Source organism: Vibrio sp. 10N.286.52.F8 (assembly GCF_041468745.1).
GTDB lineage: Bacteria > Pseudomonadota > Gammaproteobacteria > Enterobacterales > Vibrionaceae > Vibrio > Vibrio crassostreae_C.
Genome location: NZ_JBFRJF010000007.1, coordinates 1 through 57,671 on the forward strand (window position 1 = coordinate 1; position 57,671 = coordinate 57,671).

48 protein-coding genes (1 of these 48 running past the window's edge) are annotated in these 57,671 nt (G+C 44.1%); 18 read left to right on the plus strand and 30 right to left on the minus strand.

The window, feature by feature from the left end:
* Window positions 1-162 precede the first annotated feature (162 nt).
* From AB4133_RS02280 to AB4133_RS02290, 3 genes are all read right to left on the minus strand, one after another.
* Window positions 163-555 carry an NUDIX hydrolase gene (locus tag AB4133_RS02280; protein WP_372223886.1) on the minus strand — a complete coding sequence of 131 codons (393 nt, stop codon included), beginning with the start codon at window positions 553-555 and terminating at the stop codon, window positions 163-165.
* Window positions 556-616: 61 nt separating this feature from the next.
* Window positions 617-1,378, minus strand: a complete 762-nt coding sequence (locus tag AB4133_RS02285) for a nucleotidyltransferase domain-containing protein (protein WP_372223887.1) — start codon at window positions 1,376-1,378, stop codon at window positions 617-619.
* A gap of 71 nt (window positions 1,379-1,449) precedes the next feature.
* Window positions 1,450-2,112 (minus strand): DNA alkylation repair protein, encoded by a 663-nt coding sequence (locus AB4133_RS02290; protein ID WP_372223888.1) that lies wholly within the window; start codon window positions 2,110-2,112, stop codon window positions 1,450-1,452.
* Window positions 2,113-2,316: 204 nt separating this feature from the next.
* Here AB4133_RS02290 and AB4133_RS02295 point away from each other — a divergent pair, with 204 nt between their 5' ends.
* A complete protein-coding gene (locus tag AB4133_RS02295; RefSeq protein ID WP_017065388.1) occupies window positions 2,317-2,838 on the plus strand; it encodes a type II secretion system protein in 522 nt (173 codons plus the stop codon).
* Window positions 2,839-2,925: 87 nt separating this feature from the next.
* On the opposite strand, the gene AB4133_RS02300 is transcribed toward AB4133_RS02295, so the two are convergent.
* The 7 genes from AB4133_RS02300 to AB4133_RS02330 form a co-directional block, all read right to left on the minus strand.
* Window positions 2,926-3,459, minus strand: coding sequence for a GNAT family N-acetyltransferase (locus AB4133_RS02300; RefSeq protein WP_108179879.1), 534 nt, complete (start codon window positions 3,457-3,459; stop codon window positions 2,926-2,928).
* Window positions 3,460-3,461: 2 nt separating this feature from the next.
* Window positions 3,462-3,998, minus strand: a complete 537-nt coding sequence (locus AB4133_RS02305; RefSeq protein WP_372223889.1) for a GNAT family N-acetyltransferase — start codon at window positions 3,996-3,998, stop codon at window positions 3,462-3,464.
* A 50-nt stretch (window positions 3,999-4,048) separates the two neighbouring features.
* Window positions 4,049-4,444 carry a DUF3465 domain-containing protein gene (locus tag AB4133_RS02310; protein ID WP_108121440.1) on the minus strand — a complete coding sequence of 132 codons (396 nt, stop codon included), beginning with the start codon at window positions 4,442-4,444 and terminating at the stop codon, window positions 4,049-4,051.
* Window positions 4,445-4,502: 58 nt separating this feature from the next.
* Window positions 4,503-4,754, minus strand: a complete 252-nt coding sequence (locus tag AB4133_RS02315) for a TIGR03643 family protein (RefSeq protein WP_017065384.1) — start codon at window positions 4,752-4,754, stop codon at window positions 4,503-4,505.
* A gap of 123 nt (window positions 4,755-4,877) precedes the next feature.
* Window positions 4,878-5,399: a GNAT family N-acetyltransferase gene (locus AB4133_RS02320; RefSeq protein ID WP_372155586.1), complete on the minus strand. Its 522-nt coding sequence runs from the start codon at window positions 5,397-5,399 to the stop codon at window positions 4,878-4,880.
* A 146-nt stretch (window positions 5,400-5,545) separates the two neighbouring features.
* Window positions 5,546-6,358, minus strand: coding sequence for a hypothetical protein (locus AB4133_RS02325; protein WP_372155585.1), 813 nt, complete (start codon window positions 6,356-6,358; stop codon window positions 5,546-5,548).
* A 236-nt stretch (window positions 6,359-6,594) separates the two neighbouring features.
* Window positions 6,595-7,020, minus strand: a complete 426-nt coding sequence (locus AB4133_RS02330; RefSeq protein WP_004734639.1) for a hypothetical protein — start codon at window positions 7,018-7,020, stop codon at window positions 6,595-6,597.
* Window positions 7,021-7,547: 527 nt separating this feature from the next.
* On the opposite strand from AB4133_RS02330, the gene AB4133_RS02335 reads away from it, so the two are divergent.
* Together AB4133_RS02335 and AB4133_RS02340 are read left to right on the plus strand one after the other, a co-directional pair.
* Window positions 7,548-7,739 carry a hypothetical protein gene (locus AB4133_RS02335; RefSeq protein ID WP_017065380.1) on the plus strand — a complete coding sequence of 64 codons (192 nt, stop codon included), beginning with the start codon at window positions 7,548-7,550 and terminating at the stop codon, window positions 7,737-7,739.
* A 206-nt stretch (window positions 7,740-7,945) separates the two neighbouring features.
* Window positions 7,946-8,365 (plus strand): BLUF domain-containing protein, encoded by a 420-nt coding sequence (locus AB4133_RS02340; protein WP_017067227.1) that lies wholly within the window; start codon window positions 7,946-7,948, stop codon window positions 8,363-8,365.
* A 106-nt stretch (window positions 8,366-8,471) separates the two neighbouring features.
* On the opposite strand, the gene AB4133_RS02345 is transcribed toward AB4133_RS02340, so the two are convergent.
* The 3 genes from AB4133_RS02345 to AB4133_RS02355 form a co-directional block, all read right to left on the minus strand.
* Window positions 8,472-9,422 (minus strand): OmpA family protein, encoded by a 951-nt coding sequence (locus tag AB4133_RS02345; RefSeq protein ID WP_372223890.1) that lies wholly within the window; start codon window positions 9,420-9,422, stop codon window positions 8,472-8,474.
* Between the two features lie 62 nt (window positions 9,423-9,484).
* On the minus strand, window positions 9,485-13,000 hold the full coding sequence (locus AB4133_RS02350; RefSeq protein WP_372223891.1) for a hypothetical protein: 3,516 nt from the start codon (window positions 12,998-13,000) through the stop codon (window positions 9,485-9,487).
* Window positions 13,001-13,027: 27 nt separating this feature from the next.
* Window positions 13,028-23,422, minus strand: a complete 10,395-nt coding sequence (locus tag AB4133_RS02355) for a hypothetical protein (RefSeq protein WP_372223974.1) — start codon at window positions 23,420-23,422, stop codon at window positions 13,028-13,030.
* 306 nt (window positions 23,423-23,728) lie between these two features.
* On the opposite strand from AB4133_RS02355, the gene AB4133_RS02360 reads away from it, so the two are divergent.
* The gene (locus AB4133_RS02360; RefSeq protein WP_372223893.1) at window positions 23,729-25,588 is read left to right on the plus strand and encodes a helix-turn-helix domain-containing protein; all 1,860 of its coding nucleotides are present in this window, start codon (window positions 23,729-23,731) and stop codon (window positions 25,586-25,588) included.
* A gap of 28 nt (window positions 25,589-25,616) precedes the next feature.
* On the opposite strand, the gene AB4133_RS02365 is transcribed toward AB4133_RS02360, so the two are convergent.
* On the minus strand, window positions 25,617-26,483 hold the full coding sequence (locus AB4133_RS02365; protein WP_017065956.1) for a LysR family transcriptional regulator: 867 nt from the start codon (window positions 26,481-26,483) through the stop codon (window positions 25,617-25,619).
* 144 nt (window positions 26,484-26,627) lie between these two features.
* On the opposite strand from AB4133_RS02365, the gene AB4133_RS02370 reads away from it, so the two are divergent.
* Window positions 26,628-27,002, plus strand: a complete 375-nt coding sequence (locus AB4133_RS02370) for a nuclear transport factor 2 family protein (protein WP_017060338.1) — start codon at window positions 26,628-26,630, stop codon at window positions 27,000-27,002.
* 204 nt (window positions 27,003-27,206) lie between these two features.
* Here AB4133_RS02370 and proX read toward each other — a convergent pair whose 3' ends face one another.
* Genes proX through proV form a run of 3 tightly spaced genes read right to left on the minus strand, consistent with a single transcriptional unit; the run spans window position 27,207 to window position 30,492 of the window.
* Window positions 27,207-28,214: a glycine betaine/L-proline ABC transporter substrate-binding protein ProX gene (proX, locus tag AB4133_RS02375; RefSeq protein ID WP_004734648.1), complete on the minus strand. Its 1,008-nt coding sequence runs from the start codon at window positions 28,212-28,214 to the stop codon at window positions 27,207-27,209.
* Complete coding sequence (proW, locus tag AB4133_RS02380) at window positions 28,207-29,301, minus strand: glycine betaine/L-proline ABC transporter permease ProW (RefSeq protein ID WP_004734649.1); 1,095 nt, start codon at window positions 29,299-29,301, stop codon at window positions 28,207-28,209. The genes proX and proW overlap by 8 nt, the downstream gene beginning before the upstream one ends.
* 3 nt (window positions 29,302-29,304) lie before the next feature.
* On the minus strand, window positions 29,305-30,492 hold the full coding sequence (proV, locus tag AB4133_RS02385; RefSeq protein ID WP_372223894.1) for a glycine betaine/L-proline ABC transporter ATP-binding protein ProV: 1,188 nt from the start codon (window positions 30,490-30,492) through the stop codon (window positions 29,305-29,307).
* Between the two features lie 639 nt (window positions 30,493-31,131).
* Between proV and AB4133_RS02390 the strand changes: the two genes are divergently transcribed.
* Entirely contained in the window at window positions 31,132-31,869 is a 738-nt protein-coding gene (locus AB4133_RS02390; protein ID WP_017068049.1) for an HAD-IIB family hydrolase, read from the plus strand.
* Between the two features lie 40 nt (window positions 31,870-31,909).
* Here the strand turns inward: AB4133_RS02390 and AB4133_RS02395 are convergent, their stop codons facing one another.
* From AB4133_RS02395 to AB4133_RS02405, 3 genes are all read right to left on the minus strand, one after another.
* Complete coding sequence (locus AB4133_RS02395) at window positions 31,910-32,122, minus strand: TIGR02450 family Trp-rich protein (protein WP_017068050.1); 213 nt, start codon at window positions 32,120-32,122, stop codon at window positions 31,910-31,912.
* A gap of 141 nt (window positions 32,123-32,263) precedes the next feature.
* The gene (locus AB4133_RS02400) at window positions 32,264-34,711 is read right to left on the minus strand and encodes a molybdopterin guanine dinucleotide-containing S/N-oxide reductase (RefSeq protein ID WP_017071931.1); all 2,448 of its coding nucleotides are present in this window, start codon (window positions 34,709-34,711) and stop codon (window positions 32,264-32,266) included.
* Window positions 34,712-34,733: 22 nt separating this feature from the next.
* Window positions 34,734-35,828, minus strand: a complete 1,095-nt coding sequence (locus AB4133_RS02405) for a NapC/NirT family cytochrome c (protein ID WP_017060332.1) — start codon at window positions 35,826-35,828, stop codon at window positions 34,734-34,736.
* A 307-nt stretch (window positions 35,829-36,135) separates the two neighbouring features.
* Between AB4133_RS02405 and AB4133_RS02410 the strand changes: the two genes are divergently transcribed.
* Both AB4133_RS02410 and AB4133_RS02415 read left to right on the plus strand, forming a co-directional pair.
* Window positions 36,136-36,411 carry a nitrogenase-stabilizing/protective protein NifW gene (locus AB4133_RS02410; protein WP_017060331.1) on the plus strand — a complete coding sequence of 92 codons (276 nt, stop codon included), beginning with the start codon at window positions 36,136-36,138 and terminating at the stop codon, window positions 36,409-36,411.
* A gap of 135 nt (window positions 36,412-36,546) precedes the next feature.
* Window positions 36,547-37,671, plus strand: coding sequence for a M14-type cytosolic carboxypeptidase (locus AB4133_RS02415; protein ID WP_017060330.1), 1,125 nt, complete (start codon window positions 36,547-36,549; stop codon window positions 37,669-37,671).
* A 143-nt stretch (window positions 37,672-37,814) separates the two neighbouring features.
* Here the strand turns inward: AB4133_RS02415 and AB4133_RS02420 are convergent, their stop codons facing one another.
* Both AB4133_RS02420 and AB4133_RS02425 read right to left on the minus strand, forming a co-directional pair.
* Window positions 37,815-38,171, minus strand: coding sequence for a hypothetical protein (locus AB4133_RS02420; RefSeq protein WP_017060329.1), 357 nt, complete (start codon window positions 38,169-38,171; stop codon window positions 37,815-37,817).
* A 267-nt stretch (window positions 38,172-38,438) separates the two neighbouring features.
* On the minus strand, window positions 38,439-39,065 hold the full coding sequence (locus AB4133_RS02425) for a LysE family translocator (RefSeq protein WP_017060328.1): 627 nt from the start codon (window positions 39,063-39,065) through the stop codon (window positions 38,439-38,441).
* 209 nt (window positions 39,066-39,274) lie between these two features.
* On the opposite strand from AB4133_RS02425, the gene AB4133_RS02430 reads away from it, so the two are divergent.
* The 3 genes from AB4133_RS02430 (at window position 39,275) to AB4133_RS02440 (ending at window position 41,418) form a co-directional block, all read left to right on the plus strand.
* Complete coding sequence (locus AB4133_RS02430) at window positions 39,275-40,513, plus strand: DEAD/DEAH box helicase (protein WP_017071932.1); 1,239 nt, start codon at window positions 39,275-39,277, stop codon at window positions 40,511-40,513.
* 253 nt (window positions 40,514-40,766) lie between these two features.
* The gene (locus tag AB4133_RS02435; protein ID WP_017057116.1) at window positions 40,767-40,988 is read left to right on the plus strand and encodes a hypothetical protein; all 222 of its coding nucleotides are present in this window, start codon (window positions 40,767-40,769) and stop codon (window positions 40,986-40,988) included.
* 127 nt (window positions 40,989-41,115) lie between these two features.
* A complete protein-coding gene (locus AB4133_RS02440; protein ID WP_017065764.1) occupies window positions 41,116-41,418 on the plus strand; it encodes a thiamine-binding protein in 303 nt (100 codons plus the stop codon).
* 57 nt (window positions 41,419-41,475) lie between these two features.
* Here the strand turns inward: AB4133_RS02440 and AB4133_RS02445 are convergent, their stop codons facing one another.
* On the minus strand, window positions 41,476-41,643 hold the full coding sequence (locus tag AB4133_RS02445; RefSeq protein ID WP_017060325.1) for a hypothetical protein: 168 nt from the start codon (window positions 41,641-41,643) through the stop codon (window positions 41,476-41,478).
* Window positions 41,644-41,752: 109 nt separating this feature from the next.
* Complete coding sequence (locus AB4133_RS02450) at window positions 41,753-42,016, minus strand: DUF1289 domain-containing protein (RefSeq protein ID WP_017060324.1); 264 nt, start codon at window positions 42,014-42,016, stop codon at window positions 41,753-41,755.
* A gap of 188 nt (window positions 42,017-42,204) precedes the next feature.
* On the opposite strand from AB4133_RS02450, the gene AB4133_RS02455 reads away from it, so the two are divergent.
* The 5 genes from AB4133_RS02455 to AB4133_RS02475 all read left to right on the plus strand — a co-directional run bounded on the left by AB4133_RS02455 (window position 42,205) and on the right by AB4133_RS02475 (window position 47,175).
* Window positions 42,205-42,651 carry an META domain-containing protein gene (locus tag AB4133_RS02455; RefSeq protein WP_372223895.1) on the plus strand — a complete coding sequence of 149 codons (447 nt, stop codon included), beginning with the start codon at window positions 42,205-42,207 and terminating at the stop codon, window positions 42,649-42,651.
* 428 nt (window positions 42,652-43,079) lie between these two features.
* The gene (locus AB4133_RS02460) at window positions 43,080-44,246 is read left to right on the plus strand and encodes an ABC transporter substrate-binding protein (protein WP_017068055.1); all 1,167 of its coding nucleotides are present in this window, start codon (window positions 43,080-43,082) and stop codon (window positions 44,244-44,246) included.
* Window positions 44,247-44,251: 5 nt separating this feature from the next.
* A complete protein-coding gene (locus AB4133_RS02465) occupies window positions 44,252-45,952 on the plus strand; it encodes an ABC transporter permease (RefSeq protein ID WP_372223896.1) in 1,701 nt (566 codons plus the stop codon).
* A complete protein-coding gene (locus tag AB4133_RS02470; RefSeq protein WP_372223897.1) occupies window positions 45,918-46,568 on the plus strand; it encodes an ATP-binding cassette domain-containing protein in 651 nt (216 codons plus the stop codon). Before AB4133_RS02465 ends, AB4133_RS02470 begins: the two co-directional genes overlap by 35 nt.
* Entirely contained in the window at window positions 46,558-47,175 is a 618-nt protein-coding gene (locus AB4133_RS02475; protein ID WP_017060320.1) for a CDP-alcohol phosphatidyltransferase family protein, read from the plus strand. The genes AB4133_RS02470 and AB4133_RS02475 overlap by 11 nt, the downstream gene beginning before the upstream one ends.
* Window positions 47,176-47,268: 93 nt before the next feature.
* Here the strand turns inward: AB4133_RS02475 and AB4133_RS02480 are convergent, their stop codons facing one another.
* From AB4133_RS02480 to AB4133_RS02495, 4 genes are all read right to left on the minus strand, one after another.
* Complete coding sequence (locus AB4133_RS02480; RefSeq protein ID WP_372223899.1) at window positions 47,269-48,222, minus strand: class I SAM-dependent methyltransferase; 954 nt, start codon at window positions 48,220-48,222, stop codon at window positions 47,269-47,271.
* A gap of 8 nt (window positions 48,223-48,230) precedes the next feature.
* Window positions 48,231-48,929 (minus strand): TIGR01621 family pseudouridine synthase, encoded by a 699-nt coding sequence (locus AB4133_RS02485; protein WP_017060318.1) that lies wholly within the window; start codon window positions 48,927-48,929, stop codon window positions 48,231-48,233.
* A 178-nt stretch (window positions 48,930-49,107) separates the two neighbouring features.
* Window positions 49,108-50,724, minus strand: a complete 1,617-nt coding sequence (locus AB4133_RS02490) for a methyl-accepting chemotaxis protein (RefSeq protein ID WP_372223900.1) — start codon at window positions 50,722-50,724, stop codon at window positions 49,108-49,110.
* Between the two features lie 165 nt (window positions 50,725-50,889).
* Window positions 50,890-52,323, minus strand: a complete 1,434-nt coding sequence (locus AB4133_RS02495; RefSeq protein WP_050543975.1) for a sodium-dependent transporter — start codon at window positions 52,321-52,323, stop codon at window positions 50,890-50,892.
* Between the two features lie 366 nt (window positions 52,324-52,689).
* Between AB4133_RS02495 and cls the strand changes: the two genes are divergently transcribed.
* Together cls and AB4133_RS02505 are read left to right on the plus strand one after the other, a co-directional pair.
* A complete protein-coding gene (gene cls, locus AB4133_RS02500; protein ID WP_065583881.1) occupies window positions 52,690-54,144 on the plus strand; it encodes a cardiolipin synthase in 1,455 nt (484 codons plus the stop codon).
* A 188-nt stretch (window positions 54,145-54,332) separates the two neighbouring features.
* Window positions 54,333-55,517 (plus strand): cystathionine beta-lyase, encoded by a 1,185-nt coding sequence (locus AB4133_RS02505; RefSeq protein ID WP_017065338.1) that lies wholly within the window; start codon window positions 54,333-54,335, stop codon window positions 55,515-55,517.
* A gap of 244 nt (window positions 55,518-55,761) precedes the next feature.
* Here the strand turns inward: AB4133_RS02505 and AB4133_RS02510 are convergent, their stop codons facing one another.
* Complete coding sequence (locus AB4133_RS02510) at window positions 55,762-56,328, minus strand: DNA-3-methyladenine glycosylase I (protein WP_017065337.1); 567 nt, start codon at window positions 56,326-56,328, stop codon at window positions 55,762-55,764.
* Between the two features lie 76 nt (window positions 56,329-56,404).
* Window positions 56,405-57,671: the 3' end of an efflux RND transporter permease subunit gene (locus AB4133_RS02515; protein ID WP_017065336.1), read on the minus strand. 1,844 nt of this gene lie beyond the right edge of the window; the window shows 1,267 of its 3,111 coding nt (coding positions 1,845-3,111); its start codon lies beyond the right edge, outside the window; its stop codon occupies window positions 56,405-56,407.

Here is a 57,671-nt window from a genome sequence, read left to right on the forward strand (position 1 = left end):
TCCGCGATGAACCTTTTTTTTCGAAGAGTATTATCAGGATTAGTTAGATAACATATTGGAATATATTCAGTTTTTATACTATCATTCTTAACACTACCAACATCGGGGTTTCACCGTTTTTGAGCCCTCAAAAAACGTCCAAAACATCTTATCGAATCCAAACTAAAGATACCTACCCGCGCGCTCTACTTCTTTCAAAGCAATACCATCGGCTGCTATACCAACAGGAGCTGAACCTAGTGAATACCACTTAACATCATCAGTCTCTTGAGCGGTGATATCTCCTTTCCAGTCACTCACGATAAAATAATGAATCAACTGAAATTCCTTCGTAGGATGATAAAGCGAACACAAGTATTGGTAATCAATCGGAACAACATTAAGCTCTTCATCAAGTTCACGAAACAGCGCCTGAACCTGGTTTTCACCGTGTTCAATATGGCCGCCAGGTATAGTGATTAAACCGGGATCGGTCTCCCTAGACTCACTACGCTTTTCTAGTAATACCTGCGATTCCTTCAGCATGATAAAAGAAACACACTCGTGGACATCCATCTAATTTTCCTAAAGCCGTTACAAAGGTAGTTAAGTTTGTTGTTCTAGCTTGTGTTAATGCTTAATTTACAACAAGCTTTTTACTCAGCCTTTCATACAATTCAAAAGCTTCTGTTTTAGATATCAAATTTCCGAGAGCGTATTGATGAGCTAGCTCAATATCGTCGCTTTGATTGGAGTAATAGCGCTTGGCGACTGCAGCGCACTGGCTCAGATTGGTGTACCAACTGCCGTCTTGCTCAGCCACAAAATAATATGCCGCTCGCACTAACTTTTTACCAATTACCTTAACGATATCCGCATCAGTCATTGTTTTGAAACTCGAGGGCATTTGCTTAAGAAAAGTCGATAAATCGCCATTAAGAGCTTGGGCTATTTCATTGCTGGGCTTATATCGTGGAAACTTTATAGATAGATCATTCCCCCAAATACAACAGCAACAATGCTTGAGCCAAAACTGCCAATGGAATTCTTCGTTGGGCTGCAGAACCTCTGAGAGATACCCTGGATCAATATCAAGCTTAGTCACTTGCGGATAGGTTTGGGGTATGGTGCCGGAAAGTAGGTTAAATACTTCCTTTTCTCTCTGACCAACAGGCGTAGCGAGTACGATAGAAACATCCAAATCAGAGCGACCAACAATGGCCGTTCCTCCAGGCACGCTTCCATACAAGTAGATACCATCAACTTGACCTGGAAGCTCTCTTAGCAGCGAATCAACGACTGCTGACACCACGTCTTGAAATTCAGGCGCAATGTTCTTTGGCGAATAAAGATTTTGAATGAACCCTTCTCGATCGAGTCCTCTAGTTTGTTCTTGCACCTTGGGTTCCTATTTTAATCGTTATAATTAATCACACCGGGTTCTGATGATGATTTGAGGAGTGCCAGTGGTTAAAGTAACATTAACTCTCGCTTAGTTTTATCGTCCAGCTTTTCAATCGCGTAGCGAAAAGCAACTCTTGGTATTGCGGCATGCTTAGCGTTTAAATAACCAATAACCTGTTGAGGTTCCTTTTTACTGAGGACTTTAAGCATCCAACCATATCCTTTCTGCACGAGGTCATGTCCATCTTCTAGCAATAGATCTGCCACACAAAGCGGAGCCAACGCTGAGTATCGATTCTGATTGATCGGATAAATTAAGATGACAGCAGCAGCTCTACGTACAGCAAAATTCGAATGCTCGACCCATTTGGTTATGAGTTCGAACAACTCATTGTATTGAGACAGTAACTCACCAAACGCATGAGTGCAGAAGTCTTCACAATCATTCCAGTCAATGACATACTCCATTAACCAATGCTCAAAGATTGGAAACGTTTCTTTCGAATATTGTTTTCTTACTCTAAAAGCCCAGTCGTAAGCAATAACACCTAACGCCCAATCCCTTTCTTCAAGCAATTGAGTACACAGGGACAAAACATTAGAGATATCTTTGTTTTTGATGGTTTTAAAAACGAGCGCCGATATAGATCGAACCTGCCCTGTTTTAACACTAGCCTCTGGATAACCAACGCCTGAAAGATGAAGCTTTACCGTTTCTACGAAATTCATTAATTGCCAAACCGTCATAGAACTAAAATTAATATCAAAGTGAGATACACAGCACTTAAACCATACGCATGAAATTTATAAAATATAAGTTACCTTAATCACAACATTCATTATTGAGCATTTAAATTACCACTAAAATAAGGATATTCCCTTTGGTAAGAGTAACTTATAATGCATACTAGCGGCCTTTAAAAGAGGTGCTAAATGAAAAAGAACGGTTTTACACTTATTGAGCTTGTTGTCGTTATTGTGATCCTTGGAATACTCGCCGTAACTGCTGCTCCAAGGTTCCTCAACGTAAGTACTGATTCTCATATTGCAGTTGTAAAAGGCACTGGAGCCTCTTTTAAAACAGGTGTCGATCTTGCCTATTCAAAAAATTTAACCTCAAACGGTGGCGGTGCTTCCACAAACGTCCCTATCTATGATGACTCCGCGACCGGCCAGCTTGACTTCAATGAATGGGGATATCCAGCCCAGCAATGGCACTTACCTGAAGAATCTCCAAGATTAGATAACGCTGAAGATTGCATTTCGGTATGGGGCGCACTGCTCCTCGATCCACCTAGTATTTCAAGTTTCAATTCACCAGAAGAAACCGACTACATTGCTGAATATATACAGACGGATCAGTGTATCTATCATTATCGAGTCGTACCGGGAATTTCCATTGACTACAACTCAATGAATGGTGACGTCACTGTAGACGATGAGCCAGATAACTAAGCGCTAAATGTTGGTCTTTCAGAGTACTTGGGAATTTACGGTTTCTCTCAATAAAAGTGCCACACATTAAGAATCAACAGCACACATTTAAGAATGGCTTATTTTGGCGTAAACGAGCGTGCTGTCCATATCTCCTGATGGCAAACGTCGATCATTGGCTAAGCGATCTTCAAGTTGATAGCCACATCGTTTGGCCACCGCCTGACTTTTAAGATTCGAGCCTGCCATCCTAATTTCGACTCTTTTCGCACCTTTTTGAGTGAATGCATATTCTTCGATAATTCGGACAGCTTCACTCACGTAACCCAAGCCCGTTTTTGATGTTTGCAACCAGTAGCCGATTTCAAAGTAAGGGACAGTATCGTCTCTGATCATAAAGCCAATAGCCCCGATAAATGCCCCTGTTTGCTTTTCAATAATATTGAACCAAAACTCGCCAGTAAAGTTGGCGAAATTATTGGTAGCATCTTGAATGTTAAGTTCTAGCTGCTCTTTAGTTAGAGAATCAGAAACCCAAGGTAAGAATGGGGAAAACTCGGCCTTGCACTCATTTATCACCTCACACATCTCTTCGCTGTATTTTAATGATGGAGGGGTTAATTTGAGCCTTTCACTTTCCATCACTAAGCCTTTCCCCAATCAGATCGAACAACCGCCAACACAACTGTATCCCACCATTGACCTTTGAAGAATCGATGAGCTTTAAAACACGCTTCTTGTTTCATTCCCAGTGACTTACATAATTTAATCGCAGCCAAGTTCTTGCTGATGGTTTCGGCGTAGATACGGTGTATGCCTAACTCTGAGAAACCAAAATCAGCGAGGGCTTCTGATGCTTCTATAGAAAGCCCTTTTCCCTGAGTTTGCCTCGATAAAGCACAGCCCATTGAAGCTTGTTTATCGCGTTCAAGACGTAAACAAACGGTTCCAATAAACTTCCCCGAATCTTTGCTTTCAACCGCTAGCTGATAGGACTGGCGTGGTACTTCCAAAGCCTGTGCAACAAACAACTGAGTTAGCTCTCGATATTTGTTAGGTTCGCAATCACTTTCATCATAGAAACGCTGATACTTAGCGTCTTGAGACATCGCAACAAAGGCACACTCGTCTTCGAGACTCATATCTCGAAGAATCAACCTGTCAGTTTCCAGCTTAAACATCAAAATTCCTTTTTATCTTATAGCCTTGAAGGGAAAAGTCGCGGAGGTGTTTACTCGTATACTTTCCCGTTATGCTTCAGCCAACCATGAGTGTGATGATTACGAGGGTCTTTGTGCGTCCAGTGCATTACGCCACCTTTCTTGTTCCATTCATATTCACCATAAAATTCAACTCGATCGCCCTTTGCCAACCCCTGAACACGAGGCGCTAAGTCAATATTATGTGCGACTAACAAGGTTTGTCCGCTATCGAGTCGCAAAATGAATTTCTGATGTCGAGAGCCTTTATTATCATCAGGAAGTACTCGATACACCGTACCCGATCCGCGCACCTGAACGTCGCTTTGGTGATTTTCGTAAGCTTGCTTAAGTCGCGTATCATTCGCTTGAACATTACTGATGCCGAAGCTAAGCAGCACCAAAAGTAGAGCGCAAAATTGTTTCATTCCTTTCATTTCCCATATCTGTGTGTTGATTTGGGATACTGGCTGGGCATCCCCTCTTTTAACGATGCTTGTATTGAGTCGGACAATAACCTCTCGAAACGTCCGAACTGCGTAGTTTTACATGCTTGGTCGAGCGCCCAGAAACACGTGAACGCCACAGCTTAAAACTGCCAAGCTTGAGATGGCTACGCATAAAACGAATCACTTCCGATTCATTTAAACCAAATTGCAGTTCTATTGCTTCAAACGGCGTTCTGTCTTCCCACGCCATTTCGATAATTCTTGATTCATTCTCTTTAGATAGCATCATGCATACTCTTCCTTAATAAACTGGAAGAAATACGCCCGTCTTAGATTTAAAGATCACAAGTGACCACTTTGAACTCCACGACTTATAAAGTTCAGTAAAACAACAAGCTAACTCAAATTATGGCTATTTGCTTTCCAGCCACTCAGAACGCAATAGACCATACTTAATCGAGTCATAATACTCGCCTTGGTAATAACGCACTTTTCTTAGCCTAGCTTCTTGCTGGAAGCCTAATTTAAGAGCTAGTGACATCATCCGCGGATTACCCGACCAAGTGGTTAAACCGACACGCTCTATCTGCTTGTTTTTGAATAGGTAAGATACCCAAAGAGGAAGAGCTAACGCAGCAATACCCTTCCCCCAATAGTCGGAGTTATAAATGACTACTCCGACTTCAAGCCAACGTGTCTCTTCACACTCCCAATAACAACTGACGGTTCCTACAGGCACATCGTCTACAACCACCAACTGTAAGTCGGATCCATTGAGTAACCGTTGAAACGAACGGCTTTCAAACTCTTCTAGTGATGGCGGTGAGTATGGAAAATAAGGGCCGTTAAACTTCGTCCACTCATCGTTTGAGATAACCAAGGAATAAATGGCTGCCAATTCGCTTGGCATGGCGGGCCTAATACTTACCTGCATTTTCTCTCCTTGGTTTGGTGCTTAGGTATGGTTCTTGGTCTAAGTTCTAGAGGGATTAGTCGCGACCACAGCAGTCATTAATCTCATAATAACCATTAATAATAAAGTAACTAAATCGGATGACTACCAATCTAGCAGCTAGGCAATCATGGGGTTAAATAAGCTTGTGCGAACTCTCTAAGCACTCTCGCATTATTGTGGTATTTGCTATCCCCGCACTTTGTGCCATCTACTCTGATGTCCGGGCTGGAATATGCAGGTATAACATCTCGCTCATAAGACATCACTGTGCCTCTGTCAGCACAAATTGTACCGAATGAATATTGAGGAGCTCTTGGATACGTTCCAGAAATGTAACTTTCTATACTATCAAAATCTTTCAATAACGTTTTATAGTCATGATTAGCACCACTTAAATGGCCAATTTCATGCTCCATTAAGTAATCAGGGCAGTTTATCGCTAAAGAAAAAAAGTAGGATACCGAAGAAGACATACCACAATAATCAGACTCAAAGCTAAAATTATAATTAGAAAATACTATCCCAGTAAAAATGGGGACGCCGTCTTCTGTTGTTTCTGGAATCGGTTCTTCCATCGAGAGTTTTAATAACCTCTCTGCTGCGCCCAAATCTTGAAACCAAAGGCTGTCGATTTCAGACGTATAAGTCACCTTAGTGACTTTTCTCGTCATAGGGACGCAGGAGTTTTTTAACACCAGATTCGAATAGCTTTCCCATGTCGCTATTTTAGAGGCTATAAATGCTTTGGAATATTCATCTAACACCGATTCATCAACATAAAGGTGGATTTCTGTATTCAAAACCTCGCTCTGTACACAAGTAGGAAACTCGATGCTTTGAGCATTGGAGAGTCGACTATTGCTCAACACTATAATCAAAACACAACCAACTAACTGGATGAGCCTTTTAAAAGAACCCTCACTGACTCGTGTATTCATTTCCACCCTCTCCCTATATTCAAAACCACAAAAAGCATCATAAATGCCGTGACTTAAGATTCATTTTTACCCTCATTACACATATAAGCGTTGGCCTCTCAAAGTAACCTGCACTATCTGTGTTTTTCAGAAAACAAAAAGCTCGCCATGCAATGGCGAGCTTTATTGATTATGAGAGCTTAACGGTTATAAGACCCTGGCATTAACAAGGCCCAAATACGAAGAAATCTAAAGTATTAAGACACCTGATCGCGTAAAGCCAATTCAACGTTTTTCAACACTTTGAACTCTTCTCGAGTACAACCGCGTGCCACGGAAACCCAATGGTCGCCAGTTTCATCGGCTCCTTTAAACTCTGCACGCAACTCATATCTTCGCCATGTAACAAACGCCAAGATAAAGGTCAGTGCAAGCATCGGTAAACCGAACTGAGGAACAAATGCCCAAGTCGCAGCCGAGAGAACTAAAGCCAACGAAACAATATTGATTGCGTTTTCTTTAAGACCCAATTGGCGAATTTCTAACTGTTTGATTTTACGTAAGCTGTACACATCTTTCTTAACTCGGAGTTCGTTAGAGCTCACCAGAAAATCTGATGCTTTGTATGACCTACGAAGTCGCACTAAATTCGCTAACCTGTTGCGTGTTTGATTCTTTTTCATCGCCTTTCTCCATGTTATTAAAGGTTAGTAAAAACTAATATAATCATGAAGTTAATGAACGAGTGCTTATTTTATAAATCAAACTAATATTAAAATCAAGCTTATGCAATTAATAACACTTATAACAACACCGTCTTACATTTGAAATTTTAATAGAAAGAAGGCTTATTAAGGAATCTACTCATCATAAATCGATGTACTTTAGTTAAGTTAGATATAGGCCGATAATATTTCCAATAACCGACCAAACATACCAAACGGCGGGCATAATTCCTCCTGCTTTGTAACCACTTATTTCAACGCGATTTTTGCGACAAACTTCGTGTTCAAGGAATGCTGAACAGTGGTCACATAACGCTCCACTTGTCATAGGTCGCATAACTCCCTTGCCCACTATCCATCCGGCTTTTAAATACCTGAATCACTCAATTGAACATATCAATATAGCTTATCGATTAAGCAATTGATCTCATAATGTAGAGTCTGTACGCTTACACTATGCACACGGTTACCTAATGAAGATCACGATGAACGAACTACTGACATGCGGTATGGAACAGAAACAACGAACAACGGTGACGAGTTTATTCGCAAGAAATGGATTTAAGATCGCAACGACTGACTTTGATGATGTGACTTTCGAACGTGAAAATGTGTTGGTCAACGTTCGATTTGATTCCTCTTCTAACGTTGAATCGATTTCAACTCTAAACAACTAACGAGCTCACAAGCAGGTCGCTAAAATAATTGAATGGCCAACATTCGAGTCATTTTAGCGTATCTTGCAACCTGCCCTTTTCTACTTCATCCCCACCCTCTTCTCTTCCAAAAGCCACCGAGTGACAATTAAATCAATAACTCGCAATTCCATGATCTTGGCTTATATTTATTAATATCCTTTGAAAAAAAATTCGAAATGATGCCTATGTTCCTAACTCGGTTAATTTATGTCAGTACGCTCTGTGAAAGTTGCGATTCTCAGGCTTTGAACGACATTCTTCAGATTTCACACGACCGCAATAAGCAAAGCCATTTAACAGGCCTTCTAAGCCACAATGATAAGTATTTCCTGCAATGTATTGAAGGTTCGAGAACCGCAGTGAACCATACTTACAATCATATCTTGAATGACACGCGACACAAAAACGTCATGATTTTATATTTCAAAGAGATCGATTGTAGGCAGTTTGGTGATTGGTCTATGGGTGATATTCCACAATCTAGCCTAACTGAACTGGTTAATTTACAGTTTTCAACATCAGACCAGTTCAACCCGTATGAGATGTCAGGAGAAAGTGCCTACCGAATGCTTCTGGAATTGAAACAGAATTTGCCATCAGAATAGCTCTTCGACCCAACTTAATCCGTAGAGCAAGCAACAAAAAGCCCCAACGTATGGGGCTTTTTGCGTTTTATTGTAAAGGCAACTATTCGTTATTCTTCGGTGAACTCTAATCGCTCTCGCTGCTCACCGCTTCTTGTTCACTGCCAGCAAGAGCTTGCTGTTCGGCGGTAATATCAGATTCTTTGAACACAATGAACGCGCGGCGGTTTAATGCATCGGCTTTTTCAGAGCGTTCATTAATCGCAGGCTGCAACTTACCAAATGACTTCACTTCCCAGATAAACTGCTTAGGATCGAGTTTGGTTTTGAGGTATTCAACCACCGTTTCTGCGCGGCGCTCTGCCAGCTTTTCATTGTAAGAAAGTGAACCCGCTTGGTCGGTGTGCCCTGCCACCATTATGCTACCTTGCAGGCCGCTCAACTTCGTTGTGAAGTCATCTAACTGAGTTAGGTCTTCTTGCTTGAGTACTGACTTATCGAAATCGAAGTGCGGCGTCATTGCCATATAAACTTTACGTTCTGGTTTTGGCGGCTCACAGAAAGGCATCTCTTCGTACTTCTGAGCTTCTTCAAACACAATAAATGCACGGCGGTTCTCCGCTCGGTCTTTATCTGTCTTACCAAACAGAAGAGGTTGAGTCTCACCAAGATGTTTCACTTCCCAGTCATATTGCGTTGGGTCTAGTTGCCCTTTCAAATAATCTGCGACCGATTTAGCACGGCGCTGTGAAAGACGTTCGTTGTATTCCAGAGAACCTTTGTAATCAGTATGGCCGACAATCGTGATACGCCCTTCGAGGCCTCTGATCTCTTTAACAAAGGTATCCAAGTTGATCTTATCGAGGTCGCGTAATTGGTATTTATCAAACGCAAAATGCTCTGCGATGGCGATGTGCACCTCACGCTCTGGCGCCAAACACTCGCTGATTAAAAACTTAGACACATCGATACCTGCGAACTTGTCTCGGTTCTCCTGGCTCACATAGGTGTCGGTTGCACAGCCGGACAGCAGCAAAGTACTCATCACTGTACTTATTAGGAAAATAATTGTTTTCATCTTACTCTTTACTGTCACTTTGAATTCTCAACTCTTAACTTTCAACCCACTTTGGGGCATGCTTAGATCTTACCGACTAAGTTAATAAACACGCCGGATGCGTCGTAGTCGTCATCATTGGTTAAGTCACTATCAAACGCAGAGAAGTTATAACCAATCCCCATTTTAAAGTTCTCGCCAATGTGCTTGTTCACCGAAACTAGCGCACCGTGTTCTAGCTCATCGTTGAGTGTGTCTGTTTTCCAGTGGTATTCACCCGTCACATCCCACTCTTTCATCACGCGATAAGAAGCGCTAAGTCCATATAGGTCGATGTCACTTTTAACCATCTCATTCGCACCAGATGCTCGTTCAAAAGCTTGCTGTTTGTCTTTATGGGCGTACTTAGTACCGACGTCCCAATGTTGGTCAATCGAATAGATCGCTTCAACTTCAATGATCTGACTGGTTTCGTCTTGATAATCCACATCGCGATCCAGTTGATCGAAATCTGCAATATACGTGTAGCGGCTCAGTAAATTGAGTCGATCGTTGTAGATCGGACGATACGCGAGGCCGCCAGTGGCTTCAGTAAATTGCGCCATAGTTTCGCCCGTAGTCTCGCTTTCGGTAATGGAGTAGTTGTACTTGCCGAACAATGTGTACTCTTCCGTTAAGTGATGCGTATAACGGTTGGTCGTCACGATTTGTTGAAGTTCTCGCTGAGCGATGTCAGGGTCGTCTTCACTCTTATCCACTCGGTATTCAAATTTGTGGCTAAGGGTTATGTCATCTAGGTCAATTGAGGCATTGAAGCTGATAGATTCACGCTCTGTGGTAATGTTCTGGTCATCTTCAATTTCACCAAGCTGATAACCAATCCCCATCTCGACATCTTCCGTCACATCGTAGCCAAAGCCGTATGAGTCGATACGGCCATGACCATCATTTTCATCAACAAACTGGTTCTCTTGGTAAAAATCGACACTGCTGGTGAGATCTGCACGCTGACCAACAATCACGTTGTTTTGGCCTTCGTAGTTATCATCTACATAAGTTACGTAGGTTGAGTGGTCATCGGATACATCGTAAGTCACAGTCGCTTCTGCTACTTGGCCTCGGTCGCCATCGGTGTATTCGCCACCAAGAGACAAGTCTTCCAACACTTGGAATTCAGCACCAATCGACGCGCTGTCGTTTTCATCATAGTCATCCGACTGGTCGACGGTCTTTTGCCCTTTGACGTAAACGCTGTTCTCACTGTCCCACATGTATTCCAAACGCACACCCGCTAAGGTGGCATCACTGTGCTCGTCGTTTTGGTTAAGCTCTTCAGTTTGTTGCCCTGCCGCCGAAACCTTAATGTGCTCGGTGATTTTAACTTGAGTCTCAATCTCAATCGTTTCAGTATCTGTTTCTAGATTACCATCGACATCGCGCTCTTCATTGGTCGAGAAGCGAGAGAGAACCGCCAAGCGATCGGTAGCTTGCAAACGAAGTTCAGCACCGTATGCCTCTTGCTCTAAATCATCGCTGCTGCTTGCGTAGCTGTATCCCGCGTCTTTGTCTCGATACCAAAGTTTCAGGTCATTACCAACAGCACCAAAAATGGTTGGAGCAAGATCATAAAGGCTGGTGACAGCTGTGATTTGGACACTGTCGCCCTCGCGGTCTTCCAATGTGTCGCCAATTGGCGTAAAGGTTAAGCCGCCATCAACAGAGACAAAATTCGACTCAGTTTGAGTACCTTCACTGTGTGCAAACTCAGCCTTAATGTAGGTACCTTCTGTTGCACGCAACGTTAAGTCCGTACCGTAAGACTCGTAGTCTTGGTTGTCCTTTTCTTGAGTTGCATACGTCACGCCAACACCAACGTAATCGTTGATCCAACCTTTAGCACGACCACCGTAAGACATCGCGTCTAATGAATCTGAACCTTGTGGAACATACTCATAATCGACAACCAGAAAGTTTTCGTAATCATCGCCGTTTTCAATCACGCTACCAAAGCTATCGGATAGGATGTTGTCGAGTGGCTTGGTCAAAATAATTCGACCTTGGTATGGGTCAAAATCATAGTCGACACCCGGCTCAAGTGGGATTTCATTCTGCACTAGGCCAGATTCATCTTTTACTTTTACATAAACCTTGTCGCTTCCTGGTACCGCTTCACCATGACGAAGAAAGTACAGAGAACCGCCTGTGCCCAAGAACTCATCGTGTGCATACAACGAGTCTGCTTCTGCGGTAAAACCAACCACGTTCAAACGATCTTCACCATATTGTGTAGTATCGCGAGTGCGATAATCGGCTTTGAAACCATAGAGGCTACGGTTGTAATCGTTGTTCTCGGTGCCTGTTAAACCCGTGTTGTAGTTACCCCACAAGTATTGAGACTTATCGTATTCAACATTGAGGTAAACCTTGCCTTTGGTGTTGACCACTTTTTCGATGTTTGAGCTGTCACCATAGTTACCGTAATAAAGCTCATCGTCGTCTTCGAGGATATCGAACACATCCGAATCGTCGGAGGCGAACGGATGTTTGAACATGTCTTTGATTTCACTTTCTCGCGTATCAAAGTGAGTCGTTACACGAAGTTTGTCGCCAAATTTACCCTGACCAAAGTACGCTAAGCGACCTTGGTTGTAGATGTCATCTTGGTACTGGTCATCGACACTTAATGCATCGCTATTACCAGACACATTATTCTTACCAACATAAAGATCAGCCAAGCCAGTTTGTGCGTAGTACGTATCTGGAATACGAACGTAAAGCTTGTAACGACGTTCATCACCGTTATCAAACACAACCTTGGTTGGGAAAATGTAGGAATCTGTTGGTAAGTACTGCTCTGCGTATAAGTTGCCATCTTCGACATCAAATTCATCTTCACCGATGATGACTTTATCAACGCCTTTCAAACCGGTGCCGATGAACTTCGCTAAACCCGCATTGGTCGGGATGTTGTGACGCATCAGCTTTGCCTGTCCGTAACTTTTACCTTTGCTCTCTTCATCGTCGTTATCGTTTCGGTCGATATCGACTTCAGAGTCCGGCTTAACTAAGTCAGTCACACCAACGGTGGTCACATCCATGTTGCCATCTTTGTCCCACGCTTTTAGGCGGAACATCAGCTGCTCACCGACCTCAAACTGATAATCAACATCAGTTTGACCATCCCAATTGATGTCAGAGTCGTTCGCCAGTTTATCGCCTTCAAGCACAGCGATTGGCTCAGACAGACCAAAGTCACCCACTCGGTACACTTCCAACTGGTACTTTTTGATGTAGTAACCGTAGTTGGTGGTAATGGTGAAACCGACGCTGTCACGCAGTGTGCCTTGTTCGACTTCTAATTCATCGCTGACACTGACATCTAATACTGGGTCAAAGCGAGTGATGTCACGGCTTGCCCAAATAGCGCCTTGCTCTAAGTAAATACGCGAGCTGTCTTGGTCTTGGTTCGGCTTGGTGATTTCAATGCCAGTCGTCTCAGAACAGAGTTTTTCAAGCTTACCTGTGTCTTTCGCTACCGCCATTACAGGGATGGCAGTCAACAAACACGTCGCTAAACGAGACTTACTAAATACTTTCATACAATTTCCAGATACGGTTCCAATGGCTTACTTCTGTTCACTTTGTTGGTCTTTGCGATGAACGCTAAAGTTGAACTTGGTGAGCTTGTTCGGGGTAATTCGCAACACTTTTGGGTTTTCGCTTACCACTTCCATGGAGGTGGAGAGCGAATCAGTGTCCAACTTCACTAGGAAGTTCTTACCTTTCTTATTGAGTACCCATTGGTCGGGCACGTGGTAACGACCGTACTGGTCTGTGTAAATAACGATTCCCTCAACCGTCATCAACTTAACGCCCGGAATACCATCTTCGTAAATACCTTTGTTCTCGATAACGATTTCCCACAGGTAATCCTCACCATCGCGATACAGGTTTCTGGTTACGTTGAGGTTTTCCGCGCTCAGTCCCTTTTTCTTGTCCGATTCATGCTTAAACTGAATCTGACCTTGTGCGTCGAACTCGATACGAGAGCCCGCATCGGTTGTGACGTAGAAATCAAAGCTTTGCTGTGTGCGAGTTTTAAATTGAATCACCACTTTGCTGGTTTCTGGCAGTGTTCGGTTCACTGAATGTCCCCAAAGGTCACCAAGCTCCAAACCTTGTTCAAGTGCAGTGGTTATCGCACCATCTTGAATAGCAACGTCTTGACCATCACGAATGATGTGCGTCGAATCAGCGATGTAGCCTTGTGTTGCTAAGTTCGCAGTTAGCTCAACATCAAACGCGGTTGCATCAGCTTGGAATCCATCTTTGTTATGATCTTCAAAAACTTTACCGATGATCGATGAGGTATCGAACACCTTGTCCGGCTCAATGGTCACTTTGGCGGTGTCTTCATTAGAAACAGCCGAGCCATCAACCTTCGCTACTGCGGTGTTGATGTAATCACCAAAAGTGGCACCTACCGAGACACGCAATAAGTAACGAATACGCAGCTTCTCGCCCGGATCAAAGTTCAACGATGTGAACATTAACTTGCCCGTATCTGATGGATCTTGAGAGATAACCTGATCGTCTTCCGTACCGAACTCACCATCAATGCCGCTTAGCACAACTTCTGATGTATCCACGATGTATTTCAGACCACCTGGGTAACGGTCTTCCACAGTCACGTTCTTAAAGTAAGATTCATTGTTGTTCTCAACGATGATCTCGTACTCAACCGCATCACCCACTTGCGCGGTATCTTGCAACGCAGACTTGGTCAGCTCCAACTCTCCAGAATTATCAGGAATCTTCTTGATATGAGTAGTTACACTGTCGCTGGTTTCGGTACCGTCAGATTCGGTCGCCGTAAAGGTATTGGTAATGTCGTCATCCAAGCCCTTACCTAGCGTACCCACGACCTCAAACGCGTAAGCATTTCGTTTGTTGGATTTCAGGTTAACGGTTGTGTCTAAGTCTTTATTCGACGGGAAAGAATGACGCTGAATAACCGCGCCCGAGTCGTCGACTTCCACACCTTCAATTGTCCAATCGATAAAGACTTTATTACCTGTGCTGTTTTGTAGTCCACTGATCTCATCGGTTAGACGAACATTAGCCGCGTTACCTTGACCGTTGTTGGTCACGGCTAAGTAATAAGTGACACTGTCGTCATCTTCGGTGTATTCAGGCTTATCAGAACGTTTTTCAACAACCAGATCAGCACCCACTGGCGGCAAATCCAAAGCAGATACTTGATCTGCCACTGCCTGCATCGAGGTTTCAGAGGCCAACATGCCTTTAGAACGAGCGCGCATCGCTGGGCTACCAGTTAAGTCGAGGTAGTATCCAAGCACATCGATATTAGTCAGCATGTCTTCGTTGACCGTCAATGTGAACGTGTAATCAATCTTGCCGCCCGGCGATATGTCGACCAAGGTGAACAGGTCTTTGTCGTCATCAAAGGTGCCAGGTTGAGTTTCAGCCCCTTCTGATGTTGCCGTTAGTGTCCATTCATCAAACGCATTACTAAAATTACCATCAATATGATCACCCATGGATTCAGAGAACTGGGTGTAAAGCGCGACATCTTTGGCTATACCTCGGCCTATGTTTTGCACCACTAAGTGATACTCAACCTGCTCTCCCGGCACGTAATACGGGGCATCGGTAAACAGCTCAGCTTGAACCACAGCCGCAACTGTTTGAACTGGAGGACTGATAACATCGCCGCCATCTACTTGCGCAGTATTAATGATGTGTCCGGTCGCGGTATCGACTACGGTGCCTTTTGAGCGGAACACAACTGTGCCGTGCGGTGCAATATCCACACTGTACTCAATCGGACTAATTTGCTCCGTCGTCGTTCCTACCGTGGTTGACTCAACAACCAAAGAAGTGGTTCCAGCAACAAAAGCAGGCCCAGTGGTACCATCGTAATAGCCCACCTCTATCGTGCTCATGTCATCGACAACACTTAAATCGCTGATGTAGTTGTTAGAGGTGTTTTCAATGGTAATCAAGAATTCCAGCTCACCACCCGGCTCATACTCGGTTTGTACGTTAGTTTTCGTCGCAACAAACTCAGAGTCTTTCGGTGTCATGACTACCGTTGAGTCTTGTGGTGTTCCGTTATAAGTGATGGTTGCCGTGTTACTGATATCGCCAATCGCCGTCGTACGAATCAACGCCTTAACATGGAATGTCACGGTACTTTGTGGCGCCACATCCATACTCACATCGATATCTTCACTCAAGTCGAACGTCTTGGGAGTGACAACAGAGCGATCATCCGAGGCGTCAAAGCTCACTTCCCATAGTAGGAATGCCGACTCTTGTTTATCCGCGGTCGTGTCGACTTGAATGTCACTGATGATGTCTTGAAGTTGAACACCAGATGCAAACGCATCAGAGCTGTTGGTTACGGTGATGTCGTAGTTAATCAGCTTGGTTACTTCATACGATGGCGTATCAACCGTCTTCTTGACCGAAACCGTCGCCAACACTGGTGTACTGGTAGCACTGTCATCAAATGTTGTGCCGTCAAAGGTCGCTGATGCGATGTTAGTAATATCGCCTGTCGCCAACGGATTAGTCGAAACTTGAATAGTGAAAACAATACTGTCTTGAGGCGCAATATCGAGCGTCTCATGAAGGTCTTCACCACGGGTTGCATCCGGTACTGGGGTTTCACCGGTTGTCGATACCGCCGATATTTGGATTGAAGCAGGGTCAAAAGCTTGTTCAGTCGTACCACCTGCAATCGTGGTTTCAACCGACTTCAGCGCATCTTCAATAGCAACATCTTCAGCCCAACCTAAGCCGTTATTCTTAACGGTCACGGTGTACTGAAGTGTTTCTCCCGGAAGGTACTCTGCTTTATCGACATCTTTAGTGATCTCAACTTGCGCATCTTCTGGAATGTAGGTCGCGTCTGCAGAGTGCTCACCGTCGTCGCTATCAACTTTAACGACGTTAGTGATCTCGCCTTTGGCCTTATCATTAACAGTGTTGGTCACGACAAATGAATAACTGTCACCCGGGTGAATGCTGTAAGTCGCACTATAACCCTGTGCGTTATTAACCACATCTTTGCGAGCGTTCAGGGCTGGATCGCCACTGCCATCAAGCTGTTCGTCGCTAATGATCCAATTACCTGTCAACGCTTGCTCTTGATCTGGGCTGTTAGCCACCTCTGTCATGATGGTGTCGATACGATCGGTTAGAACTTGATCGACAAGGTAACCTTCACCCGTGTTAGCCACAGTGATCTTGTATGAGATTGGTTGACCCGGTTGGTATTTGGCATCAGGTTCTGCAATTGGCGTCGTTTCTTTGGTTAGAACCAATTGACCCGACTTCGGCGTGATAAAGCCTTCTCGTAAGCGAGCGATCTTCGAATCGTCCAAACCATGTCGCAGATAAGCCGTATTGGTGAAGCGCCCAATCGCGTCATCTCGTACCTTGCCTTGGACGTGAATACGGACAACTGTGTACTTATCGCCGCCACCCGTACCGGCATCGTCACGCCCTGCCATCTTGATCGATTCGACAGGTAAATCGATGTCTGGACTGTTTTGACCAACTAGCTTATCTAACTCTGAAAAATCATTAGCGTCAGGGTCTGATGGCGCGGAGTTATAAAGCACATCGTAATCGACGCTCCACTCCGTGAGTGCGGTTTGCATCGAACCATCGACAGTTTCGACTTCGAAGCCACTGATGATGTCGCGGATTGAAAACAGGCCAGAATCCACATCATCGTTGGTAATATCGATGTAGTAATTCACCGTTCCACCAGGTACGTACGTAGGTGTATCTGTCCACTTATCAACTAGAATGTTCGAGCGGCCAGGGTTGAGGACAATATCGTTGGTGTTATCGCCATTCACTTGTGCTGTATTGGTGATGGTACCTGTCGCTGACGTAGAAACTCTGCCTTTCACGTCAAATACAATGTGCTCACCTGGGCGAAGGTCGACAGTTGCATTCAATGGTACACTGCCGTTGTAGTTACCTCGTACGTCATAAGAACCAACAGGTTCCACAGCAATCGCGGTGGTCCATTCAGAGAACGCATCATCACCATCTTCGGTTTTGATGGTATGAATAGCATCGATAACACTCACGTCATTCGCGATGCTATCACCCGTATTCTCTAGCGTAACTTGATACTCAACATCCCCGCGAGGTGCGTAGGTACAGCTACTGCCATCGTTTGAAGGAACTGAACAACCAGCCGATTCACCATCGGTGTAAACCAAGGTTTTGAAATAGTCGAGCTCAGCTTCTTGAGGTGGGATAGTTTCTGACGTCGCAGACTCATTTTCTGCCGTCACTCGGTTGGCTTCGATAGTTCCCAAAGCGTCATCACGGATAACACCCGTTAAGTTAAACGTCAGTATTTCACCTGCGGCAATATCGGTTTCAATATTCAGGTTATTGTTTGGGTTATAGCTAGGAACATAGGTATCGACGTTGGCATCAATACCATTACTGATTTCGTGAATGATATCGCCCGAAACAAAGGCAGACTCCATTGTTCCGCCAATAACCTCAACTTGGATATCCTTTACCGTGTCTTTGATTTGAATATCATTCGCCCAACCGTTTTCAGTGTTAGTGACCACAAATTCATACTCAACTTCGTCACCCGGCAGATAGGTATCCCCATCATTGAACGGGTTGCCGTTAATCGACACCACGCGTTTTTCAACACTGATATTATTTCCTAGTGGCATTAGAGTCGCAGTACGAACCTTACCGTCATAATTCGCTTTGTTTTGAATATCGCCCAACGCATCCTCACGAATCTCAGCATGGATGGTGAACGTTAGGCTTTCTTGAGGCGCGATAACAATGTCGTTATCAATATTGACGTTATTACCAGAAACGAAGTCAACCGCGTCTGTAATCGAACCTACCGCTGCCGTTTTTTCTAGCTGCACTTCCCAACCAGATAAAAATGGCTGGCCGACAGGGTCAGTGCCAGACGTCGAGGCATCTTCTGCAATGCGAGTCTGAATTGCAGAAATAGTATCTTCAAGGCGAGAACCATATTCTATACCATCCCCCGCATTCTTAATCTCAACGCGGTAATAAACCTCACTTTCACCAGCGACTTGAGAATACTCAGTCTTTGCCGAGGAGAGGCCTGCGTCATAAAATGCTTTCTTAGAGAACGAAATTTCAGGCTCAGCCATCTTTGCAGGTGGAGATACGGCAATTAGTTCATTTCCGTTGTCTTCATCGATGTACGCTCGGTTAGTGAAAGAACCTACTGCTTTCGGACTGATTTTGGCCTTGATGACGTAACGCACAAACGATGACAATACTACACCGCCAAAGTTGTCTGCCGAGATATCGAAGTGAGTATCAATCGGCTTATTGTCTTGGATTGAGTTATCAACATCTGGGTTGGAAATACCTGAGCTATCAGTGAATGTTTCAATCGTCCAGCTATCAAATGCAGGGCCACGCGTTCCATCAAAGTATTGAGTGTTAATTTGGTCGATGTCATCACGCAAGCTCATATCATCAACGTGGGCGCTCGCAATGTTCTCAATTAAAATTTCATATTCAACATAACCACCTGGCATGTAGTTAGTTGCGCCAACCAGTTCGTTTTCATCCGTGTCGTAATACGCCAGAATGTTCTTTTCAAAATCAACTTTACGAGCTTCTTGCTGAATATCATGAGAAATGGTGTCGCCATCAACGGTTAGAACGTTAACAACATCGCCATTGGCTTTGTCATTGATGGTCGCGACAACTTGGTACTCAAGCTTAGCGCCCATCGGAATATCGGCTTCAACATTTAGGTTACTGTTGGTTGATGTGTAAACATTGCCAGCACCTGCGCCCGCATCCACATACTCAGAATCAGTTCCAGTTGCGATCGATGTGATGGTCCAATCTGAATACGCTGGTCCTGTATTACCATCCACTAAGCTGACCGTAATATCTTCGAGGTTATCGACGATTGGAATATCGTGAGCGTTACCTTTGCCGTCATTCTCAATCACTAAGTGATAGGTCACGGTTTGAGCGGGCTCGTACACCGCTTCATCAGTCGTTTTATCAAAATCTAAATGGTAGCCATCGGGAATCACGACGGTATCTCGATAATGAATATCACCGACCGCATCCGGTCTTACGGTACCTGTTACTGTGTAAGTCACGTCTTCGCCAGCATCGATATCAATCGAGGTTACGATGTCAGTGTCGTTCGCAACATCACCGTCTTTGGTACCATCTGTTGTACCCGCGTTCGCAGGATCGCTCTTAGCAACCGCCACCGTAAACTTGTTTGAACCTACCGAATCATCGAAAAATGGATTACCTGAATTGCCATCTTGTAGCTCCACTGATATGTCATTAATCAGTTCGTTAACGTCTACGTTGTTTCGATAACCATGTCCATCTTGAGAGTTGTACCTAATGGTATAAGTCAACTCATCTCCCGGAGAGTAGCGGTTAATGTTAGTAGTGCGAACAACGCCGCCGTTATTATGTACCTGATGGTTTTCAGCCACGGCACGTTTGGCATACTCACAATCGTCAGTACAACCGGCATTATCATCATGAATCAGCACGGCTTCGTTGCGGATTATGCCGCCGTCTCTGTCCGCTACACCGTTAGATACCGCATTGTCTTTGACATGCGCCTTAATACGCACCGTGACAAAGTCTTTGGCCGGAATTGAAACTGGGAACTCCACATCTTCAGTCGTTTGAGGGCCGAAACCAGAGCCAGTATCAACAGACCAATAGTCAAACGGGTTTTGATTAAGAACATCTTCTACTTCACCATCTTTATCATTCGCTAGCGTAGTAGTGATCTCACTCAGGCGATCCATGAAGATAAGATCGGTCTCATCAGTGTCGCTGTTATTGCCAATAACGATGGTGTAGGTGAGATCTTCACCCGGCGTGTAGCGGACAACATCGGTCGTTTTGGCTAATGAAACATTGATGTCATAGGTACTGTGTGAGTTATCTATTTGAGCGGAAGAGCTGTGGTCACGGTCTGTAATAGGATCGTAAACATCAACACGGTTCGATACTTGTTCTTCTTCATAGTCAGACTTAACAATGCCGCTCACCTCATAGTGAACCCACCCTCCGGGAGTGATATCAACGTCGGTATCGATGTCAGTGTCGTTAGCAATGTCACCGTAACGAGAACCCGGTTTATCTGTGTTGGTCGAACCTACAATTGTCCAACTATTAAAGAAGTTAAGCGCTGAAATACTATCTTGTACCGTTGCGTCATTTGCATAGCCAACACCGCGGTTATAGATATAAATATTGAACGTAGCGCGCTCACCTACAACAAAGTCGGTATTTTGAGCGGTCTTAGCGACTACAAGATTCGGCTCGCTAGGATAGGTACGTACCGTATCCGATAGATTAGTATCTGGTCCCGTCACTGTTGCGGTATTGGTGAATGATCCCCAAAGAATCTCACTGTCGACACTGCGATCGAGTGTCCCAACAATGGTATAAGTAATCGTCGCACCTGGCGGGATCTGAGCGGTGGCATCCAGATCATTGTTATCCGAGAACGATCCAGGGTCAGTCACGGCTTTCACCCACGGGGAGTCTGCCTCTCTTTCTGCACTGATCGTCCACGAAGAGAACACGGGCTTGGTTTCACCCGGCTCGTGAAGTAACTCTGCTTCTATGGTACTGATTTCATCTTTAACATTGATGTTAGAGGCGAAACCGTTCCCTGCTGGGTTGGTAATGCTGATCGTATAAGTGACAGTATTGGTGGTGTCGGTATACGCGTTTTGTTCGTCATGACCATCAACACGCTTATCCAATACTAAGTAGTAATCTCGTGGGTATGAGCCTCTATCGGAATAAAGTACGCTGTCAACCGTCACTTCATTACGGATTTCATCATCGGCAATGGGGTTTACGGTCGCGGCAATGCTATAAACGATCTTATCGTGTGGAGCTAGCTTTGCCTTCACATCTAAGATCTTTTGATTCTTCTGATTACCTTCTATGTCATCAGTAAAGCCGGGATCACTGTTTGTCGAAATTGAGCCGTCAGAGGCATAAGATTTCGCAGTAATAATCCAGCTCAAATACGCTTTAGTCGGTGTATCATTAATAGACTGAGTCATGACAGAGACTAAATCATCATAAACCGGTATATCAATCGCATAGCCGTCACCGTTATTCTCTACCGTGATGTCGTAGTTCAGGGTACCGCCAGCTGAGTAGTAACGAGAATCCACTTCCTTTTGGACCTTTAATTTCGAGTTTGGCATTTGGACGCCAGAACCCGACTCGCCTAAGTTATCCCCTAAGCACAAGCCGGCATCGGTACCATCATCAACAATCTGCCCCACACTGGTATCTGCCACTTTTGCGGTCAGCTTATAATGAACGAAGCCCTCAGGTGCGAGGTCGACTTTCAAATTGATGTCGTTTGTTGTCCAAGTATTGTAATTAAATGAACCATAATTCGATCCTTCACCACTTCTATCAGCGACTTCAAGCTTCCACTCGGAAAATGCTGAAGCATTAGAGCCATCCGCTTGCTCTGTCACGATACAAGCAAATTTATCGAAGACTTCGATATCGTTGGCGAAGAACTCTGTGTCCTTGTTAGAAATAACAATGTCATAGACCACTTCGTTATCACCGACTATCCCCGGAACATAAGTCGTATCTGTGGTGTTCTTATTACGTGTAATTTGACTTGATGACGTCGTCAGAACGTCTTTCGAATCGAGAATATTGGCCAAAGCATCGCCAGAATCTGCGTGGCCATCAGCATCAACCACTCGGGCTGCAACTTGGGGAATTTGACCAATAGACACAGGGCTAACGTCCACCACAACGGAATAAACAATCTGCTCACCAGGATAGATAGACACTTTGTCTTCTAGTGACTTGTTGGACTCCTTTCCAGATGCATTGAGTTCAGAAAGGCTATTAGAACCGATCGAGGTCACTTCATTGGTCCAAAAATCGTAAGGGTTACCAACCGTGTCAGTTGCGTTCTTTTCGTTGCTGACATCGTTGCCTAGTTCGGTTTCAAGATCCGCAAGAAACTGCTGAACAGAATAATGGTACGCGATACCAGTGTTTGCTTGGTTAGCAACCGTGACCGTATAGGAAAACTCATCGTCGACTAGGTAGTTATCCGATTGGTTCAAGGTATGTGTCAGGGTGATACTAGGCTCAGTGGGTGGAGTGATAACCTCATCAACTGTGACCAAGTCATCGCGTGTTTCAGCGATTATACCGTCATTAACGATGTCGCCGACTAAATTGTCGGCAACGGTCGCTTTAATTTCGTAAGTCACAGAACCGCCTATATCAATCGACGCATCACTTACTGATAAGTCCCCTGATTCGGCGAAGGTGCCTGGATCGCTTTTGCTGCCTTCAACCTTGGTGGCAGAGTTAACGTTGTCAGTAAAAGCTTGTTGCAAAGCCCCTTCAATATTGAGTGCCTTTATATCTGAAATGATATCTTGAACGTCGAGCGCCTGAATAAACGTATCGCCAGTATTCGAAACCTTAATCTTATAGGTGAGTTTGTTATTGAGTTGATAGTTCGCTTTATCGACCGAAACAACAACATCATGTTGATACACACCACGCTGAATGGATTCTGTATTTGATTCAACAGCATCCAATAGTCCAGTGCTCGCACTTGCGAAGTTATCAATCGTACCGGCTGCGTTAGCAGAAACGGTGGCGACCATGGTGTAGGTCACTGACCCACCAGCCGCAATACGCACACCTGATGCATCTAAGTTTCCGAAGCGACTGTAATCACCTGGAGATGACAGGAAGGAGGATTGCGCTTGAGTCGAGACTTGCGAGAACGCGCTGACATTATTCCCTTGGTCATCTGTCGTTAAGATATTTAACAGCTCATCCTTAACGTCCAACTCAGCAATAGCTTTATCCGACTCATTCGTTAAAACAAGCGTATAAGCCACCTCTTGGTCGTTGTCGTAAGACGCGCTGTCAACAGACAGATCCATAACAAGACCCGTTGTGTCCGCATAGGAGGCAAATGGAATCAATAAAATAGATAAGAAAAAGGCAAGGTTGTATCTGAACATTAACGCGCACTTCACAGTAGATTGACAAGTGTCTAGGCAAAAAGCCATAGATTTGACGTCACTAATTTGGCACTTAGCCTATTAGGGACATGCGCAACATACAGTTCAAATAATCCGAACAATTAACATCTGTAAAAAACAAATTACTGAAGATGTTAAATAGAGAATCTGATGTCTAAATTAGAATCAAGACATTGAGTTAATTATCAGAAGGTTAATGTTTTAATGAGTGAGTTTTCACAGTTGTTACGTAACTTCAGAAAGGAACTTCAATTTACACAAACAGAGTTTGCAACCTACTTAAATCAGCTGGACGACGAGTTTAATGCGGTTGACGTCGTAACGATAAATCGTTGGGAAAACAGTAAGGTAAAGCCTAGTACATACAAAGCACTCAAGATCTTACAGTACCTTGGCGGAGATTTGTTTGAGACAATAAAGAGCTTTAAGTCCGAACAAAAAGACACGTTAATCGAACTGTTTTTAAACGAATCCTATGGCTCATTTCAAAGTAGAATTTCAGCTCTATCAGGCCTGAATCAACAACAAGGCAAACGCAACTTTAAGTCACTGCCTTTAATGTCAGAGCCGTGTGACACTGGCGTTATCGACAGAATCAAACTACTTTCTAAATTCACAAAAGTCGATATTTCGCCACTGGACCAAATTGATTTATATCTCTACTACTGTGAGAAAAAAGCACATGGTCACAAGCTGATCAATGTTGATGGCGACATTGTGAGTCACAACGTAGGCTTTTTCTTTGAAGACCATCAATTTGAAACATTAAAAACTCAAGAGCTAGATCTAAGAATGGCCTGCTCTTTAAATTCAAGCAAAAGCATAAATTATTTTAATATAAGCTCACACTCAGAGACAAAAGATCATGTTATTGAGCATATAGTTTCAGATATACAGTTACTTTCTCAGAACAAAAACATTAAAAAATATTCTGTTTTAGTAAAAGACCCCAATATGATGAGACTCTTGAAGAGTGTGGGGTTTGAAGTATTTAAATTTTCAGAACCTTCTGCTAAAAAATGTAATATTACATTCAAAAATAAATATTATAGCTACTGTATATTAACGATTGATAAAATAGACTATCTGACTAATCGGAACGTAATGTCACTAATCAAAGATGAATATTCTACCATGATGAAATTTCCGCAATTACTGCGCGAAGCGCGCAAGAAATTGAAGTTAACGCAAAAGGGTTTTGCGGCATACATTAATCACTTAGATGATGAATTCAGCTCTGTAGATGTCGTAACGATAAATCGATGGGAAAATAGCAAAGTAAAGCCAAGTAATTACAAAGCCCTAAAGCTATTGGACTGCCTTGGTCTGGACTTGTATACAACGTTGAAATCCTTTGATTCAGAAGATAACGAAGACAGTGCATTACTTGAAGACTTCCTTCGTGAGAGGTTCTTTTCGTTTCAAAGCCGAATATCGTCTATCACTAAAGGGGAAATAGAAGAAGGCTGCGACTGTCAGATCATGCCACTAATGACAGATCAGAATGACAAAGCAATAATAGATAGAATAAAGCTGATTTCACAATATACAAAGATGGATCCTTCAGCCCTTGATACCATAGATCTGTTTCTCTATTGCAGTGAAAAAAAGGCGCATGGCAGAAAAATGGTCGATGTTAATGGCGATATTGTTAGTCATAGCCTAGGTTTTTTCTTCAACGAAGAGGTGTTCGAGCAATACCAAAATAAGCATCTACATATTAAGCAAGCTTGCTCTTTAGATTCTAACCAGAACTTAAATTACATTGTGGTTAGCGGTCACTCTGAGAAGCGCGAACAATCTATTGCGAACCTAATTTCCGATATGAAGCTTCTTGCAAGAAATACTAAGATTAAAAAGTATTCCATGATCATTAAGAACCCAAGTGCATTGGAACTTATGAAGAACATCGGATTTGAAATATGGAAGTTTTCAGAACCAACAGAAGAAAAGTCGAACATCACCTTCAAAAACAAAAACTACCGCTATTGCGTACTGACTATCGACAAGATTGAATTACTGAGTAATAAACATGTTATTTCTTTTATTAGTAAATATGGTTAAGCACCGGATTTTACCAACGATAGAAAGCTTATACTAAATTCTGCTTAAGCTTTTCTTCCAACGCATGGATACACAGCTTGATGGCGATAGGCGTATTTGAAGCGAATGGATTTAGCGCATAAACCGTGTTGGTGGGTAATTCAAAGCTTGGCAGCACGTCGACAACATCACCAAATAACTGAGGAATGCAGAAATCTGGAATCACACCGATACCAACACCTGATTTAATCAGTGCAAGGCAACTGTGGAACGAATTGGTGACGCAACTAGCTTGCTGTTGGTAGACAAAGTCCTGCTCAGTTTGAGAACTAAAATGATGAGTCACCTGCTTTCCCTGCCAAGAGTTTGCAATGTAAGGAATCGATTCAAGCTCACGTTCACGCATGCTTTCAACGCCACATAACACATCTTTAAACTCACCTAACCTCTTCTGCTTTAAGTTACTGTCACGAGAACTGCCCACTCGTACCGCGAGATCAATATCGTGCTCCATGAAGTCTAAATGCTGATCGTCGCTTATCAGTTCTGGCTTTAACTTCGGATATTGTTTCATCAGTTCGGCAATAACAGGCGCTACCAATAAATCCATCAAGGCATTCGGAGCTGTGATACGAATCCGGCCTTGTGGCTCTTCTAGCTCGGCTTTTACCATATCCCAAGCCGATTCAGCGATCACATTGATGTCTTTGCAACTCAAATAAAAGCGCTCACCCATGCTTGTCAAAGTTTGTCTTCGTGTTGTGCGTTTAAGGAGAGAGGCGCCTAACTCTTGTTCTAGAATTTTGAGATGTTGACTGACGACAGATTTAGACAACTCTAACTTTTCAGCCGCAGCCGAGACTGAACCCTGCTCTACGATATGAGCGAAAATCGACATCTGCTTTAGCTTACTCATCTTATTGTTCTCTTTTTACAAACAGTATTTTCTATTATCTCTGTTTTTCAAATCAATTTCCAAGACTAAACTCAATTCAACTTATCGAAATACCAAATAAAAAAGACAGTGCTCGAAACAACAAGACTGTTATGGAGAAAGACAATGTTAGACAACCAAATTTTAGAAGCATGTAAGCAAGGCATTAACGCGTGGCAAAAGGCTTTCAACAACCAAGATGCGAAAGGTTGTGCCGATCAATATACTAAAAGCTGTGTAATGGAAGCGCGTCCATTTGGTACTTTTGAAGGTCATGAAGCGATTCAAGCATTTTGGCAAAACATCATCGACCAAGGTTTCAAAGACGTTGATTACACCGATGTAAAATGGGAAGAGCACCCAGACGGCGGTTACATTCTTACCGCGAGTTGGACAATGAACAAAGCGTTTGGCGTTGTACATCATGAACACTGGGCACTTGAAGCCGATGGCTGCGCTCGCTTAGTCAGCGACAACTTCGAAGTTCAAGGCGAACGCTAGAGCTGTAATTAACAGCTAGAAGCTCAAAAATAGAAACAGAAAACAAAAAGCCAGCAATCCAAATGGACTGCTGGCTTTATAATGTTCACTCTTGTCGCCCTTTCACTTGGTTTGAAGGTGATTGAGTGACTCTACACAATCACTCAACACGCTCATCATTTCAAATCAAAGTGTCTGGTAAGACAGAACAAATACAAGTCAAAGTTACAGTGCTGCTTTCTTCGCTTCTGTAATCCAACCATCGAACGTGCTTTGGTTCGCTTTGATCCAACCGTTTACGTGCGCTTCGATATCAGCAGAGCTGTTCTTACCTTTACTCATCATCATGTTCTGAGCGCTTACATCATTGATGTTAAGTTTGATGATTTCAAAAAGCTTCGCTGCTGATGGGTTGTTCTTAGCAAACTCTTTATTCGCAATAATGCGCATTGAGTTCATTTCGAAGCCGTAGTTTTTGCCGTTAGATAGCGTCGTATCCACGTTCGAACGCTCGCCAGGAAGTGCTGAGAAAGGAACTTCTAACCAAACTACATCTTCGTTAGGCACCAATACGCCACTTACCCAGTAAGGTGTCCACGTGTAGTAAAGGATTGATTCACCCTTTTGGTAACGAGAAATTGTATCTGCAATGATTGCAGCGTAGTTACCTTGGTTGTGAGTTACCGTATCGTCCAGTTTGAACGCTGAAAGTTGATGTTCAATCACCATCTCACAACCCCAACCTGGGTTACAGCCTGTAAGGTCTGCTTTGCCATCACCGTCAGCATCAAACAGCTTCGCGATTTTCGGATCCGTCAGTTGACCAATGTTAGTGATGTTGTATTTTTCAGCCGTTTTCTTATCAATTAGGTAACCTTGAGCGGCACCGCTTACATATTGGCCTTCACGGTAGAATTTGTCATCGCCGCCCGCCATTTTGTATTTATCAGCATGAAGCGGGAACCAACCTACGGTTAGGAACGTCGCGTCACCTTTTGCGATAGAGGTGTAACCTACGTTGTAGTCCACTTCTTGCGTAGATTTCACGTCGTAGCCAAGCTCTTCAAGGGCGCGGTTAACAATCAACGTTTGGAATGTTTCTTCCGCTACAGACGATTGAACTGGCTGAACTGATACACCTTCACCCGGTAAGCTTGCTGCCCACACGTTCGTTGATACTGCTAATGTAGAAACGATGCTAACTGCAAGTTTGCTCTTCCATGAATTATTCATTGGTGTTTTTCCTTAATTGTAGTTCTGATTTGTTACCGCGATTTATCGCATTGAGCACAAGAGAAACAGGGCCCATGTGGTACCAGCGTAATTTTGTATTACCTGCATTTACCCCGAGAACTTGAGTAATGCGGTCAAGCAGGATTGCTAGAATAACGATGCCGAGACCACCAACAGCGGCCAGTCCCATATCTAGACGGCCGATACCTCTCAGTACCATTTGACCTAAACCACCTACCGCGATCATTGATGCGATAACCACCATAGATAGCGACAACATCAGTGTTTGGTTCACGCCCGCCATAATGGTTGGTAATGCAAGTGGCAGTTGAATTCGGTAAAGCATCTGCTTTTTGCTTGCACCGAATGAATGACCCGCTTCGATCAAATCTTCCGGTACTTGCTGAATACCCAGAATGGTTAAACGTACCACCGGTGGCAGTGCGAATATAATGGTCACCACCACACCTGGAACGTTACCGATACCAAACAACATTACGATGGGTACTAAGTAAACGAAGGCTGGCGTTGTTTGCATAGCGTCCAGAATTGGGCGAACGAATTTAGCCGCCGTGTTACTTCGGGCGAGCCATATCCCCATAGGTAAACCGATCAACAGGCAGAAGAATACAGATGTCATCACCAGTGAAAGCGTGGTCATCGCTTCAGACCAAGCGCCAATCAAACCAATCATAGTAAGAGATACTGCCGTAGCAACACCCAGTTTCAGGTTTGAAAACTGCCATGCCACCAAGAACAAAATGATGAGCATAAATGGGGCTGGCGTAGACACCAATGCCGTTTCAAATGAACTTAGAATGAAATCGATAGGTACACGAATTGCTTGAAACAATGGTCGTCCGTGTTCAACTAGCCAATTCAATCCAGACTCAACCCAAGTATCAACAGGCAGAACGGCTTCTGCAAAAGGATTAAGAGGATCAAAAGGAATGGTTTCTACGGTTTCACTGCTTAGCCAATCTGCCGATGGTGAAGTGTCAGCGGCTTGACCCCAAGGATCACTTGATGGCTGAGCGGCAGGAGCAGACTGTGACCATGGGTCATTATTTGTTTGTTCAGACGACATGATCTACCCCTTATCCAATGTTTGTAGCAAACGTGACTTAGTTACCACGCCAAAGTAATTACCTTGCTCATCCACAACAGGAACCGAGTAAGGCACACCACCAACAAGGCCAAGCACGTCATTGATTGGTAAATCAGGGTTTAGCGTTAATCCATCATCGAGCTGCGCGCTCACTAATGATTTGTTCTCTTTGTGAGCTTTACGAAGAGAGTCGATAGAAACAATGCCGGAGTAAAGGCTGCTCTTCTCAACAACGATGCCGTATTCACGGTCGTTATCCATTAGGATTTGCAGAGCGGAAGCTGGGCCGTCGTGTTCTGACTTTTTAAATACCGCAGCCGGTTTCTTACGCGCAATGTCTTTCACAGTAAGTACGCTTGCGACATTTACACCACGGAAAAAGGCTTCGACATAGTCGTTCGCTGGGTTGTTAAGAATTTCGTCTGGTGTGCCCACTTGAACCACTTCACCGTTTTGCATAATGGCAATACGGTCACCGATTCTCATCGCTTCATCCAAATCATGAGAGATGAATACAATCGTTCGTTTATCGTCATTTTGAAGACGAATCAGTTCATCTTGCATTTCAGTACGAATCAAAGGATCGAGTGCCGAGAACGCTTCGTCCATTAACAGGATATCTGGGTCACATGCCAAGGCTCGCGCTAGACCAACACGTTGTTTCATACCGCCAGACAATTCATCTGGGTACGATTCTGAGTATGCGCCAAGGCCTACGCGCTCAAGTGCTTCAAGTGCTGATTGCTTTCGTTGTTCAACTTCAACACCCGCAAGCTCTAGACCAAACGCGGCATTCTCGATAACCGTCATATGCGGCATCAAAGCGAAATTTTGGAAAACCATGGAGATGTTGTTGCGGCGAACTTCGCGGAGTTCATCTTCTGAGATGTGGGCAATGTCTTTGCCTCGAAGAAGCACATTGCCTTTGGTAGGTTCGATCAAGCGGTTAAGAAGGCGTACTAGGGTTGATTTGCCAGATCCTGACAGTCCCATTATGACGAAAATCTCGCCTTCTTGAATACTAAGAGAAACATCGTTAACGCCGATCGTTAGCCCTGTTTCTTCGAAAACTTTATCTTTATTTGCGCCTTCATTAATCATTGTAAAAGCACGGGCGGTGTCTTCACCAAACACCTTGTACAGTCCCTTAACTTCCAGTATGGGATCCATGTAATCTAATCCTTTATCAGTTATTTAAACTTAAATTGGTTATTTAAACCCGAAAAACAATTAGCACTCTAAGTAATTGACGCGTGTAAATCAAGGTTCTTCGTTCGGTAAAACAAGGCAACAGACTGAAACCAGACCAGCAACAACAAGACCAAAAATAAGCAAAAACAAAGCAAGCCACTGATAATAAGAGGGATAAATTAGATAAGCGTACGGCCAATATTATGTATTACGTAGTCGTAGATTATTGAATATTAATTTTACATTAGAGTGATTAATAGGCTGAATGAACCAACAAAAGCCATAATTAGTTCGTGCACAAATAATTCGAGTACGAACTATTTATTAAGCTTTCATGATGCTTCCGAGGCGAAAGTTCGCTCGGTAAAAAATATAAGATCAACTCTCAATCTCTACCTAAAAACCAAAGGTCAACCGGCTAAAGTCAGCGAGTTGAAATCAACCTTTTCAACCAAGAATTTTAATACGTCACACCAACTGTGATACTTGCTGCAAACTGTCAATTGGTGATTATCTAAGCTGAACTTCAACTTGTAGAGTGCTCATTGCTGAGCCATTCTTTATAAAAGAAATAAGCATTTTCCCGTGACGAAATAGAGAAAAAGACAAGGAATTCGAATGATAAAAATGTTGGTGTGTGACTTTGACGGTACGCTTGATGGAGGCTCATCTCACGGTGTTAACCAGCTATTTGATTACCTCACAGAACAACCTGATATTCGCTTTATCATCGCGACAGGAAGAACATTACCTTCGATTCGAATGGGTTTAGAATCGGATAACTACCCGAAGCCACACAGTATTATTAGCGATGTGGGCACCAAAATTCATCATGTTCATTCCCAAAAACCAGACCATGTTTGGCATAACCAACTGGAAGCTTCTTGGAACAAATCAAGGGTAGAGACGGCTCTCGCCCCCCTTGATTTTATGGGTGAGCGCATAGAAAACCATCAAGGCGATTACAAGATCACCTTTGAAGGAAAGCTTTCAGAGCCTCAACACGAACTGATTGAATCTAGCTTGGAGATGCACGGATTAGATGTTCACCTGACTTACTCTCATGATTGGTACTTAGATATCACACCAAAAGGCGTTAACAAGGCGACTGCGATTCACCACCTACTCGAACAACACGATTTGAGCGTTGCAGAAGTGTGCGTCGCAGGTGACTCAGCTAACGACACCTCAATGCTCACCATTGAAGGCGTAAACTCGATACTGGTTGCTAACCATTACCCAGAGGTTGCTCACCTATCGGATAGAGACAACGTATACACGAGTAGAGCAACACATGCTGAGGGTGTCTTAGAAGGCCTTAAATACTGGCAAGGGCGTGCAGCAGCGGGTAATTAGAAATAAGTAGAGGTGACCGACTGCTCCCTACTTGCTATCCTTATTTCCAACCGGGAAGCCAATGATCCTTGTCGGTGAGATCCCGCCAGTTGATGTCTTCCTCTCGTTTGGTCATCACCGCTTCTATCAAACAACGAATAACCTCCCCTTCTTCAAACTCTACCTCTGTGACCATAAAGTGTTTTTCTTTCTTTACAGGGCTAACGGCCGTCCATTTACTGCGAAGTAGTTTCTTTGGATTGATTCGATTCATGAGTTTATTTCTCGCTTAGATGTCATTGATTATTATGGATTGTCTAGCCGACACTGAGTAATAGTCTTCGTCGCAAGAAAAGGATCAAAAAAAGCCAGCGATTAGGCTGGCTTCATTCAGTTAGCTATTACTTGTTAAAGATTAGCCGTTTTTAGGTGGATCAAATGCCGTGAGTTCTAATACTGGACCTGTGTATTTTTCAATCTTCACAAGCGCAGAGTTTGCAGCACAGCCATTCGCCAAACGAGAAGTCGGGATATCTAACGTAAGCACGTTACAGCCACCGTTTTTACATAGGCCTGTCTCTTTATCTAAATCAGGCCAACCGCCTTCATGGATACATACAGAGCCTTGTTTGATGCCATCCGTCACTAATGCACCCACCAATACTTGTCCACGACCATTATGTGCACGAACCAAGTCACCCGTTTTAATGCCTCGAGCTTTCGCATCTTCAGGGTGAATTGAAATCGGCTCACGGTCTGCAATCGCATACTCTTCGCGGATCTTCGCGTAGTTGAACTGGCTATGCAGACGGTGCGCGGCGTGCGCTGTCATCAGTTGCAGTTCGCCATCTTTAGCGTTGCCTGTGTACTCTGTTGGTTCTAACCAAGTTGGGTGTGCAGGGCAATCATCTAGTTGGTAACCTTCAATGGTTCTTGAGAATATCTCGAACTTGCCACTTGGTGTACCTAGTGGGTTCATGATTGGGTTCTCACGAAAATCAGCGTAACGAACAAACTGTGCGTTCTTCTCGTTCCACTTCATCTCGATCAACTGATTATCTTCCCAGAACTTGCTGAAGTTAGGCATTACGATACGCTGACCACGACCACCTTGCTGTGCGGTTTTGTAGAAACCATACAGCCATTCCATCTCGGTCTTGCCTTCGGTGTACACATCACGACCACCCGGAGCAAGTAACTCAGACATGTCCGCAAATACATCGAAATCGTTACGAGCTTCACCTTGTGGCTCAACCACTTTCTTCATTGGCACTAAGTGTTGGTTACTGTAGTCACCCGTCATCGTCATATCATTACGTTCAAACGATGTAGTAATTGGCAGAACAATATCCGCGTGCTTAGCTGCTGCTGTCCAGTAAGGTTCTGAGATAACAATCAGCTCAGGCTTTTGCCAAGCTTTGATCAAGCGGTTGGTATCTTGGTGGTGAGTAAAGTTCGCACCGCCTGCCCACCAGATCATTTTGATCTCTGGGAACGTTAGGTTGTGACCATTGTGATGGTAGCTTGAACCCGGGTTTTCTAGCGCTTCAACAATACGCGCTACAGGGAATGCGTTCACAGATCCTGAAACAGCCCAATCGTTACCCGCCGAAGAACCACCGCCAAGTGACGCTGAAATCGCAGGAAGTACGCCTGCATCACGAGCAGGGTTACCACCGTTTGAGTAGTGGTAAGAAAGACCGAAACCACCACCAGGCAAGCCAACTTGACCTAGCATTGTCGCTAGCGTAACCAACATCCAGTGACGTTGTTCACCGTATTGTTGACGCTGCATACCCCAGCCAGACATCAGCATAGTACGGTTCTTACTGAAGATATCCGCAAGTAGCTCAAGCTGCTTCACTGGCACACCACAGATCTCAGACGCCCACTCAGCAGATTTTTCTACGCCGTCTTCCTTACCCATCAAGTAAGCTTCGAATACGTCGTAACCTGTTGTGTATTTACCCAAGAATTCTTTATCGTGCTTGCCCTGTTTCACTAACGTGTGTGCGATACCCATCATCATGGCTACGTCAGTCATTGGGTGAGGAGCAATCCACTCTGCGTTGTCACCAAAAAACTCGATAGTCTCAGAGCGCATTGGGTCAATCGCAATCACTGTCTTGCCCGACTTCTTCAACTGGTGGAAGAACTCAAGACCTGCACAGTCGGTTGAGCTCCAAGCGATCTTCAAGGTGTTAATTGGGTTTAGGCCCCAAAGTACCACCACATCACTGTGCTCAAGGATAACTGGGTAAGTCGTCTGCTGTTCATACACCTCAATCGAACCCACAACGTGCGGCATGATAACTTGCGCAGCACCTGTTGAGTAATCACCTAAGTGACCAGAGTAACCACCAGCCATGCTCATGTAACGTTGTAGAAGCGTTTGCGCTTTGTGCAGAACACCACTTGAACGCCAGCCATAAGAGCCTGCGAATACAGATTCCGCACCGTGCTCTTGACGAATACGTGAGTGTTGTTGGTGAATCAATTTGTACACTTCATCCCAAGAGATACGAACAAATTCATCACTACCACGTACACCTTCAGGTGCAGATGGGTTAGCCAAGTAGCCTTTACGAACCATAGGGTACTTAACACGCGCTTTGGTGTGTACTTGATCAGGGCCTGTGGTCTGCAGGCTATTTGGAACCGTTTGTGCCAGTGCATTCGTCGTCGACACTAACTTGCCATCTTTCACTTCACACAGCATTGGTCCCATACGACCTGATGTTAGAACACCAGAACCACGTTTGTCCGAAGCAATTGCGCTCATCGGCGTCAAAGATGTGAATGCCAACGCACCAGCTGTAATACCTGTGCCTTTCATAAATCCACGACGTGTCATATTAGTCATAATTTTATCCTTCTAATTCTCTTTAGTGACCAACAACGTCTTTCGCGTGGTTTTGGAAGTACTTAGTCAGCAGCTCAAGGTTTTGCTCAGAAATGTCTGTACGGTCGCCCATACTTTTCGCAACAGGCCCCCAAGCATTCACAGTGAAGTGGTTTGAAGGAATTTTCGCGTGACACGTTGCACAGTAAACGTTGTCCAACTCTTCTGCGTAAGACCAGATTGGGTCTAGTTTATCGACAACTGGAGAAGTGATATCACCCGTTAGCGCAACTGAACGCCACTCGTTACCATAAGCATCTGCTTTATAGTCACCAGTAGTCAGTGCTTCTTGACCTTTGTCTGTCAATGTCGCAACGATTGCACGTTGGCCTTCACCGAAGTAAAGCACTTGCTCTGCACCTTTCATTTGGAATGCATTCAAAGTCACAGTACGGTTGTCGCCTTCAGCCTTAACCACTTGCAGTTCTGCTGTTGGGTTTACACTGCCGAAGTCACCCATTGCGATATCGGTTACTGGGTAAACCACTTTCGCATCTGCTGGCGTGTTTTTCGTAAATGCGATCAGGGTATCGAACGCTTTGCTATCTAGCTGAGCTTCAGGAGCAAAATGTGCAACGCCTTTGTGACAATCGATACACGTTTGGTTATTTTCACGACCATAAGCATGCATTTTTGCTGCATCACGAGATTGCTCGAACTCTTCCATTGCATCGAATTCGTGACAAGAGCGACAAGTCGCTGAGTCATTCTCGCGGAATTGAGCCCAAACTGTCTCAGCCATCTCTTCACGGTGTGCTTCATATTTCTCAGGCGTGTCTATCTTACCTGAAATAAATTCGTGGTAGATGTCTTTGGACGCTCTTACTTTGGTGATCACGTAGTCAATCGGATCAGTTGGAATGTGGCAATCGGCACATTCAGCTCGAATGCCTTTTGCGTTACTGAAGTGTACAGAACCTTGGTATTCTTTGTGGGGTGCTTCCATTGTGTGGCAAGAAACACAAAACTCAGTGCTCGATGTATAGTGCATAACGGCTGCAGTTCCCCCTAAGGTTAACCAGCCAATACCTATACCAACCGCCGCTATTAGTGCGATATAACGTTTTTTTATTGTCATAATTCTTAATCATCTTCAACAATTGGTTACAATTAAGATCAGAATAGTACTTTAGGGGTAGATCAGTTTGATTTGGATCATAAATCGCATTCTGAGGAACAAAAATTGAACCTTTATGAGAACCCAAGGCCACTTCACGAAATTATTCCCCACCAGATACAATCACCCACCAAATAAGAAGCAGCGGTTAAATATTCATTATTGATTAATCCAACATCAACGAGACAAAACGGCTTTCTAAGTCAAAGAAGTAAATTGTAAATCTATTACAATATTGGCTATCTATTTTTCATAAACTCCTCACTCAATGAACCAAACAGAATTCCAACAAAAAATGGCGAGTTTCACCTCGATTGAACAAGCGCTTGATTACTTCGAAATTGGGTTTGATAGCAAGTTCATCAACCAAAATAGAGTCGAGCTTATGAAACGCTTTAATGGTTATCTGATCCTGTCAAAACCCGATGATTGGTTCTCAGGAAGAAGAGCGCTGAAAAACGCTTATTGTAAGGTTCAACGCAGCAAGTTAGATCGCCACACACGTTCAGCCTGTCGTGGGTGTACAACTTGTCAGCGTCGATAGATAGGAAGTACTGCTCAAAGTAGAGAACTAAAAAGTAGATAGTTGAAATAACATCTCATTACGATTTAGTTAGTGGTTTGCTCGAAAAAAAGTGTGCTAGTCTTACGGCAACTCAACTACGAGATAAAAACTACAATGAAAATTTTCAGCAATTTCGAAAGCGGCAACATTCACGTCGTTTCTGCAGATTCACCACAAAACATTCAACTGACGATCCCAGCAGACTACCAAACTGAAATCTCTCAGTGGTTTCACTTCCGCTTAGAAAGTGAAGCTCAACAATCTCACCACTTTGAAATCGGTCAATTGGCAACATCTGCCTACCCTGAAGGCTGGAAAGATTACGATGTAGTTGCATCGTATGACCGTGAAGAGTGGTTCCGTATCCCATCTCAGTTCGATGGCGATACATTAAGCTTCGATATCATCCCTGAACACGATTCAATGTACTTCGCGTACTTCGCGCCGTACTCATACGATCGTCACCAAGATCTTCTGCACAATGCTCAAACGCACCCTGCTTGTAAGCTTGAAACTCTAGGTCAGACGCTAGACAACAACGACATCACTTTGCTAACCATCGGCGAGCCAAGTGAAGAGAAGAAAAACATCTGGGTTATTGGTCGCCAACACCCTGGCGAGACGATGGCTGAATGGCTGATCGAAGGCCTGCTACAACGCCTACTTGATGAAACAGATACGGTTGGTCGCTCTCTTCTAGACAGCGTTGTGTTCAGAGTTGTACCAAACATGAACCCAGATGGCAGCATCCGCGGTCACCTGCGTACTAACGCGATTGGCGTAAACCTGAACCGCGAATGGCAATCACCTTCTATGGAACGCAGCCCAGAGGTATTCCTTGTTCGCGAGCGTATGCTGGAAACGGGCGTTGACCTGTGTCTAGATATTCACGGCGACGAAGCGATTCCATATAACTTTGTAGCAGGTAGCGAAGGCACACCTTCTTACAACGAGCGCATCGCGAAGCTAGAGAGCCACTTCAAGCAAGCACTGCTCACTATCACGCCAGAGTTCCAAGATGAATTTGGTTACGATAAAGACGAACCAGGCAAAGCAAACATGACAGTTGGCACAAACTGGATTGGTGAGCAATTCAAGTGTTTGGCTTACACCGTCGAGATGCCATTTAAAGATCACATCAGTCACGCTGACGAACTTTACGGCTGGTCTCCAGAACGAAGTGTCGCGTTTGGTCACGATATGCTAGCCGCAGTTTGGGCTACAGTAGACGAGCTATAAGGCGAACTAAGCTCATTAGCTTTACCTGTATCGCCTTTGGTTTATAAGAATCTGGGCTATAGATAGAACAAAGCCCAGCACTTGTGAAAGTGCTGGGCTTTTTAATATCGGCTTGGATGAGTGAATCTAACTTTAAAAGCTTTCTATGCCACTCTGAGGCTAGCAAAAAACACTGGGTATCTTTGCCTAATGTGGCGTTGTTCAGACACCATATCTTTGAAGCTCGGACCTTGTGATAACTGAACGATCACTTCGTCACCTTCTTGTCGCAATACAGCACCGCTAATATCGATACTGTTGTTGTCATGCAACCTCAAGGTGCCGGCCATTGAAAAGCCACGATAAACCGGAATGATGTTACGCATCATCAGGCGTACACCCTTTTCAGAAACTTCGCTGACATGAAAAAGCTCATCCTTAATTCGCATCACCGGACGAGCCTTTTGAGGGTACTTTAAGCGGTAATATTTGCGTTTCTGGGTGAATGAATCTTCACGCATTGGTGACTCCCTGTCTCTGTTATTTCGGTCAAGCAATAGGCTGTAGCTTCAATTGGTCTCAAATAAACACATTCACCAAATTGATAGCTAATAATTATATCGACTTCCCGAGCTAATGCTTTAGAGATTTATACAGAGAAACACTGATTGCTTAGCATTCAGTAAAAAATGAGAACTGAATCGGAAATGAAAACTAAGATGGAAACGAGAACTAAGCCGGAAATGAACTGAACCAATAGCTAAAAAACCAATTCTTCGCATCGCACCCTAAAGCTGAAACAATGCCAACTGAATGCTGAAGCCCACGAATAGAATCCCACACACAATGTTCATCATTTGCGAGGTGCGCTTTTGAACTAACAAGCGCTTAAAGGTATCCGCCATTAAGATCACAACTAAGAACCACATCGACACCACTGACGCTTGAATTGCACCAAGTATCAAACTGTCTGTCACAATCGCATCTGTTGAAACAAATTGAGGGAATATAGAAAGATAAAACAGGACAATTTTAGGATTCAGTAGATTAGTGAGAAGCCCTTTGAAAAATTGCTTATAAAGCTTACTTCCCGATGCACTGACCACAGAGAGCACGCCCTCTTGAGCGCGCAGCGCCGCACGAAAATGGTTATACCCAAGCCAGACAAGATACAAAACCCCAGCCCACTTTAGCCCTTCAAAGGCCATGGGAGTGTTCGACAGTAATAAGCTTATGCCGTTAGCCGAGATAAAGGCATGAAAAAAGAAACCACATGACACGCCCAACACGTTCACAAATGCGAACAGCTTCCTTTGAGTTAAGGCTGTGCTTAATACCAACAGCGCATTTGGGCCCGGGATAATGGCAATAAAAAACACGATAACGATAAACAGCCAGATACTGTCCCAACTCATTTCGATCTCATTTCATGAACATTTTTAGGGCGGACATTGTACGTCCATTCAGTGCCATTACAATATGATAAAAGCTTAATTATCGCGTATAGCTAACAGACATAATTCGCGCGTATAATGAATGTGTTTATCGTCTAACATACAAAACTGATTCTCTAACATTTGTAGCCCTGATAGACTCCACCTCCTTTTTGATACTTGGTTCATTTATGTCATTTGATAGCCTAACCCTTAACGCAAAAACCGTCTCCGCGCTCTCATCTCAATTCAATAAGCCGACAGAGATACAGCAAGCGGTAATTCCTACCATTATTGCGGGGAAAGACGTACTCGCATTGGCTCAAACGGGCAGCGGTAAAACATTGGCGTTCGGCTTACCTTTACTGAATAACATCAACCAAGATGTGAATGAACTGCAAGCACTGATCATTGTTCCAACCCGTGAACTTGCATCTCAAGTGACCAAATCTTTAGAACCGATCGCGACAACGCTCAATATCAAATTGGTAACGCTAACGGGCGGCGTAAATACTGATGATCAACAGCAACAATTATCGACTAAACCACAATTAGCCATCGCCACACCGGGCCGCCTACTTGCTTTAATCAAAAGTGATGAACTGGATATAGCTCGGTGTTCATCATTGGTTCTTGATGAAGCCGACCGCCTGATCGACATGGGATTTTGGCCAGATATTCAAGCGATTACTTCAGCACTACCGAGCAAACGTCAGTCACTGTTGTTCTCTGCGACACTTCCGCCCGAATTAGTAGGTCAGGCTGAAGAGCTTCTTTCAAATCCAGTTAAGGTCACGACACATCAAGAAAACAGCGTGGTCGCGGCTATTGAAGAAACCCTGTATTTAGTGAACAAAGGCAGTAAAGCTCAAGCGCTCATCGCACTACTCAATCAACACACATGGCCGCAAGTATTGGTATTTATTGGCGCAAAAGACAATGCCGATGCATTAACCAAACGATTGAATAAAGCCAAAATCAGTGTGAGTGCGTTACATGGAAATAAGAGCCAAGAAGAACGAGAGCAAGCATTAGAAAGTTTCAAAAATGGCGAGACTCGTGTGCTTATCGCGACAGACGTGATGGCTAGAGGCATTCATATTGATCAATTACCTGTCGTAATTAACTTCGAATTACCTTCTCACTCAGCAACTTACGTACACCGCGTTGGTCGTACAGCAAGAGCAGGAAGTACTGGCTGCGCGGTCTCTCTGGTTAGCCACAGCGAAACTGACTACCTCAATGCGATTCGCACCTTGACCAATAAGCCGTTAGTGCTGCAACCATTAGAGGGTTTCCCGGTTACCGACAAACCTGCATCTGAAACGACCGCTCGCAAGCGTCCACCTAAAGATAAAATGGCCAATCGAAGAACAGCTAAAAAGAAAAGCATTAAGCAATTTAAAAGCAAACCAAATAGCTCTAAGTAACCAGAAATAACTCTAAGTAACCAGAAATAGAATGGTCAGCTCAGTTTGTACTGGGCTTTTTTATATGCAACAAAATACAAATTCACACCCAAAAACTTCCCTAAAGTTGCCAACTTAAATGACACTTTTGTGAATTATGATGCCAACGTATTGATTCTTGGTTGCTCAAAAAAAATACTCTTAAATCACGTTGACGCCCCTATATCTAGCAACTAGATTTTTCTATTAGTGTCTACAACAGGAGGTCATTGAAATGAAACGTGCTAGCTCTACATATCGATTACAACTGATTAAGGAAGTGGCAACTCGCCGAGATCGTCAACGTTCCAATGACCCGATGGCAAACTACATACAAACCCTAATAGATAATAAAGATGATTGTGATACTTCGGTTGAACGCAACCAGAGGTTCAGTGGCAGTCATTTTGATGAGCACATAGGTGGTTGGGTAAGTGACCACTGGGGTAACAAGTAGGACAAAGAGAGTAATCCAACCAGCATAATCGCTGTAGAATTCGTCTCCGAATTAACCTATCATCTGCAACAATTCCCTATCCTAGAGTAAGCAGAAAGTGTCTGAGTTAAAAAGAGAAAAAGAAGTGATGGTTGCCTTCCAAGTGATACCTCGCGTTAAAGAAGGCAACAACTTCGAAGTGGTTGATAAAGCCATTGAAGTTGTGAAAGCTGCCGATGTGCCTTTCCAAGTCGGTGCGATGGAAACTACGATGAAAGGTGAACTCAACCAATTACTCGATATCGTTAAAAAAGCAGAACAAGCTTGCTACGATGCAGGGGCGGTAGAAGTGATCACAAACATTAAGATTCACAGTAAAACCACCGAGGCCGATGATACATTTTGCACGTACCATCGTGGTGTAACGAAAGCGAATCACATGTTTGTTTAATCACATTTTTGTTTCTGAAAACTGAGCTTTAAGAAAGGCTCTGAAGAACCAGTGGTGTTATTGGAAAGGCATGTCTGAGAGGTGAGAAAGGATTTCCATTCGTTCTTCTTCTGACATCGAATGCCAATCACGCGGAGTCTCTTCAGGGTCATCTTTTGCCCCGATCGGTTTTCGGTCAAGTGCTTTGACTGGCTCTTTTTTGATTTTTACGTTCTTTTTATTCATACCGACACCACTCCTTCAGGTACAAAGGTACCTACTTTAATATTACACCCCAACCATTATGTAAAGTAATAGTTACTTCGGAGTTAAATAAAATCTAAATACTTCCTCTTTAGCCAAAAAGATCTCTTTGGGGACTGGTATTTCCCTCTTCATCGACCTGCTTACCAATCAAGTTTTTTTGATTCATTATTTTTCTTCTATAGCGCTGACGACACAGCTTTATCACGTGCAATTGTTCTGACGGTGTCATCGACATCCAATTAAAGCGCTCTTCTCTCTTGCGCATACAACCGTTGCAATAGCCTTTGTCATCGCTTGAACAAACCCCAACGCAAGGGCTTGGAACTTGGAAAAACTCTAACTGCTCCACCATGCCTCCTTACACATTCAAAATTACGCTTACTCTCTCAAAAATAAGCGATTAATTTGTCGCCTGGCTCATGAAATCCATACTAAACTATGACCTTATACTGACACATATAGTGTTTTGTAAACTATACTTTGAACCCATCAAGTTACACTTATCCGGTAACTTCGTTCTTTCCTTTGGAGCCTTATAATATGAAGTTTAGTTCAAAAAAATTACTAGCAGTAGCCGCTTTACCTATGATGCTAGCAGCATGCACAACAACAGGTGACAACGCGATGCAAGTAACACCAACCGATCTACAGCACCATAATTGGGAACTTGCGCAAATTGATGGCAAGGACATTGTGAAAAGCGAAGACCAAGCAGCTCCTCGTCTAGAGATCGGCGAAAAGATGACTGCAAACGGCATGGCTGGTTGTAACAACTTCTTCGGTCAAGGCGAGCTGAAAGACGGTCAATTCCGTATCAAGCAAATGGGCATGACAATGAAAATGTGTCACGGCTCTGCGATGGAAATCGAACAATCGGTTTCTGCTACTCTAAGCGAGTGGAGCGACGTAACGCTAACAAACTATACGCTAGTACTGAAAAACGATGTACACACGCTAACGTACACAATTCGTGACTGGGTAAACTAATCCGTCATCGAAACCAAATACTGATTAAAGGAGCCTGATGGCTCCTTTTTTATTGTCAGCTTGCCCTCACTACTTCTTCAAAATTGACACTCATCGCCGACTTTTCGTACCAGCCTCCAATAAACCTCAAAAATCTCTCATTTAGATGCAATAAATTCAACGGTTCAGCGGTCTGTTGCTAGGATGGCAAAAGCCTAGAGTCTGTCGAGTTTTCGAGGTGATTACAGATCGAACAAAACTCAACCGAGAACTCCCTGCTTGTTCTCAAGTAATTGATTGAATTTACTGTTGAATTAGAATTTATTTCAGAAACAGATAGAATAACTATTAGGGCATGTTGATCTTTCGTTAACCACGAAGGGTCAACACGCCCTAGGTCGTTTGAAAATACAATGCTCTTGCCCGTTCACTACCAAATGGAAAAGTTTATGAACAATATAGTAAGTACGTTAGGAATCATGGCAACCGTTGCATACAGCGCAACCATTTATGCTGATGAAGCAACATCCATCGACAGCTGGAACCAAATAGAACAGCAGGCAGAGGGAGAAACTGTCTACTTTCACGCTTGGGGCGGAAGCCAAGAGATCAATCGTTACCTACAGTGGGCAGGCAAGAAATTACAAAGTGACTACGGTGTCACGTTAAAGCATGTGAAAGTGACCGATATTGCGGAAACCACCACTCGACTGCTTGCTGAAAAAGCGGCAGGAAAGAACAGTGAAGGCAGCGTCGATATCGTCTGGATTAATGGCGAGAACTTCCGTTCGATGAAAGACAACGCGCTATTGTTTGGGCCATTTACGGAATCACTTCCAAATTGGCAGTATGTCGATAAGTCTCTGCCAATTGATGTCGATTTCTCAGAGCCGACAGAAGGCTTAGAAGCACCGTGGGGCGTGGGACAACTGGTGTTCATTCATGACCAAGAAACACTTCACAACCCGCCACAATCATTCTCTGAGATGTTAAGCTACGCTCAGGCTTTCCCGAACCGCTTAAGCTACCCTCGCCCACCAGAGTTTCATGGCACGAGCTTCATTAAGTCACTACTGATTGAACTAACAAACAATAACCCTGCGCTGGCTCAGCCGGTTTCAGAAGACAACTTCCAAGAAGTAACGGCACCACTGTGGGCTTACTTAGATAAATTCCATAAAGTGGCGTGGCGCGGTGGAAAGCAGTTCCCAGCAGGCACATCGGAAAGCATCCAACTTCTGGATGACGGACAGATCGATCTCGCGATTACGTTTAATCCAAACTCTGTTTATTCAGCACAAGCCAGTGGTCGCTTAGCCGAAACCACTAAGGCTTATGCTCTAGAAAGCGGCGCTCTATCTAACATTCACTTCCTTGCGATTCCTTGGAACGCCAATGCAACCGCGGGTGCTCAAGTGACCATTAACTTCTTACTGAGCCCTGAAGCACAGTCTCGCAAGGGGGACCTCAATGTTTGGGGCGATCCTTCGGTTCTGAGCAGCAAGTACCTCACTGGCAGCGCTAAAAACACCCAGCAATTTAAATCGGTTGATGAACCACACCCTAGCTGGCAAAACGCGCTCGAGAAAGAGTGGCTTAAGCGATACGGTAACTAGTCTTCATGCTACGCGCTCTATATTTTGTTGTTATAGCTGTATGCATTATCCCGACCATTCCTGGGGTAGCGGGAGTCATGGCTTCGTCACTGAGTTTCATCCCGCCCCTTGGTTTAGAGGAGCCGACACTCAACGGTTTTAGCCAAGTCTTTCAATGGGAAGGGGCTTGGCACTCTATTGGCTTAAGCCTAGGTTCAGCAATTGCAAGCAGCTATATAGCCTGCTTCCTGACCTTTTGTATTCTTCAAGCCTCTTGGGGAAACAAGTTTTGGAGAAAGATTGAGTTTACGCTATCGCCAATGCTTGCCATTCCACATGTAGCTTTCGCTATCGGCTTTGCTTTTCTGTTTAGTCCAACGGGGCTTGGCGCAAGAGCGGTACATCACTTGCTCGGCGAATCGGCTACCAGCTCTGAATTGGCGTTATTGGTGAAAGACCCATACGCGTTCGGCTTAATTATTATGCTCGCACTCAAAGAAGTCCCCTTCTTATTGCTGATGAGCATTTCGATACTTCAGCAAATTGATGTAGAGCGTATCACCAAGGTCAGTGCATCGCTCGGTTACAGCCGCGCTCAGATCTGGTGGAAATGTATTTTCCCACAATGGTTTACTAAGCTTCGTTTCCCAATGCTGGCGGTACTCGCTTACAGTGTCTCGGTTGTCGATATTGCTTTGATCATAGGCCCAACCAACCCGCCGACCTTTGCCGTTTTGGTATGGCAATGGTTCAACGATCCGGATCTTAACCTACTTCCGCGAGCTGCTGCTGGTGCCATCGTTTTGTTTGGTTTAGCTTCGTTGATCATCGCCTTGGCGCGTTTAGTTGAATGGGCGGTTCTTAAGTACTTTCGAACTTGGCAGTATTCCGGAAGAACAGGGGCAAACCTTCCGGGGAAAACGGTATTCACTGTCCTTGCTAGCCTTTCACTGCTGATCATTCCTTTAATGGTAATTTGGAGCGTTGCTCAGCGTTGGCGCTTCCCTGATTTACTGCCGAGCCGCTACAGCACGCGCTTCTGGGAGTTCGAGTGGGAAGGCATCATGAGCACCGTTGGTCAAAGCTTATGGATTGGTCTGATTGCTGCTTCAATCGCTTTGTTGCTTGCGCTGGTTGCTCACGAATACAGAATCAAATACAAGTGGCAAGTTCCGGGCTTCATTATCGCTATTCCAATGCTAATACCACAGCTTTCAGTGTTGTTTGGTATGCAAGTCACGACCCTCTACATCGGCAGTAGTGCCTATGAGTTCTGGGTGATTTGGGCGCATGTTTTCTTTGCTTTCCCGTTTGTGTATCTGTCTTTGGATGGCCCGTGGAAAAGCTTCAATGATGGGTTGATTAAAGCCTCGCTGAGCCTAGGTAAATCGCCATTTCAGAGTTGGTATTCGATCAAACTACCAATCTTGCTTCCTGCGATTGCCTTTGCTTGGGCGGTCGGGATCAGCGTGAGTTTGGCCCAATACCTTCCAACATTAATGCTCGGCGCGGGCCGTATTAGCACGATCACCACAGAAGCCGTTGCACTTACCAGTGGTTTCGACCGCAGGGTGACAGCAATCTATGCCATTTGGCAGGCCCTATTGCCTCTGTTCTTTTTCTCTTTAGCGATATTAGTCAGCCGACTTCAACTGAGATATCGCCGTCTTACTTTTAAAGGTTTCCTAAGTAATGAGTCTGTACCTCAACGACCTCGCCATCCGTAAAACCGATGGAGATTCGCTGTTCTCAGCGCTAAACGTCACATTAGAATCTGGCCAAATACTGGCTTTGATGGGGCCGAGTGGCTGCGGAAAGTCGACCTTACTGGATGCGATTGCTGGTCACTTAAGTGAAGATTTTTCGTACTCTGGCACCGTTGTGTTGAACAATATTCAGCTCGACGAGCTTCCATCACATCAGCGTGAAGTCGGTATTTTGTTTCAAGATGACTTGTTGTTTCCGCACCTCAAAGTATGGGAAAACTTGGCCTTTTCGTTACCGAACTCTGTTAAAGGTTCCGCTCGCCAAAAACAAGCAATGGCTGCACTAAAAGACATAGAGCTAACTCACTTAGCTGAATCTTTCCCGGATCAAATATCCGGCGGTCAACGCGCAAGAATAAGCTTGACTCGTATGTTGTTAGCCAAGCCTAAACTCGCCCTGCTTGACGAACCGTTCAGTAAGTTAGACCAAGAGCTCAGAGCACAATTTCGCGATTGGGTCTTCGAACAGCTGACCAAAGCGAATATCCCTACATTAATGGTCACGCACGACAAAGCCGATGTACCTCAAGGGGCAGAAGTACTGTCTTGGCCATGGAGAAGTAACCATGCTGGATAAGTACTCCATTAAGGTCATTAAGTGGCCATTAAATCAGTCTGCTAAGTTACTAAACCAATTGGGTATCACGGCCAATCAAACCACGTTATTCGGATTTCTGATTGGGTGTTTAGCGTTTCCAGCGTTGGCATTTCAACAATATGAGTGGGCGTTAGGCTTCATTGTGTTTAATAGAGTATGTGATGGGCTTGATGGAGCCTTGGCTCGAATCCAAGGCATTAGTGATGCGGGCGGTTTCCTCGATATCAGCCTAGATTTCCTATTCTACTCGCTGATCCCTTTTGGATTTGTCATTGCCAACCCAGAACACAACGCCATTGCCGGTGCATTTTTGATCTTCTCTTTTATCGGCACAGGCAGCAGCTTTTTAGCGTTTGCGGTTATGGCAGGCAAGCGAGGCATTGAAAACCCAGTCTATAAGCATAAGTCTCTGTACTACATGTCAGGGCTAACCGAAGGCACTGAAACCATCGCTTGTTTCATCGCGTTTTGTATTTGGCCTCAACACTTTGCGGTTATCGCTTACACCTTTGGTGCAGCTTGTTGGCTAACCACGTTCATGCGTATTTATTTTGGTTTTCAGACACTAAAAAACCAAGCTAGTTAATAAATGAGTTAGTTTCTTGCATCTATAAAAACGCCGCTCATTGTGAGCGGCGTTTTCTATATTAGTATGGATAATGCCCGCTAAATCATGACATCAAGCTTCAGCTGAAGCCGTGATTTTAAACCTCAATACCTTTAGGCTTGAATCAAGGTCGACATCGACAAACTCAGGCGGGTTGTCCAGACGCTCAATGAACTCAACGCTTGGTGCTTCTTCTGCCATCGTCTCAATCAGGAAGTTTGGTGATACTGCTGGTGAGTTCACACACGCAATCACTTCACCGCCTTCAGTTAGAAGTTCAGGCAAACGACGTAAGATTTTTTTGTAATCTTTGGTTAGAGCAAAGCTGCCTTTTTGGAACGAAGGTGGATCGATGATAACGAGCTCGTAAGGACCGCCCTTCTTGATTTTCCCCCACGACTTAAAGATATCGTAGCCAAGGAAGTTAACCGAGCGCATATCGTGTTCATTCAGACGGTGGTTATCGCGGCCTTTATTCAACGAGCCACGTGACATGTCCACGTTCATACATTGACGAGCACCACCAGCGATAGCCGCGACAGAGAAACCACAAGTGTATGCGAACAGGTTAAGAACGTTCTTATCCTGAGCATTATCTTGTACCCACTGACGACCATTACGCATGTCTAGGAACAAACCGAAGTTCTGATTACGGCCAATGTCTAATTGGTACTTAAGACCATGCTCAACCACAACCGGAGAATCATTCAACTCGCCCCATAGAACCTCTGAAGGCGCGCCATCAGCATAACGGTGTTGCAGAACAATGCTTGTGCCCTGCTTTGATTGCCAGATATCTTTGTTGGTGAGTTGAACCAATCCAGCTTTTAGAGATGACAAGAATTCGTCGTCTACTTCTTTAAACACGTTAACCAATAGCTGTCCATCAACCCAGTCACATGTCAATTGCTCTAGACCAGGCCAAAACTTACCACGCCCGTGGAAAATACGGCGTAGTTCGTTTGGTACTTCATTAAGTTGCTGTTCAATATGACTAAAAAACAGAGGTAAAGCTGATGCTTCCATTATTTCACTCACTTAGTGTTTAGCTTTGGCCAAGTTAATGACCAAGGTTCAAGCCAACTGTCCAAACCGTTCGACACGGTTTCCTGATGCCACTTCTCACCCAAAGAGTTTAAGCTCCTTGGGTCGCAGACATATTCGTAGGCTTGTGATTGATAGGCAAATCGAATCGCGAAGGCATGTAGATAACCTCTGTCAGCCTCACTCGATGGATTATAAATAGGGTCACCAACAATGGCTGAGCCGATCGACTTCATCGCGACACGGATCTGGTGAGTTCGCCCTGTATAGGGTTTGCATAACAGCAGACGCTCACCGGGTTCAGCCGTTGCTGATAAAAACTGAGTAATCGCAGGGTTCTCTTTGGATGTCAGAAGTTTCCAACTTGAGCGTCGTGAACGCTCCATGTCTCCTGAGATCAAACCTTGCTTTTTCTTTGGCTTCTTAGAGCCAATCGCAAGGTAGTATTTTTCTACTTCACGCTTTGCAAATAGCTGTGAAAGCTCGCTCGCCGCCGACGCATTTTTTGCCAGCAGCAGAATGCCCGAAGTCATTTTATCTAGTCGATGAACGAGATACAGCTTAGGCTCATTAATTGCCTTAGCAACTTCTTGAAGCAACATGGTATCGCCATCGTCTTTGTGGACGCTGACTCCAGGATGCTTATTGATAAGTAAAAAATCAGAGTGGTTCAGAAGAATATCGAACATGTAAAGGCTAGCTCCATTGTAGAACGTGGAGTATACCGCGTCTGAACCCAGATTCCAGCTACGAAAAAGCCCAACTCACTCAATAAACATTGAATCATTGGGCTTCTTTTCAACAACTAGCAATCAGTGCTTGGTCTTTACTCGATTACCACACGGCAAATAGAACCAAGTCACCGCTTTACGCCAGTTTAAACTTACCGACTAATGCTTCTAGCTCAGCAACCTTAGCGTTCAAGCCTGATGTGTTTTCAGAGCTTCGAGTCGCCAGTTGCAAAGATTGCTCAGAGATATCACTGATTGCCGTAATGTCCGCTGCAATTTCTTTGGTTACAGCTGTCTGCTCTTCTGCTGCAGTAGCAATAGAGTTGACCATGCTTTGTACATTGCCCGCTCCGCTAACAATCGCTTCCAATGCTGAAACCGCACCTGAACTTTTCTCTACGCCAATCTCAACTAACCGACAGTTATCCTGCGTGTAAGTAACGGCTTCTTGCGTACCAGATTGAATTGATTGAATAATGCCCGATACTTCTTGTGTCGCTTTGGTTGTTCTCTCAGCCAACGCTCTCACTTCATCAGCAACTACAGCAAACCCACGCCCAAATTCGCCTGCACGTGCCGCTTCAATTGCAGCGTTAAGAGCTAACAGGTTAGTTTGCTCAGCAATGTCTTCGATTACCTTGATAACGCTACCAATCTGCTCACCGTGAGAACCTAGAGTATTCATTTGCAACGACATATCGCTCATTTGAGTCGACACTTGTTGAATACTCGCCACCATCTCAACAATCACGTTGCGGCCATCTTCTGCAGAGGTTTCTGAGCGACGTGCTTCTTCATAAGTAGACGTGCCCTGCTGCGCCACTTCTGAAATGGTCAAGCTTAACTCTTCAGCAGCCGTTGCAATTAAGTTGGCCTTATCAGCTTGAGCAGAAGCGCCCGTTACGATGTCTTGACTAATAGAAGATAGTTCGCCCGTAACAGATTGAACTTCATGGGTCACAGAAGAGATAGAACCTAATAAGTCCACTAACGACTTCTGCATCTGGTTAATCGAACTAGCAAGATCAGCCAGTTCATCACCAGACTCATCGGTAATGTCACCTGCGGTTAAATCACCATTTGCTACACGTCGTGCTACTTGTTCTACACGAGTAAGACGATTGGTAATAGAGCTAGACAATAGATACGCAATCACACAACCAAAGACAATCGCAATAGCAGACAACACCATGATGGTGCGCTCGATGGTAGTAAACGTGTCGGTTAGTGTCAGTAGTGACTGTTCTGTATCTGCGCGCTCACTTGCTGACGCTTGATCCAGTAAGTTCTCAATAGGGATAAGATTGCTCTCATACAAAGATCGTAGCTGTTGAATATTGGCTAGTAGCGCAGCTTCATCATTGATCTTCGGCACAAGCTTTGATTCAAACTCTTGAGTGAAACGCCCCATCAGGTCTTCAATTCGCTGAATACGGCGGTGGTCTTCCGAACCTCTACTCTCCAAACACTTAGCCTGCTCGATAGCTTGAGCAAATTCGTTCTTGTTGGTTCGATAATCATTGAGTGCATTATCGACCAGAGTGATTGCACCCAGAGCATCTCGATAGACATCTCCAGCTTCATCGATCAAAACAAGGTAGGTAACGGTACCCGGTACATCATCTAATCTAATCTCATCGGCGCTCTTATGAGCGCCAATAACTTCCATCCATACAATACCGACTAACGTGACAAGCACCGCCAATATAGAGCCAAAACCGGCATACAGTTTCTTTCTCACTGACAATTTCAAACAACACCTACCTAAATCAAAATATAGCTCTAACAGCTATTCGTTCCATTTATATCGGCTATCAGACGGATACCTTCAATGGTTATTTTTCTTAGATAATTAAGTTCCAGACATAAAAAACGGGAGCTAATGAGCTCCCGTTTATCAAATTACTTTATCTTGCGATTAGAACTTCTTAGAAATCAGCGCAAAACCAGCAATGATACCAATACCTAGTAGCATGATTGCACCTTTACCGCTATCGAAGCCAGAAGAGATACCCATGAACGCAACGATTGCGATAGCTACAGGGATGATGTACTTAACTAGTGTGTACCATAGACCAAATAGTGGGAAAGAGACTTCACCGTCGTTAGTGATTTCTTTCTCTAGGTCTGCACGGTTTAGTCTCCAACCAGCGAAGATACATACCAACATACCGCCAACCGCTAGGAAAATCTTATCCGTTAGTAGGTCGAAAATGTCGAACGCGCCAGTATCAAACAGTGTTGGACCGAAGCCGCCAAGTGATAGAGAAGCGAAGATACATAGAATCGCCATTACAACACTTGCAGACAGTACCGCTGTTACACGCTTCATGCCTTTCTCATCGATTAGGTAAGAAACCACAACTTCAAGTAGAGATACTGAAGATGTTAGTGCCGCAACACTCAAACCAACGAAGAACATAAGAGCAAATAGAAGACCGATTACGCCGCCCATTTCAGCGAATAGCTGAGGAACAACAACGAATACTAAACCAGGGCCCGCTGCAGGTTCCATACCAAACGCGAACATTGCAGGGAACATTGCAACACCAGCTAGAATAGCAACACCAGTATCCATTGCGGTTACCATTGCTGTTGTCTGAACTAGGTTCTCTTTCTTCTTAAGGTAAGAACCGTATGTCATCATACAACCCATACCAAGACTTAGAGAGAAGAATGCTTGACCTAGAGCGGCTAGGATTACATTGCTGTCTACTTTAGAGAAGTCAGGACTGAATAGGAACTCAAGACCAGCCATCGCGCCCGGAAGCATAATGCCTTTGATTGATACTACAATAAGGATAATGAAAAGAAGCGGCATCAGGATCTTACCTGCTTTCTCAATACCACCAGAGATACCTTTCATAACGATAACAACGTTAAGTAGTAGGTATAAGCCCATCCACATTAGTGGTTGAACTGGGTTTGAGATAAAGCCACCAAAGCTATCACCAATTGCTTCTGGTGCGTCTAGAAGACCACCTGCAATTTTACCGATGTATGCGATTGACCAACCGCCTACTACTGGGTAGAAACCCATGATAAGTAGACCACTGAATACGCCGATAACGCCAGCGAACGTCCAACGACGGTCAGTTGTTTTAAATGCACCTACTGCTGATTTTTGCGTATGACGGCCAATCGCAAATTCAGTCAGCATGACACTGAAACCAATAAAAATTACAAAAAACAGGTAAATGGCAACGAATGCACCACCGCCACTTTCGCCTGCTGTGTATGGGAATTTCCAAATGTTACCTAAGCCAACAGCAGAACCTGCTGCAGCCATTACGAATCCTAACTTCGAACCCCAGGTATCGCGGGGTGTTGTGGTTGTATTACTAGTAGCCACGTGTACTCCAAACTTTTGTGTTATGTGATGTTGTGTTTTGCTTTGGGTGGCGTCTTTAAAAGGAAGGTGTATAAATAAATTTACACACCTAAAAAATTTGATTGACGCTCGTTGTCTAGCAAGTAAACCAGTTTAAGAATAAAATTGGAAGAGCATACCGTACAAATTTCGTTAAAGATGTAAATTTTTATGGTTAAATGCCGACTTTTCATACAAAACAATCGTTTTCTTCTTAAGTTGACCAAAACTTAACAACTTTAACCTATTTACATCTTTTGCTCTATTTTGTAAATAGTTGAATCCTTAAATTCCCATATCCGTTAAATAGCATTACTATCTAAGTGTCTCTTTTTTCGAGTATTCAATGTGGATAAGCTTTATCATTTTTTAACTTTGGCCTCTGTTGTTTTGTACTGGGTTCTCGTAGCCGGTGTGACGTTTCGTGTTGTACTAAAACGACGCTCTGTCAGCGTTTCTCTTGCTTGGCTAATGGTTATCTACATTATCCCGATTGTTGGTGTAGCTTGTTACTTCCTTTTTGGTGAGCTAAACCTAGGCAGAAAAAGGGCTGAACGCGCTCATCGTATGTTTACCCCTTTCGGCGACTGGTTCCGTCAATTGAATGATTGCCAACTTCACCAACCAGGGAAAGTCGGCTCCCCTATCCATAAGATTGACGAGCTTTGTAACAATCGAATGGGCATCCCTGCACTCAGTGGAAACACTCTATCGCTGCAATCTTCACCAAACGAGATCCTACACGCAATTATCGAAGATATAGAAAATGCACAAACCAGTATCAAGATGGTTTTCTATATTTGGCATCCAGGTGGCCTGACCGATTCGGTTGCCTCTGCGCTGATTCGCGCTGCAAAACGTGGCGTAGATGTTAAAGTTTTGCTCGATTCAGCCGGTAGCCCTCGCTTTTTCAAAAGCCACTGGCAGTCAATGATGAAGGACGCAGGCGTTCAAGTCGTACAAGCACTAGAAGTGAGCCCATGGCGTATTTTTTTACGTCGCCTAGATTTAAGACAACACCGCAAAATCATTGTGATTGACGAGACTATCGCCTATACGGGTTCAATGAACATGGTCGATCCTGCTCACTTCAAACAAAGTTCCGGCGTTGGTCAGTGGATTGATGTAATGGTCAGAGTGACTGGGCCAACCGTTAATGTGTTATCCGCTATTCATGGCTGGGATTGGGAAGTTGAGACTGGTGAACGCATTCTCCCTGATATACCTGAATGCCCAGTTGAAGAAATCATGACACATCATCCGGTTCAAGTAGTGCCGTCTGGCCCTGGCATGCCGGAATATTTGATCTTACAAGTACTGACCATCGCCATCAATCAAGCGAATCATTCTGTACGTATTACTACACCTTATTTTGTGCCAAGTGCTGACTTACTCGAAACACTTAAGATGACAGCTCAACGCGGCGTAACTGTAGAACTGATCATTCCACACAATAACGATTCACTAATGGTTAAATGGGCTTCTCGTGCGTTTTATACCGAGTTGCTTGAAGCTGGCGTGAAGATCTATGAATTTTACGGTGGCCTTCTTCATACCAAATCGGTAGTGATCGATGAAGAGTTTTGCTTGATCGGAACCGTCAATATCGACATGCGCAGTTTGTGGCTCAACTTTGAAGTAACCCTTGCCGTTGACGACGTACACTTCACCAAGCAATTGTTTGATTTACAGCAATCCTATATTGAATCATCTCATCCCGTGGAATTAGAGCAGTGGGAACAGAGAAATTTACGTAACCGCTTCTTTGAGAGACTGTTCTATTTATTCAACCCGTTGCTCTAATACTCCTCGCTCGCCGACCACCATTGGCAACGAATAGTATCTTTGCGACCGCTTTTTAACTTTTCATCACAAATCGAGGAAAAGTTAAAAACCAAAAGAAAACGTTAAAAACTCTCTCTTCCCTCTTGCTTTGAACACTCTTGGCATGTTTTAAATAGGACATAACCGATTGATTAGGAATTCACAGCATGTCCGAGAACAAAACCACTAAACTTATCACTGCCGGTCGTGATAAGAAGTGGACCAATGGTGTTGTTAACCCACCAGTACAACGCGCTTCAACTGTCGTATTTAACTCAGTAGAAGAGAAGCGTAAAGCTACGATTAACCGCGCTAACAAGACCCTTTTTTACGGACGTCGTGGAACCAACACTCATTTTGCCTTCCAAGATGCGATGGTTGAAGTAGAAGGCGGCGCGGGTTGTGCACTGTACCCGTGTGGTACGGCCGCCATTTCTAATGCCATTCTCTCTTTTGTAGAAACAGGTGATCATATTTTAATGGTTGACACCTGCTACGAACCTACTCGTGATTTCTGTGACACCATCATGAAAAAGATGGGGGTAGAGACAACTTACTACGAGCCAACGATTGGTGAAGGTATCCAAGACCTTATCAAGCCAAACACTAAGGTGCTGTTTACTGAGTCTCCAGGCTCTGTCACCATGGAAGTGCAGGATATTCCAACACTAGCGCGTATCGCTCATGAACATGACATCATCGTTATGCTAGACAATACTTGGGCGGCTGGCGTGAACTTCTCACCGTTTGATTTTGGTGTTGATATCTCGATTCAAGCAGCGACCAAATACATCGTGGGTCACTCTGATGTGATGCTAGGTACGGCAGTCGCCAATGAGAAATGCTGGGATCAACTAAGAGAGCAAAGTTACTTGATGGGGCAATGTGTCTCACCTGATGATGCTTATTTAGGGCTTCGCGGCATTCGTACTCTTGATGTGCGTCTACGCCAACACGCAGAAAGCAGCTTGAAGGTCGCAAAATGGTTAGAGACTCGTCCTGAAGTTAACCACGTTCGTCACCCTGCTCTTGAGTCTTGCCCAGGCCATGAATTCTTCAAACGAGATTTTACTGGCGGTAATGGCTTGTTCTCTTTTGTACTAAACAACTCTAATATCAAAGCGACGACAGCGTTACTTGATGGAATGACACATTTTAGTATGGGTTACTCTTGGGGTGGATTTGAAAGTTTGATTCTAGCTAACGAACCAAGCAGTTTTGACAGCTTGAGAACTGTTGCCAATCCTAATTTCGAAGGTACCTTGATACGTGTTCATATTGGGTTAGAAGATGTTGATGACCTGATTGCTGATCTAGAGGCGGGATTAGAACGTTATAGCGCTCTGATTTAATCTGAGACGATAGGTCTAATATGCAAAAAAGGCAGGATATTCCTGCCTTTTTCTGTTTAAAGCATAACTCAAAATACTCATATTCAGATACTTCAGCTCATAATACAAACCGCTCATAGTCCAGAAGCTTTCAAAGCCAATATTGAACCTTAAAGCACATCCACTTAAAGATCTCAGAGCGATGAAAAAATGGCTATGAATTTTTCAATTTCTAAGTGATTGTTCCGCTGAAATAAATAACACTTTATTTGTGTGGGCAACCGACTAAATGATCATTGACCATACCTGTTGCTTGCATAAATGCGTAACAGATTGTTTCTCCTACAAACTTAAAGCCTCTCTTCTTCAAAAACTTACTCATCGCTTTAGATTGCTCGGTAGAAGCGGGAACTTGAGACATCTCAGTCCATTGATTCACGATCACTTCATTATCAACAAATTGCCATAAGGCATTAGAAAGAGAGCCGAACTCTTTCTGTAATTCAAGCGTTGCTCGTGCATTGTTGTATACCGAAGCAATCTTACCCCTGTGTTTAACCACATCGAAGTTTTCAATGATGTGCGGCACGTTGTCTTCATTCAGCTCAGCTAGCTTGTTTAGATCGTAATTATCGAACGCGGCACGATAGCCTTCACGCTTTTTAAGGATCGTAATCCAACTCAGACCTGCTTGAGCACCTTCTAAAGTAATGAACTCAAACAGAACTTGGTCATCATAAACAGGCACGCCCCACTCTGCATCGTGGTACTCCCTTTCAAGCTCATGTTTAAGCGCCCATGCACACGTTCTATCCACTGTATTAGCTTCCATTTCGATGGTCTCTTTTAGTAATCATACATAAAAATAATGCCCCAATTAGGGGCATTATTTCAAAGGTCAGTTGACGTTAAGCCACTTCAATTTTATGGAACAAACGATACAGCACAGGCACTACGATTAGCGTGAGTACAGTCGCAAAGCCTAAACCAAACATGATGGTTACTGCCATTGGTTTGAAGAAGATATCCGGTAGTAGAGGGATCATACCTAGAATGGTGGTAATCGCCGCCATACATACCGGGCGAACACGACTCAGAGCCGCATCAACAACCGCTACATACGGATCTTTACCAGATTTCATCTCAATCTCAATTTGATCAAGTAGTACGATACCGTTCTTCAGAAGCATCCCAGATAGACTCAAGAAGCCCAACAGCGCCATAAAGCCGAATGGTGTATTCAAGGCTAGCAAGCCTGTCGTCACCCCTATCAACGCCAATGGAACCGTTAACCAAACGATCAGAGGCTCTTTCACCGAGTTAAACAAGAACACAGTGATTAAGAACATGAACAAGTAACCCAGAGGCATGGTTGTGAACAGTGACGCCTGTGCATCTGCTGACGACTCATATTCACCCCCCCATTCCAATGAGTAACCCGGAGGCATCTCAATCGCTTCAATCTGTGGTTGTAAGCGTTTCTGTAGAGTTGAGGCCGTCTCTTCACCCAATAGATCAGGATCCGCCATTACCGTTAGCATACGCTTACGGTTCTTACGGATGATCAGTGGATCTTCCCATTCTAGCTCGTAACCTAACGTTACTTGTTGAAGTGGGATGTACTCACTTAATGCTGGGCTCCAGATCTTCATGCCTTCGATGTTACGAATATCGACACGCTCGTCTTCAGGCAAACGAGCCACAATCGGCATTAACGTTGTACCATCACGATACACACCAATCGACTTACCAGAGAAAGACATTGCTAGGAAATCATCAACGTCAGATTTAGTAATACCATAACGACGCGCTTGGCTTTCATTGAACTGAGGCTCTAATACCTTAGTTCTTTCACGCCAATCGTGACGAACGTTAAATGCGCCTTCATCAGCACGCATGATGTCCATCACTTGTGCAGCGATTGAACGTAAAACCGTTGGATCAGAACCCACAATTCGCGCTTCAATTTTCGCACCGCCACCAGGACCTAATTCGATCTGTTTAAGCTTGTAGTCAATCTCTGGGAACTGACCATTTACATGTTCACGGAAGCGTTTCATTAGCCCTTCAAGTACTTCATAACTTTTCACACGAACCGTTATCTCGCCGTAAGCGCTATAACTTTTCTCTGGCGCATAAGTCAGCATGAAACGTTGCAGGCCTTTACCCGCGGTT

Bases quoted from the DNA above. Each gene is read 5' to 3' on its own strand.
- AB4133_RS02390 (WP_017068049.1), top strand. From the start codon at position 31,132: ATGATAAAAATGTTGGTGTGTGACTTTGACGGTACGCTTGATGGAGGC.
- AB4133_RS02340 (WP_017067227.1), top strand. From the start codon at position 7,946: ATGTTCCTAACTCGGTTAATTTATGTCAGTACGCTCTGTGAAAGTTGC.
- AB4133_RS02460 (WP_017068055.1), top strand. From the start codon at position 43,080: ATGAACAATATAGTAAGTACGTTAGGAATCATGGCAACCGTTGCATAC.
- AB4133_RS02435 (WP_017057116.1), top strand. From the start codon at position 40,767: ATGAAACGTGCTAGCTCTACATATCGATTACAACTGATTAAGGAAGTG.
- AB4133_RS02305 (WP_372223889.1), bottom strand. From the start codon at position 3,998: ATGTTTAAGCTGGAAACTGACAGGTTGATTCTTCGAGATATGAGTCTC.
- AB4133_RS02320 (WP_372155586.1), bottom strand. From the start codon at position 5,399: ATGCAGGTAAGTATTAGGCCCGCCATGCCAAGCGAATTGGCAGCCATT.
- AB4133_RS02365 (WP_017065956.1), bottom strand. From the start codon at position 26,483: ATGAGTAAGCTAAAGCAGATGTCGATTTTCGCTCATATCGTAGAGCAG.
- AB4133_RS02350 (WP_372223891.1), bottom strand. From the start codon at position 13,000: ATGAAAGTATTTAGTAAGTCTCGTTTAGCGACGTGTTTGTTGACTGCC.
- proW (WP_004734649.1), bottom strand. From the start codon at position 29,301: ATGTCGTCTGAACAAACAAATAATGACCCATGGTCACAGTCTGCTCCT.
- AB4133_RS02475 (WP_017060320.1), top strand. From the start codon at position 46,558: ATGCTGGATAAGTACTCCATTAAGGTCATTAAGTGGCCATTAAATCAG.
- AB4133_RS02445 (WP_017060325.1), bottom strand. From the start codon at position 41,643: ATGAATAAAAAGAACGTAAAAATCAAAAAAGAGCCAGTCAAAGCACTT.
- AB4133_RS02290 (WP_372223888.1), bottom strand. From the start codon at position 2,112: ATGAATTTCGTAGAAACGGTAAAGCTTCATCTTTCAGGCGTTGGTTAT.
- AB4133_RS02325 (WP_372155585.1), bottom strand. From the start codon at position 6,358: ATGAATACACGAGTCAGTGAGGGTTCTTTTAAAAGGCTCATCCAGTTA.
- AB4133_RS02330 (WP_004734639.1), bottom strand. From the start codon at position 7,020: ATGAAAAAGAATCAAACACGCAACAGGTTAGCGAATTTAGTGCGACTT.
- AB4133_RS02355 (WP_372223974.1), bottom strand. From the start codon at position 23,422: ATGGATCTGTCTGTTGACAGCGCGTCTTACGACAACGACCAAGAGGTG.
- AB4133_RS02405 (WP_017060332.1), bottom strand. From the start codon at position 35,828: ATGACAATAAAAAAACGTTATATCGCACTAATAGCGGCGGTTGGTATA.
- AB4133_RS02360 (WP_372223893.1), top strand. From the start codon at position 23,729: ATGAGTGAGTTTTCACAGTTGTTACGTAACTTCAGAAAGGAACTTCAA.
- AB4133_RS02315 (WP_017065384.1), bottom strand. From the start codon at position 4,754: ATGATGCTATCTAAAGAGAATGAATCAAGAATTATCGAAATGGCGTGG.
- AB4133_RS02335 (WP_017065380.1), top strand. From the start codon at position 7,548: ATGAACGAACTACTGACATGCGGTATGGAACAGAAACAACGAACAACG.
- AB4133_RS02395 (WP_017068050.1), bottom strand. From the start codon at position 32,122: ATGAATCGAATCAATCCAAAGAAACTACTTCGCAGTAAATGGACGGCC.
- AB4133_RS02480 (WP_372223899.1), bottom strand. From the start codon at position 48,222: ATGGAAGCATCAGCTTTACCTCTGTTTTTTAGTCATATTGAACAGCAA.
- AB4133_RS02400 (WP_017071931.1), bottom strand. From the start codon at position 34,711: ATGACTAATATGACACGTCGTGGATTTATGAAAGGCACAGGTATTACA.
- AB4133_RS02410 (WP_017060331.1), top strand. From the start codon at position 36,136: ATGAACCAAACAGAATTCCAACAAAAAATGGCGAGTTTCACCTCGATT.
- AB4133_RS02470 (WP_372223897.1), top strand. From the start codon at position 45,918: ATGAGTCTGTACCTCAACGACCTCGCCATCCGTAAAACCGATGGAGAT.
- proV (WP_372223894.1), bottom strand. From the start codon at position 30,492: ATGGATCCCATACTGGAAGTTAAGGGACTGTACAAGGTGTTTGGTGAA.
- proX (WP_004734648.1), bottom strand. From the start codon at position 28,214: ATGAATAATTCATGGAAGAGCAAACTTGCAGTTAGCATCGTTTCTACA.
- AB4133_RS02440 (WP_017065764.1), top strand. From the start codon at position 41,116: ATGGTTGCCTTCCAAGTGATACCTCGCGTTAAAGAAGGCAACAACTTC.
- AB4133_RS02370 (WP_017060338.1), top strand. From the start codon at position 26,628: ATGTTAGACAACCAAATTTTAGAAGCATGTAAGCAAGGCATTAACGCG.
- AB4133_RS02450 (WP_017060324.1), bottom strand. From the start codon at position 42,016: ATGGTGGAGCAGTTAGAGTTTTTCCAAGTTCCAAGCCCTTGCGTTGGG.
- AB4133_RS02485 (WP_017060318.1), bottom strand. From the start codon at position 48,929: ATGTTCGATATTCTTCTGAACCACTCTGATTTTTTACTTATCAATAAG.
- AB4133_RS02295 (WP_017065388.1), top strand. From the start codon at position 2,317: ATGAAAAAGAACGGTTTTACACTTATTGAGCTTGTTGTCGTTATTGTG.
- AB4133_RS02455 (WP_372223895.1), top strand. From the start codon at position 42,205: ATGAAGTTTAGTTCAAAAAAATTACTAGCAGTAGCCGCTTTACCTATG.
- AB4133_RS02420 (WP_017060329.1), bottom strand. From the start codon at position 38,171: ATGCGTGAAGATTCATTCACCCAGAAACGCAAATATTACCGCTTAAAG.
- AB4133_RS02465 (WP_372223896.1), top strand. From the start codon at position 44,252: ATGCTACGCGCTCTATATTTTGTTGTTATAGCTGTATGCATTATCCCG.
- AB4133_RS02510 (WP_017065337.1), bottom strand. From the start codon at position 56,328: ATGGAAGCTAATACAGTGGATAGAACGTGTGCATGGGCGCTTAAACAT.
- AB4133_RS02300 (WP_108179879.1), bottom strand. From the start codon at position 3,459: ATGGAAAGTGAAAGGCTCAAATTAACCCCTCCATCATTAAAATACAGC.
- AB4133_RS02430 (WP_017071932.1), top strand. From the start codon at position 39,275: ATGTCATTTGATAGCCTAACCCTTAACGCAAAAACCGTCTCCGCGCTC.
- AB4133_RS02310 (WP_108121440.1), bottom strand. From the start codon at position 4,444: ATGAAACAATTTTGCGCTCTACTTTTGGTGCTGCTTAGCTTCGGCATC.
- AB4133_RS02415 (WP_017060330.1), top strand. From the start codon at position 36,547: ATGAAAATTTTCAGCAATTTCGAAAGCGGCAACATTCACGTCGTTTCT.
- AB4133_RS02505 (WP_017065338.1), top strand. From the start codon at position 54,333: ATGTCCGAGAACAAAACCACTAAACTTATCACTGCCGGTCGTGATAAG.
- AB4133_RS02425 (WP_017060328.1), bottom strand. From the start codon at position 39,065: ATGAGTTGGGACAGTATCTGGCTGTTTATCGTTATCGTGTTTTTTATT.
- AB4133_RS02280 (WP_372223886.1), bottom strand. From the start codon at position 555: ATGGATGTCCACGAGTGTGTTTCTTTTATCATGCTGAAGGAATCGCAG.
- AB4133_RS02345 (WP_372223890.1), bottom strand. From the start codon at position 9,422: ATGAAAACAATTATTTTCCTAATAAGTACAGTGATGAGTACTTTGCTG.